This is a genomic window from Nocardia sp. NPDC020380 (assembly GCF_044386975.1).
Classification (GTDB): domain Bacteria; phylum Actinomycetota; class Actinomycetes; order Mycobacteriales; family Mycobacteriaceae; genus Nocardia.
The window spans coordinates 1-56166 of the sequence record NZ_JBIRVQ010000023.1 but is presented as its reverse complement, the minus strand read 5'-3'; the positions used below and the strand labels follow the sequence as shown (position 1 = coordinate 56166).

General features: G+C 66.3%; 58 protein-coding genes, 1 tRNA gene and 3 pseudogenes (1 of these 62 only partly in view). 25 read left to right on the top strand and 37 right to left on the bottom strand.

What is annotated here, in order from left to right; genetic code table 11:
- From ACH438_RS42165 to ACH438_RS42155, 3 genes are all read right to left on the bottom strand, one after another.
- A protein-coding gene (locus ACH438_RS42165) for a PrsW family glutamic-type intramembrane protease (protein WP_397016107.1) crosses the window boundary here: on the bottom strand, nt 1–292 show its start. It extends 755 nt beyond the left edge of the window; 292 of the gene's 1047 nt are visible here — the first part of the coding sequence; the start codon lies at nt 290–292; its stop codon lies off the left edge, out of view.
- Nucleotides 293–1050: 758 nt separating this feature from the next.
- On the bottom strand, nt 1051–1644 hold the full coding sequence (locus ACH438_RS42160; RefSeq protein WP_397016105.1) for a hypothetical protein: 594 nt from the start codon (nt 1642–1644) through the stop codon (nt 1051–1053).
- 175 nt (nt 1645–1819) lie between these two features.
- Complete coding sequence (locus ACH438_RS42155) at nt 1820–2671, bottom strand: lysophospholipid acyltransferase family protein (RefSeq protein ID WP_397016103.1); 852 nt, start codon at nt 2669–2671, stop codon at nt 1820–1822.
- Nucleotides 2672–3070: 399 nt separating this feature from the next.
- Here ACH438_RS42155 and ACH438_RS42150 point away from each other — a divergent pair, with 399 nt between their 5' ends.
- The gene (locus ACH438_RS42150; RefSeq protein ID WP_397016101.1) at nt 3071–3214 is read left to right on the top strand and encodes a hypothetical protein; all 144 of its coding nucleotides are present in this window, start codon (nt 3071–3073) and stop codon (nt 3212–3214) included.
- A gap of 105 nt (nt 3215–3319) precedes the next feature.
- Here the strand turns inward: ACH438_RS42150 and ACH438_RS42145 are convergent, their stop codons facing one another.
- On the bottom strand, nt 3320–4051 hold the full coding sequence (locus tag ACH438_RS42145) for an ABC transporter permease (protein ID WP_397016210.1): 732 nt from the start codon (nt 4049–4051) through the stop codon (nt 3320–3322).
- A gap of 35 nt (nt 4052–4086) precedes the next feature.
- Complete coding sequence (locus ACH438_RS42140; RefSeq protein ID WP_397016099.1) at nt 4087–5040, bottom strand: ATP-binding cassette domain-containing protein; 954 nt, start codon at nt 5038–5040, stop codon at nt 4087–4089.
- A 107-nt stretch (nt 5041–5147) separates the two neighbouring features.
- Here ACH438_RS42140 and ACH438_RS42135 point away from each other — a divergent pair, with 107 nt between their 5' ends.
- From ACH438_RS42135 to ACH438_RS42120, 4 genes are all read left to right on the top strand, one after another.
- On the top strand, nt 5148–5876 hold the full coding sequence (locus ACH438_RS42135) for a TetR/AcrR family transcriptional regulator (protein ID WP_397016097.1): 729 nt from the start codon (nt 5148–5150) through the stop codon (nt 5874–5876).
- Nucleotides 5877–5994: 118 nt separating this feature from the next.
- Nucleotides 5995–6273 carry a hypothetical protein gene (locus ACH438_RS42130; RefSeq protein WP_397016095.1) on the top strand — a complete coding sequence of 93 codons (279 nt, stop codon included), beginning with the start codon at nt 5995–5997 and terminating at the stop codon, nt 6271–6273.
- Between the two features lie 141 nt (nt 6274–6414).
- Nucleotides 6415–6780, top strand: a complete 366-nt coding sequence (locus ACH438_RS42125) for a type II toxin-antitoxin system RelE/ParE family toxin (RefSeq protein ID WP_397016093.1) — start codon at nt 6415–6417, stop codon at nt 6778–6780.
- Nucleotides 6777–7094, top strand: a complete 318-nt coding sequence (locus ACH438_RS42120) for a helix-turn-helix domain-containing protein (protein ID WP_397016091.1) — start codon at nt 6777–6779, stop codon at nt 7092–7094. The genes ACH438_RS42125 and ACH438_RS42120 overlap by 4 nt, the downstream gene beginning before the upstream one ends.
- Before the next feature lie 49 nt (nt 7095–7143).
- On the opposite strand, the gene der is transcribed toward ACH438_RS42120, so the two are convergent.
- The 4 genes and pseudogenes from der to scpB all read right to left on the bottom strand — a co-directional run bounded on the left by der (nt 7144) and on the right by scpB (nt 11765).
- Nucleotides 7144–8559 (bottom strand): ribosome biogenesis GTPase Der, encoded by a 1416-nt coding sequence (gene der, locus ACH438_RS42115; RefSeq protein WP_397016089.1) that lies wholly within the window; start codon nt 8557–8559, stop codon nt 7144–7146.
- Nucleotides 8556–9224 carry a (d)CMP kinase gene (cmk, locus tag ACH438_RS42110; RefSeq protein WP_397016208.1) on the bottom strand — a complete coding sequence of 223 codons (669 nt, stop codon included), beginning with the start codon at nt 9222–9224 and terminating at the stop codon, nt 8556–8558. Before cmk ends, der begins: the two co-directional genes overlap by 4 nt.
- Nucleotides 9225–9289: 65 nt before the next feature.
- Nucleotides 9290–10285, bottom strand: a pseudogene (locus ACH438_RS42105) (pseudouridine synthase); the annotation flags it as partial.
- A gap of 805 nt (nt 10286–11090) precedes the next feature.
- Nucleotides 11091–11765: an SMC-Scp complex subunit ScpB gene (gene scpB, locus ACH438_RS42100; RefSeq protein ID WP_397016206.1), complete on the bottom strand. Its 675-nt coding sequence runs from the start codon at nt 11763–11765 to the stop codon at nt 11091–11093.
- 236 nt (nt 11766–12001) lie between these two features.
- Between scpB and ACH438_RS42095 the strand changes: the two genes are divergently transcribed.
- Nucleotides 12002–13228 carry an RNA-guided endonuclease InsQ/TnpB family protein gene (locus ACH438_RS42095; RefSeq protein WP_397016087.1) on the top strand — a complete coding sequence of 409 codons (1227 nt, stop codon included), beginning with the start codon at nt 12002–12004 and terminating at the stop codon, nt 13226–13228.
- Nucleotides 13229–13233: 5 nt separating this feature from the next.
- Here ACH438_RS42095 and ACH438_RS42090 read toward each other — a convergent pair whose 3' ends face one another.
- From ACH438_RS42090 to ACH438_RS42075, 4 genes are all read right to left on the bottom strand, one after another.
- Nucleotides 13234–14121, bottom strand: coding sequence for a segregation and condensation protein A (locus tag ACH438_RS42090; protein WP_397016204.1), 888 nt, complete (start codon nt 14119–14121; stop codon nt 13234–13236).
- Between the two features lie 179 nt (nt 14122–14300).
- Nucleotides 14301–15176, bottom strand: coding sequence for a ParA family protein (locus ACH438_RS42085; protein WP_397016202.1), 876 nt, complete (start codon nt 15174–15176; stop codon nt 14301–14303).
- Nucleotides 15177–15387: 211 nt separating this feature from the next.
- The gene (xerD, locus tag ACH438_RS42080; RefSeq protein WP_397016085.1) at nt 15388–16317 is read right to left on the bottom strand and encodes a site-specific tyrosine recombinase XerD; all 930 of its coding nucleotides are present in this window, start codon (nt 16315–16317) and stop codon (nt 15388–15390) included.
- A 39-nt stretch (nt 16318–16356) separates the two neighbouring features.
- Nucleotides 16357–16433, bottom strand: a tRNA-Glu gene (locus tag ACH438_RS42075).
- Nucleotides 16434–16564: 131 nt separating this feature from the next.
- Here ACH438_RS42075 and ACH438_RS42070 point away from each other — a divergent pair.
- Both ACH438_RS42070 and ACH438_RS42065 read left to right on the top strand, forming a co-directional pair.
- Nucleotides 16565–16909, top strand: a pseudogene (locus ACH438_RS42070) (isochorismatase family protein); the annotation flags it as partial.
- Between the two features lie 55 nt (nt 16910–16964).
- Nucleotides 16965–17117 carry a hypothetical protein gene (locus ACH438_RS42065; RefSeq protein WP_397016212.1) on the top strand — a complete coding sequence of 51 codons (153 nt, stop codon included), beginning with the start codon at nt 16965–16967 and terminating at the stop codon, nt 17115–17117.
- Here ACH438_RS42065 and ACH438_RS42060 read toward each other — a convergent pair.
- From ACH438_RS42060 to ACH438_RS42045, 4 genes are all read right to left on the bottom strand, one after another.
- A complete protein-coding gene (locus ACH438_RS42060; protein WP_397016083.1) occupies nt 17114–17791 on the bottom strand; it encodes an NUDIX domain-containing protein in 678 nt (225 codons plus the stop codon). The genes ACH438_RS42065 and ACH438_RS42060 overlap by 4 nt on opposite strands.
- Nucleotides 17788–19515 (bottom strand): CTP synthase, encoded by a 1728-nt coding sequence (locus ACH438_RS42055; RefSeq protein ID WP_397016081.1) that lies wholly within the window; start codon nt 19513–19515, stop codon nt 17788–17790. The genes ACH438_RS42060 and ACH438_RS42055 overlap by 4 nt, the downstream gene beginning before the upstream one ends.
- A 123-nt stretch (nt 19516–19638) precedes the next feature.
- Entirely contained in the window at nt 19639–20421 is a 783-nt protein-coding gene (locus tag ACH438_RS42050) for an ABC transporter permease (protein ID WP_397016079.1), read from the bottom strand.
- Entirely contained in the window at nt 20421–21380 is a 960-nt protein-coding gene (locus ACH438_RS42045) for an ATP-binding cassette domain-containing protein (protein WP_397016077.1), read from the bottom strand. The genes ACH438_RS42050 and ACH438_RS42045 overlap by 1 nt, the downstream gene beginning before the upstream one ends.
- 83 nt (nt 21381–21463) lie before the next feature.
- Here ACH438_RS42045 and ACH438_RS42040 point away from each other — a divergent pair, with 83 nt between their 5' ends.
- Nucleotides 21464–22171 carry a TetR/AcrR family transcriptional regulator gene (locus ACH438_RS42040; RefSeq protein WP_397016074.1) on the top strand — a complete coding sequence of 236 codons (708 nt, stop codon included), beginning with the start codon at nt 21464–21466 and terminating at the stop codon, nt 22169–22171.
- Between the two features lie 48 nt (nt 22172–22219).
- Here the strand turns inward: ACH438_RS42040 and ACH438_RS42035 are convergent, their stop codons facing one another.
- The 4 genes from ACH438_RS42035 to ACH438_RS42020 are packed head-to-tail and all read right to left on the bottom strand — an operon-like array spanning nt 22220 to nt 24111.
- The gene (locus ACH438_RS42035) at nt 22220–22381 is read right to left on the bottom strand and encodes a hypothetical protein (protein WP_397016072.1); all 162 of its coding nucleotides are present in this window, start codon (nt 22379–22381) and stop codon (nt 22220–22222) included.
- A gap of 53 nt (nt 22382–22434) precedes the next feature.
- Entirely contained in the window at nt 22435–23289 is an 855-nt protein-coding gene (locus ACH438_RS42030) for a helix-turn-helix domain-containing protein (RefSeq protein ID WP_397016070.1), read from the bottom strand.
- Nucleotides 23286–23804 (bottom strand): DUF6879 family protein, encoded by a 519-nt coding sequence (locus ACH438_RS42025; RefSeq protein WP_397016068.1) that lies wholly within the window; start codon nt 23802–23804, stop codon nt 23286–23288. Before ACH438_RS42025 ends, ACH438_RS42030 begins: the two co-directional genes overlap by 4 nt.
- Complete coding sequence (locus tag ACH438_RS42020; RefSeq protein WP_397016066.1) at nt 23782–24111, bottom strand: hypothetical protein; 330 nt, start codon at nt 24109–24111, stop codon at nt 23782–23784. Before ACH438_RS42020 ends, ACH438_RS42025 begins: the two co-directional genes overlap by 23 nt.
- A 284-nt stretch (nt 24112–24395) precedes the next feature.
- On the opposite strand from ACH438_RS42020, the gene ACH438_RS42015 reads away from it, so the two are divergent.
- The gene (locus tag ACH438_RS42015) at nt 24396–24863 is read left to right on the top strand and encodes a hypothetical protein (protein WP_397016064.1); all 468 of its coding nucleotides are present in this window, start codon (nt 24396–24398) and stop codon (nt 24861–24863) included.
- A 308-nt stretch (nt 24864–25171) separates the two neighbouring features.
- Here ACH438_RS42015 and ACH438_RS42010 read toward each other — a convergent pair whose 3' ends face one another.
- Together ACH438_RS42010 and steA are read right to left on the bottom strand one after the other, a co-directional pair.
- On the bottom strand, nt 25172–26092 hold the full coding sequence (locus tag ACH438_RS42010; protein ID WP_397016062.1) for a copper transporter: 921 nt from the start codon (nt 26090–26092) through the stop codon (nt 25172–25174).
- 6 nt (nt 26093–26098) lie between these two features.
- Nucleotides 26099–27310 carry a putative cytokinetic ring protein SteA gene (steA, locus tag ACH438_RS42005; RefSeq protein ID WP_397016060.1) on the bottom strand — a complete coding sequence of 404 codons (1212 nt, stop codon included), beginning with the start codon at nt 27308–27310 and terminating at the stop codon, nt 26099–26101.
- Nucleotides 27311–27484: 174 nt separating this feature from the next.
- Here steA and ACH438_RS42000 point away from each other — a divergent pair, with 174 nt between their 5' ends.
- Nucleotides 27485–27904 (top strand): SRPBCC family protein, encoded by a 420-nt coding sequence (locus ACH438_RS42000; protein WP_397016058.1) that lies wholly within the window; start codon nt 27485–27487, stop codon nt 27902–27904.
- A 58-nt stretch (nt 27905–27962) separates the two neighbouring features.
- Here the strand turns inward: ACH438_RS42000 and ACH438_RS41995 are convergent, their stop codons facing one another.
- Both ACH438_RS41995 and dxs read right to left on the bottom strand, forming a co-directional pair.
- Nucleotides 27963–28766 (bottom strand): enoyl-CoA hydratase, encoded by an 804-nt coding sequence (locus ACH438_RS41995; protein WP_397016056.1) that lies wholly within the window; start codon nt 28764–28766, stop codon nt 27963–27965.
- A 130-nt stretch (nt 28767–28896) separates the two neighbouring features.
- Nucleotides 28897–30849 carry a 1-deoxy-D-xylulose-5-phosphate synthase gene (gene dxs / locus ACH438_RS41990; protein ID WP_397016054.1) on the bottom strand — a complete coding sequence of 651 codons (1953 nt, stop codon included), beginning with the start codon at nt 30847–30849 and terminating at the stop codon, nt 28897–28899.
- A 146-nt stretch (nt 30850–30995) separates the two neighbouring features.
- Between dxs and glsA the strand changes: the two genes are divergently transcribed.
- From glsA to ACH438_RS41975, 3 genes are all read left to right on the top strand, one after another.
- The gene (gene glsA / locus ACH438_RS41985; RefSeq protein ID WP_397016052.1) at nt 30996–32831 is read left to right on the top strand and encodes a glutaminase A; all 1836 of its coding nucleotides are present in this window, start codon (nt 30996–30998) and stop codon (nt 32829–32831) included.
- 47 nt (nt 32832–32878) lie between these two features.
- Nucleotides 32879–34297 (top strand): amidase, encoded by a 1419-nt coding sequence (locus ACH438_RS41980; RefSeq protein ID WP_397016050.1) that lies wholly within the window; start codon nt 32879–32881, stop codon nt 34295–34297.
- A 97-nt stretch (nt 34298–34394) separates the two neighbouring features.
- A complete protein-coding gene (locus ACH438_RS41975; RefSeq protein ID WP_397016048.1) occupies nt 34395–35084 on the top strand; it encodes an SIMPL domain-containing protein in 690 nt (229 codons plus the stop codon).
- Between the two features lie 9 nt (nt 35085–35093).
- Here the strand turns inward: ACH438_RS41975 and ACH438_RS41970 are convergent, their stop codons facing one another.
- The 4 genes and pseudogenes from ACH438_RS41970 to ACH438_RS41955 form a co-directional block, all read right to left on the bottom strand.
- Nucleotides 35094–35903 (bottom strand): hypothetical protein, encoded by an 810-nt coding sequence (locus ACH438_RS41970; RefSeq protein WP_397016046.1) that lies wholly within the window; start codon nt 35901–35903, stop codon nt 35094–35096.
- Between the two features lie 106 nt (nt 35904–36009).
- Nucleotides 36010–37284: a class I SAM-dependent RNA methyltransferase gene (locus ACH438_RS41965; RefSeq protein ID WP_397016200.1), complete on the bottom strand. Its 1275-nt coding sequence runs from the start codon at nt 37282–37284 to the stop codon at nt 36010–36012.
- 93 nt (nt 37285–37377) lie between these two features.
- Nucleotides 37378–37755, bottom strand: a pseudogene (locus ACH438_RS41960) (TRAM domain-containing protein); the annotation flags it as partial.
- Entirely contained in the window at nt 37752–39740 is a 1989-nt protein-coding gene (locus ACH438_RS41955; RefSeq protein ID WP_397016044.1) for an APC family permease, read from the bottom strand. The pseudogene ACH438_RS41960 and the gene ACH438_RS41955, both read right to left, overlap by 4 nt.
- Before the next feature lie 157 nt (nt 39741–39897).
- Here ACH438_RS41955 and ACH438_RS41950 point away from each other — a divergent pair, with 157 nt between their 5' ends.
- Complete coding sequence (locus ACH438_RS41950) at nt 39898–40563, top strand: potassium channel family protein (RefSeq protein WP_397016042.1); 666 nt, start codon at nt 39898–39900, stop codon at nt 40561–40563.
- 2 nt (nt 40564–40565) lie between these two features.
- Nucleotides 40566–41243, top strand: coding sequence for a potassium channel family protein (locus ACH438_RS41945; RefSeq protein WP_397016040.1), 678 nt, complete (start codon nt 40566–40568; stop codon nt 41241–41243).
- Between the two features lie 78 nt (nt 41244–41321).
- On the opposite strand, the gene ACH438_RS41940 is transcribed toward ACH438_RS41945, so the two are convergent.
- The 3 genes from ACH438_RS41940 to ACH438_RS41930 all read right to left on the bottom strand — a co-directional run bounded on the left by ACH438_RS41940 (nt 41322) and on the right by ACH438_RS41930 (nt 43411).
- On the bottom strand, nt 41322–41903 hold the full coding sequence (locus tag ACH438_RS41940) for a sigma-70 family RNA polymerase sigma factor (RefSeq protein ID WP_397016038.1): 582 nt from the start codon (nt 41901–41903) through the stop codon (nt 41322–41324).
- Nucleotides 41904–42193: 290 nt separating this feature from the next.
- Nucleotides 42194–42790: a DUF3159 domain-containing protein gene (locus tag ACH438_RS41935; RefSeq protein WP_397016198.1), complete on the bottom strand. Its 597-nt coding sequence runs from the start codon at nt 42788–42790 to the stop codon at nt 42194–42196.
- A 228-nt stretch (nt 42791–43018) separates the two neighbouring features.
- A complete protein-coding gene (locus ACH438_RS41930) occupies nt 43019–43411 on the bottom strand; it encodes an OB-fold nucleic acid binding domain-containing protein (protein WP_397016036.1) in 393 nt (130 codons plus the stop codon).
- Nucleotides 43412–43576: 165 nt separating this feature from the next.
- On the opposite strand from ACH438_RS41930, the gene ACH438_RS41925 reads away from it, so the two are divergent.
- The gene (locus tag ACH438_RS41925) at nt 43577–44332 is read left to right on the top strand and encodes an alpha/beta fold hydrolase (protein WP_397016034.1); all 756 of its coding nucleotides are present in this window, start codon (nt 43577–43579) and stop codon (nt 44330–44332) included.
- 170 nt (nt 44333–44502) lie between these two features.
- On the opposite strand, the gene ACH438_RS41920 is transcribed toward ACH438_RS41925, so the two are convergent.
- Nucleotides 44503–45378, bottom strand: a complete 876-nt coding sequence (locus ACH438_RS41920) for a DUF3710 domain-containing protein (protein ID WP_397016196.1) — start codon at nt 45376–45378, stop codon at nt 44503–44505.
- 5 nt (nt 45379–45383) lie between these two features.
- Nucleotides 45384–45884, bottom strand: a complete 501-nt coding sequence (gene dut, locus ACH438_RS41915) for a dUTP diphosphatase (protein ID WP_397016032.1) — start codon at nt 45882–45884, stop codon at nt 45384–45386.
- Nucleotides 45885–45936: 52 nt separating this feature from the next.
- Between dut and ACH438_RS41910 the strand changes: the two genes are divergently transcribed.
- Nucleotides 45937–46449, top strand: coding sequence for a DUF3093 domain-containing protein (locus tag ACH438_RS41910; RefSeq protein ID WP_397016030.1), 513 nt, complete (start codon nt 45937–45939; stop codon nt 46447–46449).
- 26 nt (nt 46450–46475) lie between these two features.
- On the opposite strand, the gene ACH438_RS41905 is transcribed toward ACH438_RS41910, so the two are convergent.
- On the bottom strand, nt 46476–46778 hold the full coding sequence (locus tag ACH438_RS41905; RefSeq protein WP_397016028.1) for a DUF4193 domain-containing protein: 303 nt from the start codon (nt 46776–46778) through the stop codon (nt 46476–46478).
- A 344-nt stretch (nt 46779–47122) separates the two neighbouring features.
- Here ACH438_RS41905 and ACH438_RS41900 point away from each other — a divergent pair, with 344 nt between their 5' ends.
- Nucleotides 47123–47299: a hypothetical protein gene (locus ACH438_RS41900; RefSeq protein ID WP_397016026.1), complete on the top strand. Its 177-nt coding sequence runs from the start codon at nt 47123–47125 to the stop codon at nt 47297–47299.
- A gap of 9 nt (nt 47300–47308) precedes the next feature.
- A complete protein-coding gene (cei, locus tag ACH438_RS41895) occupies nt 47309–47986 on the top strand; it encodes an envelope integrity protein Cei (RefSeq protein WP_397016024.1) in 678 nt (225 codons plus the stop codon).
- Between the two features lie 109 nt (nt 47987–48095).
- Here cei and ACH438_RS41890 read toward each other — a convergent pair whose 3' ends face one another.
- Nucleotides 48096–49013 carry an inositol monophosphatase family protein gene (locus ACH438_RS41890; protein WP_397016022.1) on the bottom strand — a complete coding sequence of 306 codons (918 nt, stop codon included), beginning with the start codon at nt 49011–49013 and terminating at the stop codon, nt 48096–48098.
- Nucleotides 49014–49090: 77 nt separating this feature from the next.
- On the opposite strand from ACH438_RS41890, the gene ppgK reads away from it, so the two are divergent.
- The 5 genes from ppgK to ACH438_RS41865 all read left to right on the top strand — a co-directional run bounded on the left by ppgK (nt 49091) and on the right by ACH438_RS41865 (nt 53908).
- Nucleotides 49091–49849 (top strand): polyphosphate--glucose phosphotransferase, encoded by a 759-nt coding sequence (gene ppgK / locus ACH438_RS41885; protein ID WP_397016020.1) that lies wholly within the window; start codon nt 49091–49093, stop codon nt 49847–49849.
- Between the two features lie 150 nt (nt 49850–49999).
- Entirely contained in the window at nt 50000–51409 is a 1410-nt protein-coding gene (locus ACH438_RS41880) for an RNA polymerase sigma factor (RefSeq protein WP_397016018.1), read from the top strand.
- Nucleotides 51410–51500: 91 nt separating this feature from the next.
- Complete coding sequence (locus ACH438_RS41875; RefSeq protein ID WP_397016016.1) at nt 51501–52403, top strand: tyrosine-type recombinase/integrase; 903 nt, start codon at nt 51501–51503, stop codon at nt 52401–52403.
- Nucleotides 52404–52466: 63 nt separating this feature from the next.
- Nucleotides 52467–53375: a restriction endonuclease gene (locus tag ACH438_RS41870; protein ID WP_397016014.1), complete on the top strand. Its 909-nt coding sequence runs from the start codon at nt 52467–52469 to the stop codon at nt 53373–53375.
- The gene (locus ACH438_RS41865; RefSeq protein WP_397016012.1) at nt 53372–53908 is read left to right on the top strand and encodes a restriction endonuclease; all 537 of its coding nucleotides are present in this window, start codon (nt 53372–53374) and stop codon (nt 53906–53908) included. The genes ACH438_RS41870 and ACH438_RS41865 overlap by 4 nt, the downstream gene beginning before the upstream one ends.
- 134 nt (nt 53909–54042) lie before the next feature.
- Here the strand turns inward: ACH438_RS41865 and ACH438_RS41860 are convergent, their stop codons facing one another.
- The gene (locus tag ACH438_RS41860; protein ID WP_397016010.1) at nt 54043–54678 is read right to left on the bottom strand and encodes a hypothetical protein; all 636 of its coding nucleotides are present in this window, start codon (nt 54676–54678) and stop codon (nt 54043–54045) included.
- Between the last annotated feature and the right edge of the window lie 1488 nt (nt 54679–56166).

Below are 56166 nucleotides of genomic sequence, written 5' to 3'. Positions count from 1 at the left end.
CATGATCATTCGCCCACATCGACAATCCGGGCCACACCGTCGCACCCCAGATGAACCCCATCACCAACGGCGCGAAGATGAACCCCCGCGCATGGAACCCATCCAGCCACAACAAGATCCGCCAGATCACCAGCAACGTCACCAACGTGATCGGAACCGCCGCCAGCGCCGCCGGCATCGCATACCAGACCTGCCCGAACGCCTGCAGCACGAACAGAATCGGCCCACCCAGCACCGCCAGGCAATACACCCAGAACAAAAGCGACCGCGGCTGGAACCAATTCACCCGCACCCGCCGGATAGGCGCTCCCCCACCAGGCGGATTCACCACCGCCGCAGGCCCATACCCACCTACAGCAGACGGATACCCACCCGCGGCAGGCGGATACGCACCTGCGGCAGGCGGATACGTCCCACCAGCAGGCGGATACGCAACACCCCCTGGATACATGTGACCGCCAGGCGGATACATCCCCGCCCCACCCGGATACGCGCCCGGGCCGGCCGGATAGCCGCCACCTCCCGGATACCCGCCTGAACCACCCGGATACGCGCCGCCGTGGGGCGGATACGCAACACCGCCCGGATACATGTGGGCGCCCGGCGGATACATCCCCTGACCACCCGAGTAGGGCCCCGGCGCAGGCGGATACGTACCCGGATACACACCGGGCGGATACGCCCCTCCCCCGCCCGGAGTTGCGCCGGCCTGAGCCGGATAGCCCACGGCGCCGCTCGGATTCATCCCTGCCCCAGGCGGAGTCGTGCTCGCGCTCGGCGAGTGCGCTTCCACGGCGCCGGGATGGGGGCCCGCACCAGGCGGATTCGCGCCTGCGGGGTGCGTGTTCGCTCGGCCGGGCGCCCGGCCATCGGCGCTCGGCCACCCGGTGGCGCCTGCGGGCGTGGTGCTCGCCCCGGGGGGATTCGAGTCCGCGCCGTCCCGCCGCGAGTCCGTCTGTGCCGGGTTCGGGTCCGTGGCAGGGGGATTCGGGGCGGTGCCGGTTGGCTGGGGGTGGGTGCCGTCCGGGGTCGGGCCCGTGCCGGCGTCGTTCATGCCTGCACCGCCTGGGCGGATTGCAGTACGGCGTTGATCAAGTTGCGTCCGGCCTCCGGTGTCGTGCCTGCCACGGTGACGGTGACCGCGACGTCGCCACTGTAGGCCACCGCGCAGACGCCGCCGGTCAGGTCCGGGAGGACGCAGGTGAGGCCCTGGAAGTTGCCGGCATTGACTACGCCGCCGTCGAAGTCGACCTGTTCACCGCCCGCGCGGAGCGGGAGCAGCAGGCGGGGGGCGGCGGTGTCGAAGTCGGTGATGCCGTCCACGACCTGGATGGCCAGGCGCTGGTTGTCGGAGGTGGAGCGCAGCACTGTGGTGGACTGGTCGCCGGTGGCGACCTGCTGCATCGCGGCCGGGACCGCGAAGCGCACGCCATTGTCGGGGTTGGTGCCCGCGTGGATGGCGCCCACACCGGTGGCGGTGAGGGTGACGTGTGTGCCTGCGGCGACCGCGGTCTCGCGGGTCGGTACGGCCGCGTCCAGCAATGGTGGTACGACCAGTACGGCTGCCAGTGCGCCGGCCGCGGCCAGCGCAGGCATCACCGAATACACAAGGCGCATGGTGCTTTCCAGCCTCTCGGAATTCATCTGGCAACGCCAGAGCACGGCCGGCATATGCCGGACGCCCGGTTCGCATCACCAAGCGTCCGAACACCGCGCTTTTGCCAAGAGTTAACCATAATTTGCAGCCCGGAGCAGGAAAGCAGCACACCGGCGACCGCCTCTTTATCGGAGCTTGGCCAACGCCCTCGGCACGCGTTTCCTAGAGCAGTTTGGCCAGTGCCGAGAGCGGGCCCGGCAGGCCCTCCGCGTGCTTCTTCAGCCCGGCCGCCACGGGATTCGGCGTTTCGGCCCGCAGCCGGTCGAGTTCGGCCTGCATGGTGGCGACGGTCTCGTCGTAGTAGCCCTCGACCAGTTCCGCGTCCTCCGGATCGCCGGGCTGGGTCGACCAGTCCAGCGCGGGCAGGAAACTCACCTGCACCGAAGCCGGCAGCGGCACCTGCGGCAGGATCGGCGCGACCCCGAAGGGCAGGCCCAGGGTGACCGGAAAGACCTTGGCGCGCACCAGCTTGTCCAGCTGCAGCAGTTTGGCCACGCCCTCGCCGCGACTGAGCACGAAGATGGAGTCGTGCCCGCCGTTGGCGACCGCCGGGATCACCGGCACCCCCAGTTTCAGCGCCAGCCGGATGAAGCCCTTGCGGCCGGCGAATTCGATCCGCCCGCGTTCGGTCCACGGCCGGCAGGCTTCCCAGTCCCCACCCGGGTAGACCATGACCGCGCCGCCGTCCTTGAGGCCCTTCGCGGCGGCCTCCTGCGACGCCGCGATCACCCCGAACTGCCGCAGACTGTCGCCGAGAACCGGTGCACGCAAAAGGATTTCGTGCGCGACGCCGTAGCTCGGTTCGTCCGGGCGGCGCTCCATCATGGCCATGAAGGTGATCCACACCTCGGGCGCCCAGTAGATGGACGAGTGATTGCCGATGACCAGCGCGGGCCCGGATGCGGGCAGGTTCTCCAGACCGGTGACGGTCGGGGTGAAGTAGTTCGTGTACGCCCGGGCCAATGGCATGAGGGGGTGGTCGGGGTTCGCCATTACCGTTTTTTCTTCGCTCATGAGTCGTTTCCTGTCGATCGCGTCGCCGGTGGACGGGCGGCACGCCTCGGCCCCCGACATCGCGAAGCCGACGTCGAGACGAATTGAATTGCCCCCGGTTACATCCCCATTGATAGCTCCGACGGCCGCGCGTACGCGGTCCGGTACAGCGTGCGGACGTCGCTGCGTTGCGACAGATGCCCGTCACCGTCCTCCTGCCCTGCCGACGTTATCAACACAAGCAGTTGCTTGGTGGTGAATGTGCGGAATCCAACACCCACAAGGCATTCCGGAGCAGGCACGTTTCCAACCATGCAGGTCGACACGCGCGCGGCGACGAAATCCGTTGCGGGCGCTCGAAAACCGTAAGGATGACCGAGCCGCGCCGTCCCCGCCGGCCGCACGGCCTACCCTGACCCTGTGAAAGCGATCGAGATATCGGTCCGCGCAGGATCCGTCGGTAACCAGGTACCCGCCTACACCTCCACCGAGGTATGGATCGGGTCGGCGATCCTGCTGCTCGTGCTGGCGGTCGTGCTGTTCTTCATCCTGCGATCTCGTTAGGCCGCCCGATCCGATTCGAATCGAGCGGCCCACCTGCGCGAGTTCAATGCCCTGATGCGCATATATCAGTAGACGAATAGTACGGACCGGTCGCGTCGGCTTCGGTCAGTCGCGGCCCTTGCGACGGAACAGCACACCGGCCGCCAGATATCCGGCCAGGCCGATGCCCGCACACCAGGCGATCGCGGTCGGTGCCTGATCCCCCACCGGGGTGCCCATGAGCAGTCCGCGCATCGTCTCGTTGATCGAGGTGATCGGCTGATGCTCGGCGAAGCCGCGCAGCCAGCCCGGCATGGTGTGCACCGGAACGAAAGCGCTGCTCACATACGGCAGGAACATGAAGATGAACATGAAACCGTTGGCCGCCTCCGGATTCGCCGCGAGCAGGCCGAGCGCGGCCGCCACCCACGAGAGCGCGAGCACGAAAAGCGCCAGCATGCCCACGAACCCGAGCCAGCGCAGCGGATCACCGGTGGGCCGGAAGCCCAGCGCCACCGCCAGCAGCACCACCAGACCGGTCGTGAGGAAGTTCCGCAGCAGGCTCTCCAGAATGTGCCCGGTGAGCACCGCCGAACGCGAGACCGCCAGCGTGCGGAAGCGATCGATGATGCCGCTGTGCATATCGAGGGCCACCGCGACGGCGGTGCCGCCGGAGCCGAAACCCGCGCACATCAACAGGATTCCCGGCACCACGTAGTCGATATAGGAACCGCCGCCCACATTCATCGCGCCGCCGAAGACGTACACGAACATGAGCAGAATCGTCACCGGCACCGCGACGGTCATGATCATGCCGTCCGGACTGCGGAGCGTGTGGCGCAGATTGCGGCCGACCATGGTGGCCGAATCCTGGGCCGAGCGAACGAGAGTGGTCACAGCTGCGCGCCTTTCGCGGAACTACCGGTCAGGGCGAAGAAGACATCGTCGAGATCCGGTGTGTGGATGGCCAATTGGTCGATGGTGATGTCGTGGTCGTCGAAGTGTTCGAGCAGCTTGCGCAGATCGCCGACGCTGCCGTCCGACGGCACCTGCAGCACCAGCTGATCCGGATCGGCCGCGGCCATCGGGACCGCGCGGGCGGCCGCGGCCAGGCCGTGCTCGTCGGTGAAACCGAGGCTGATGTGCCCGCCCGGCACCAGGCGCTTGAGCTCACCGGCGGTGCCTTCGGCGACGATGCGGCCGCCGTCCAGCACCGCGATGCGGTCGGCGAGCTGATCGGCCTCCTCCAGGTATTGGGTGGTGAGGAAGATGGTCACGCCGTCGGCGACCAGGCCGCGGATGGCCGACCAGAGGTCGCGGCGGCTGCGCGGGTCCAGGCCGGTGGTCGGCTCGTCGAGGAAGACGATGCGCGGCTCGCCCATCAGGCTCATGGCGATGTCCAGGCGGCGGCGCATCCCGCCGGAATAGGAGCCGGCCCGTTTGCGCGCCGCCTCGGCGAGGCCGAACTGCTCCAGCAGATGCGTTGTGCGCCTGCGGGTTTCCTTCCGGCCGAGGTGCAGGAGCCGGGCCACCAGCTGCAGGTTCTCGGCGCCGGTGAGGACCTCGTCGACGGCGGCGAACTGGCCGGTGACGCCGATCAGCGCGCGGACCGCATCCGCCTCGCGCACCGGATCGCGGCCGCCGACGCGTACCTCTCCCCCATCGGGCGAACTCAGTGTGGTGAGGATGCGCACGACGGTGGTCTTGCCCGCGCCGTTCGGTCCGAGTAGTGAAAACACCGTTCCCGCAGGAACATTCACGTCTATCCCGCGCAGGACGGCGTGCTCGCCGAAGCTCTTCGTCAGGCCGGACACTTCGATGGCCGGCTGCGGTCTGGATGTTGCCATGGGGAACCCCGATCAGAAACTGTGTATGCCTTACACTTTCTGTTTATAGGCTACACAGTTTCGGGGATGGCGCAAGATGACAGCAGCAACCCACGACAGGAGGTCACATGGACACGCCCGCCGAGCCCACCCTGCCCAAGGCAGCGAGGTTGCTCTGGGACCTCGACGATGCGGGCAGCCGCGGACCCAAACGCGGACTCAGCCTCGATCGGATCGTCGACGCCGCGATCGCCATCTGCGACGCCGACGGCTACGGCGCACTGTCCATGAGCCGGCTCGCCAAGGAACTCGGCTTCACCACCATGTCGCTGTACCGCTACGTCGACAGCAAGGACACCCTCGCCCTCGTCCTCTTCGATCGCGTCGTCGGTCCCCCGCCCGAACTTCCCGCCGGCGACGGCTGGCGGGCCGCGCTCGGCGCCTGGGCCCGCGCCGAATTCGAGTACATCCGCGTCCACCCGTGGTGGCTCGACATCCCCCTGGCCGGTCCCCCGTTCGGGCCGAACAATATTGCGTGGCTGGAGGTCGGCCTGGAAGCCCTCGCCGACGTCCCGGTGCCGGAACCGCTCAAACTCCAGCTGGTGACGAACCTCTCGCTCTACGTCATCGGCCGCGCCAAGTTCATTCGCGACAGCACCCTGCAAGGCGCCGACGAATACGACTACGGCGCCATGCTCGCCAAGGTGCTGGACCCGGCACGTTACCCGCTCGTCAGCCACGCCATGCTCACCCGCGCCTTCGAGGACGACGACATGGACTGGGACAGCGCCGATTTCGACTTCGCCCTCGACCGCCTACTCGACGGCTACGAACAGTTCATCGTCAAACATACGTAAACATTGTGTTGACCAGCCCGTTTCAGCTTGCCCCTCCCTGGCAACCCCATCACTATTGCTCCGTCGGCCCACGCTGCAGGTTGCGTGGGCCCTTTGCCGCAGCGAGGAGGTGGCCGTTGTGGCTTTCCGGGATTCGATCAGTGCCGCGCCCCCGGGCGTGCACGCCACATACACCGCAATAGCCCTGACCATCACTCTCATAGCGCTCGCAGCGGCCTTCGTCCTCGGCGCCACCCCCGCCACCGCGGGCGGTCTGCCCTCCGGCACGACCGGCGGCCTCCGAGTCGAATCCGCCTGGCCCGCCACCGCTTCCCCGGTCTCCTGCGCCGACATCACCGAAGACACCCCCAACCCGGCCTGCGGTGACGCCATCGCGGTGGACGGCATCGCGCCGTAACTGCGAACACGAAAAGGCCGGAGCAAGTACGGAACTCGTCCGAGTGTGCCCTGCTACTCCTTTTCGCCACCAAGTCTCGCGGCCGTGCACGGTGCGTGGAAACGCACCCGAGGCAGTATAGTAATACCTATACTGCCTCGGGTGGCAGACCAGGATTGGGACATCTACGTGGTCGATGAGGTCCGTGAATGGATCATGCGGCTGGAGGAATCCGATTTCCGCAGAGTTGTGCAGGCAATCGACCTACTGGCGGAACTCGGTCCGGGTCTCGCGCGGCCGTTGGTCGACACCATCACCGGGTCGGCCGTGCAGAATCTGAAGGAGCTACGGCCGGGCAATGTCCGTATCCTTTTCGTTTTCGATCCGATGCGGTCGGCCATCCTGCTCGTCGGCGGGAACAAGTACAAACAATGGCACACGTGGTACCGGACAGCTATTCCGTTGGCCGAGGATCGGTACGAGACTTACCTGAAGGAACGCCGAGAGGAAATGGAGGGTCCGCAATGAGCGGATACTCGCGCTGGCGCGACATTCGCCTGGAGCTCGTCGATCGTGCCGGCGGTGAGGATGCCGTCGCAGCAGGCAAGGAAGAGCTGCTCGCCGAGATGATCGGGCATCGCCTTGCCGAGATCCGCAGATCACGGGGGATGACACAGCAACAGCTCGCCGAGCGGATGGGCGTCACGAAGGGGCGGATCTCACAGATCGAGCAGGGCCAGATCGCCGGTTACGAGCTCCTCGCACGATATGCCGCAGCGCTCGGCGGACGACTCCGGCAGACAATCCAATTCGATGACGGCGAGGTCGAGGCCATCGCTTGAGGTGGATTCGAATCGGCCCGGGTGACTTCGTGTCACCCGGGCCGATCGCTCACTTCTTGCGCTCGCGCTTCTCACGGACGCGCACATTGACGCGGACCGGGGAACCGTCGAAGTTGAACTCCTCACGCAGGCGGCGCTCGATGAACCGGCGGTAGCCGGCCTCGAGGAAGCCCGTGGTGAAGAGCACGAACGTCGGCGGGCGGGTGGAGGCCTGCGTGGCGAACAGGACTCGCGGGAGCCGGCCGCCGCGCATGGGTGGCGGGGTGGCGGCGATGACCTCTTTGAGCCAGTTGTTCAGGCGGCCGGTGGGGATGCGCTTGTCCCACGACTCCAGGGCGGTTTCCATTGCGGGAACCAGCTTCTGGACGGCACGGCCGGTCTGGGCCGAGATGTTCACGCGCTGGGCCCAGCGGACCTGGACCATTTCGCGATCGATCTCGCGTTCCAGCATTTCGCGCCGGTCCTCGTCGACCAGATCCCACTTGTTGTAGGCGATCACGAGGGCGCGGCCGGTCTCCTCGACCATGCTGATCACGCGCAGATCCTGCTCGGTCACCGGCTGCGAGGCATCGATCAGCATGACCGCCACCTCGGCGGCCTCGATGGCCGAATGCGTGCGCAGCGAGGCGTAGTACTCGTGGCCCGAGGCATTGCCGACCTTGCGGCGCAGACCCGCGGTATCCACGAAACGCCAAGGCTTACCGCCCAATTCGACGATCGAGTCGACCGGGTCGACGGTGGTGCCGGCGACATTGTGGACGACCGAACGCTCCTCGCCCGACAGCTTGTTCAGCAGCGAGGACTTGCCGACATTCGGCTTACCCACCAGCGCCACCCGGCGCGGGCCGCCACCGGCGAAACCGCCCTCACGCGGCGTCTCCGGCAGCGCCTGCAGAATCGCGTCCAGCAGATCACCGGTGCCGCGGCCGTGCGTGGCCGACACCAGGAACGGCTCGCCCAGACCCAGCGACCACAGCGCGGCCGCATCGGCCTCCAGCTTCTCCGAGTCGACCTTGTTGGCGACCAGGATCACCGGAGTCTTGGAGCGGCGCAGCACCTTTGCCACCGCCTCGTCCGGAGCGGTCGCGCCGGTCGTGGCATCCACCACCACCACGATGGCGTCCGCGGTCTGCATGGCGACCTCGGCCTGCCGGGCCACCGACTGCTGCAGGCCCTTGGCGTCCGGCTCCCAGCCGCCGGTGTCCTGCACCAGGAACTTGCGGCCCGACCACATGGCCTCGTACGAGATGCGGTCACGGGTCACACCCGGGATGTCCTCGACCACCGCTTCGCGGCGGCCCAGAATGCGGTTCACCAGAGTCGATTTGCCGACATTCGGGCGGCCCACGATGGCCACCGTGGGCATGGGAATGTGCTCAGCGTCCTGCTCGCCCTCGAATTCGGCGATGTCCCACTCGGATTCATCCGACCAGATGCCATCACCGGCGAAGGTGTCCTGCGTCACTGCGCGCCTCCTGCCGAAATCTGTTCGGCCACGACGCGATACAGCTCGTCGATGACCTCATCCATGTTCAGGTCGCTGGTGTCGACCAGCACCGCATCCTCGGCCGGACGCAGCGGGGACACCGCGCGGGTGGAATCGAGATTGTCGCGGCGCTGCACATCGGCCAGCACCGCCTCGAAATCGTCGCCGCGACCTTCCGCAATGTTCTGTGCGTTGCGACGCGCGGCCCGCGCCTCGGCGGACGCGGTCAAGTAGATCTTCACATCGGCCTCGGTCAGCACCACAGTGCCGATATCGCGGCCCTCGACCACGATCCGGCCCGCGGACACCGCGATCTCACGCTGCAACGCGACCAGCTGCTCACGCACCTCCGGCACCGCCGACACCGCGGACACGGCCTTGGTCACCGCATTGCCGCGGATCTCGCTCGACACGTCCTCACCGTCGAGCAGGATCACCTCGCGGCTCGGATCGGTGCCGATGGTCAGCGGCAGTTCCTTGACCGTCACCGCGATGGCCGCGGGATCGGACAGGTCCACGCCGCTGCGCAGCACACGCAGCGTCGCGACCCGGTACATGGCGCCGGTATCGAGGTAACGGGCCTCCAGCCGGGTGGCCAGCCGGCGCGACACGCTCGACTTGCCGGTGCCCGACGGGCCGTCCATGGCGACGACCAGCGGCGCCGAACCCGTCAGCGCACCGGTCGTGTCGATCAGACTTCCCACACCGTTCACAACGACACCGCCTCGTAGAGCTTCCCGATTTCGTCGCGACCCAGCACACGCAACGTGCCCGGCCGTTGGTCGCCGATCGCGACCGGTCCGATATGCGTGCGCACCAGCGCGGTCACCGGGTGGCCCACCTCGGCCAGCAGGCGGCGCACGATGTGCTTACGGCCTTCGTGCAGCACGACTTTCACCAGCGACTTGCCGGGGCCCACCTCGAGCACCTGGAACTTGTCCACCTTCGCGGGGCCGTCGTCCAGCTCCACGCCATCGCGCAGGATCTTGCCGATATCGCGGTTGACCTCGCCGTTGACCGTCGCCAGGTAGGTCTTGGAGACCTCGAAGGACGGGTGCATCAGGCGGTGCGCCAGATCGCCGTCATTGGTGAGCAGCAGCAGGCCCTCGGTATCGGCGTCCAGGCGGCCGACGTGGAAGAGACGCTGCCCGGCCGCGATCCGCTCGGCGACGATATCGCCGACACACGGGCGGCCCATCTCGTCGGACATGGTGGACTGCCAGCCCTTCGGCTTGTTCAGGGCCAGGTACACCTGCTCCTCGCGGACCACCACGCGCACGCCGTCGACGCGCACCACGGCGGTCTCGGGGTTGATGCGCAGGCCCTGCTCACGCACGATCTTGCCGTCGACCTCGACGCGGCCCGCGTCGATCATCTCCTCGGCGGCGCGACGAGACGCGACGCCCGCCTTCGCGAGGACCTTCTGCAGGCGCTCGCCCTCGCCCCAGGGGAGCTTGTCGGGGCCGCTGGAATCGGTTTCGACGTGCTGGCGGCGGGCCGGCTTCGCATTGCTGATCAGCACCGGGCCCGAAACCTGACGCTGCGGCTTCGGCGACTTCTTGGCCGGGGTGTTCGGGGAAGTGTGCGGGGCCAGCGGGCTACCGCCGCCGATCCGGCCGCGCGAGGCATTGCGATCCTGGCCGAAACCGGCGCGATCCGGTCCGAAACCGGTGCGGCCCTGCGTGTTCCGCGAATCCGGGCGACCCGAGGCAGCGCGGGCGCCGCCTCGCGAATCGGAACTCCACTGGCCGTCCCGACCGGAGTTGCCGGCGTAGGAACCGCGACCGGCGGCAGCGCCGCGACCCGCGGAGTTGCCGTACGAAGAGCTGTTGCCGCCACGGCCCTGGCCCGCACCACGCGAACCGCCGTAGCCGGAATCGCCGCGACCCTGGCCTGCGCCACGGGAATCACGCGAACCGCCGTACGAACCGCCACGCGAATCGGAGCCGCCACGGCTGCCGCCACCTGAGTAGCCGCCACGTGAGTCCGAACCACCGCGTCCGCCGCCACCGGCGTACGAACCACCACGCGAATCCGAACCGCCACGACTGCCGCCGCCGCTGTAAGAGCCGCCGCGGGAATCCGAACCGCCACGTCCCTGGCCGCCGCCGTACGAGCCGCCACGGCTGTTGCCGCCGCTGCCGTACGAAGAACCGCCGCGTCCCTGGCCGGCGCCGCGCGCATCACGCGAACCGCCGCCGTAGGAGCCGCCGCGCGAATCGGAGCCGCCGCGGGAGTCGGAGTTGCCGTAGCCGCCGCGCGAACCGTAACCGGAATCACCGCGCGAATCGGAGTTGCCGCGGCCCTGGCCGGCGCCGCGGGAGTTGCTGTTGCCCCACTGGGAATCGCCGCGCGCGCCACCGCGGGCGTCGTATGAGCCACCTCGGGCCTGTGCGGACCGTTCGGTCCGGCCTCGGGCGGTGGCGCGGGAACCGCTGGGCGGTTCACTTCCACGTTTCCTACGTTCCGGTGTGCCATCTCGGCGAGCGGGTGTATTCACGTTGTCCTAGTCAATCCTCGGTGCCGAGGTCTATCTGTCCCTCGGCAGGTTTCTTGAGCCGGGTGTACCGGGGATCGGTATCCAAGCTCTCGTTGATCTCGTCGATCAGGTCGACGCCCGGCAACAGCGGCGCCAACGGCGGCAGATCCGCCAGGGACGCAAGTCCGATCCGTTCCAGGAACAGCTCGGTCGTGAGGTACTGAGTGCCGTTGGTATCCGGGTCCGTTCCGGCCTCCGCGATCAGCCCCCGCGCCAGCAGGGTCCTGATCACGCCATCCACATTCACACCGCGCACCGCACTCACACGGGCTCGGGTAACCGGTTGACGGTACGCGATGACCGCCAAGGTTTCCAAAGCGGCCCGGGTCAGCTTCGACCGCGCACCATCCAAAAGCATACGTTCCACATACGGCGCGAACTCGGTCCGCGTGTAGTAACGCCACCCATCACCGACAAATCTGAGATCCATGCCACTACGCCGCGTGGTCAGCTCATCCGACATCTCCCGCAGCGCGGTCTCCACCCGGATCGGGTGCGCCCGCAAAGCCGACGCCAGCAACTCCACCGGCGCGGGCGCATCCACCACCAGCAACATCGCCTCCAACGCCGACCGGAACTCGGTCTCGTCGAGCTCCTCGTCCTCGTCCAGGTCGCGATTCATGGCGTCGGACTCGAATTCCGTCATGGAGTGATCGGCGGACCCCTGATCCGAAAGAGCATCCGGATCAATCACAGTCACAATCTCAGCTGCGTCCGTAGCCCCGATCGGTTCTGCGGACGCAAGCAGATCAGCAGCCTCGGCCGAACCTTCCGGTTCCCGGCCCTCATCCAGCTCCCGCACACCCTCGCTCATCCGATTCCCTTCATGGACGGCCAGCAAACCAGCAACCGAATTCGAACATATGTGCTAACATTGCCGAGGTGGCCTCGAACAGCGTGAAGCGTGCGTTCAAGTACCGCTTCTACCCAACCGATGAGCAAGAAGCCGAACTGCGGCGCACATTCGGTTGCGTACGAACGGTTTACAACCTCGCGCTCGAAGCCCGCACGGAAGCATGGCGCGAAGACGGAGGCAGAATCAACTATGACCAAACCTCTGCGCTGCTGACCCTCTGGAAACAGACTGAAGAGCTGGCCTTCCTGGCGGAGGTGTCGTCGGTGCCACTGCAGCAGGCACTGCGCCATCTGAATACCGCGTTCATTGCGTTCTGGAACCAGCGATCCGGCTATCCGCGTTTCAAGTCGCGCAAGAAGACTCACGCGGCGGCCGAGTACACCCGCAGCGGTTTCCGCTGGCGAGGTGGAGAACTGACATTGGCTCGGATGACCGAGCCCTTGGAAGTCGTCTGGTCGAGATCCCTGCCGGAAGGTGCAGAACCGTCGACGGTCACGGTGTCGTGCGATAGTGCGGGCCGCTGGTTCATTTCGATCCTGTGCGAAGACCCCCGCGTACAGGCCCTGCCCGCTACCGACGCCGAGGTCGGAATCGATGCCGGGCTGAATTTCCTGCTGACCCTGTCGACCGGCGAGAAGATCAGCAACCCTCGGCACGAACGCCGTGACCGAGCGCGTCTGGTGAGACAGCAACGCGCCCTTTCGCGAAAGACACCAGGTTCGCGAAACTGGGTGAAGCAGCGCCGCAAAGTCGCTCGCGTCCACGCGCGCACGGCGGATCGGCGGCGCCATGATCTCCATGAATTGACCACTCGACTCGTCCGTGAGAACCAAACGCTCGTGATCGAGAACCTCGCCGTATCCAACATGATCAGGAACAGAAAGGTCGCCCGTGCCATCTCGGATGCTGGATGGCGCACGTTTCGAAACATGCTGGAGTACAAAGCCTCCTGGTACGGGCGCAACCTGATCGTGGTCGACCGGTGGTTTCCCTCCTCGAAACTGTGCTCGGCGTGCGGGGCGCTCGCTGAGTCGATGCCGTTGTCGGTGCGGGTGTGGACCTGTGCACACTGCGGTGTGTCCCACGACCGGGATATCAACGCCGCGAAGAACATTCTGGCCGCCGGGCAGGCGGTAACAGCCTGTGGAGACGATGTAAGACCTCGACGGAACTCTCCGGGCGGGCGTTCGTCGGCGAAGCAGGAACCCCGAGCCCGTGAGGGCCGGGAATCCCGCTTCTCGGAGAAGTCGTGATGATGTCAACCGTAGTCCTCGTCAATGGTCACGGGCTCTGCTGGGAGGTCTGCCAACTCGCCCATCCAGCTGATTCGGAGCGGCCCCAGGGGGTCGGGCTGGTCAAATTCGATGGTCTTGCCGCGGTAGAGCTCCAGTAGAGCCAGGAAGCGGGCGACGATCTGGATGGGTGCCTCGCAGTCGACGCACACCTCGTGGAAAGTCGTCCAGCCGCCGGCGCCGCGGTTCTTCAGCATCTCCAGCACCAGTGCGGCCTGCTCCGCGATCGAAATGGAGTGCGCGTGGATGTGATCCAGGCCCACCCTCGGTTTCGGGCGCGGCCGGAACACCATGGCGGCGACATCCGCGAACCCCGCGGCGTCAACACCCAGCGTAACCTCCGGCAACAGCGCCAGATACCGGTCCTCGAGCGACACCGCGCGCGGATAACGCTGCAACGCGGCCGACTCCAGCTCGCTGAGCAATACGGCGACCTGTTTGAAGGCGCGGTACTGCAACAGGCGGGCGAACAACAGGTCACGGGCCGAGAGAAGTTCCAGGTCCTCCTCGTCGGTGACCTCACCGGACGGCAACAGTCGCGCCGCCTTCAGATCCAGCAGGGTGGCGGCGATGACCAGGAATTCGGTGGTCTGGTCGAGGATCTTGTCCGCGCGCAGGCCCTGCTCGTTGTTCAAGCTCGCGGTCAAAGCCTTGGTGTAGATGATGAACTCGTCGGTCACCTTGTGCAGGGCGATCTCGGTGACATCCAGGCGCCGGCTGCTGATCAGCTGCAGCAGTAGGTCGAACGGGCCCTCGAAATTCGAGAGATGCAAATGGAATTTGCCCGATTTGTCGGAATCATCCTGTGCAGCAGACTCACTCGGCGCTACCGGTGTGGTGCCGGACGCGGCGATATCCCCGACCACGCCCTGGTCCGGAATCGCCTCCTGATCTCCGGCGATATCGGCGAGCAGTGAGTCCTCGGCCGGGCCCGCTTCGGGCACAGCAATGCCCGAGGAGGGTGAATCTTCCCCGGGCAGGGTGGAATCGGCGTCCGCCGTGTCGTGCTCGGACGCCGGCTGGAACGAATCGCTCAACGGCCCGACCGGTTTATGACTTCCCGCGCCATCGCCCGATACGCTTCCGCGCCACCGGATTTCGGCGCCCAGGTGGTGATCGGCTCACCCGCGACGGAGGCGTCGGGGAAACGGACCGTGCGCGAGATGACGGTGTCGTACACGAGGTCGCCGAACACCTCGACCACGCGCGTCATCACCTGGCGCGAATGCAGCAGACGGGCATCGAACATGGTGACAACGATGCCGTACAGGGTCAGCTCCGGATTCAACCGGTCCCGCACCTTCTCCACGGTGTCGTTGAGCAGCGCGAGCCCGCGCAGCGAAAAGTATTCGCATTCCATGGGAATGATCACACCGTCCGCGCACGCGAGCGCGTTCACGGTCAGCAGGCCCAGCGACGGCTGACAGTCGATGAGGATGTAGTCGTAGCGGCTGCGCAGCGGGGCCAGCGCGCGGCCGAGCGTCTGCTCCCGGCCCACCTCGTTGACGAGCTGGATCTCCGCCGCCGACAGATCGATATTGCTGGGCAGCAGGTCCATGTTCTCGACCTTGGTGTTGATCAGCACATCGTCGACGGTCACCTTGCCCGGACCGACCAGCAGGTTGTGCACGGTCTGATCGAGATCATGGTGCGCCACGCCGAGACCCGCCGACAACGCGCCCTGCGGATCCAGATCCACCAGCAGCACCTTGCGGCCGTATTCGGCCAGCGCCGCACCGAGATTGATGGTGGAGGTGGTCTTTCCGACGCCGCCCTTCTGATTGCACATGGCCACGATCAGCGCGGGGCCGGTGTGGTCCGCCGGTGGCGGCTCCGGGATCTCCCGCAACGGGCGACCGGTCGGACCGGTTACCGCGCTGTCGGAGACCACATCCGGGGCCTCCCACAGTGTTTGCGCGGCGGTTTCGATCCGCTGGCCCGCACCACCGGTAGTCGTCACGTCCGCTGCTCCTTCGACGTTCCTGGCCTAGCTTCGCCCACCACGGTGCCGTGGACGACGCGCCCGGCCGCGTGTGCGGTCCGGTCCCTAATAGACGCTACCGTCTGTTCGCGCAAGACCGACGCTCGGACACGCACTGTAAACCTGCACTTCAGACCTGTTAGCGGGCACGCGGATGGGCGGTCGCCCACACTTCGTGGAGCGTGCCCACGGTCACCAGAGTGTAAATCTGGGTGGTCGTCACCGAGGCATGACCGAGTAACTCCTGTACCACTCGCACATCTGCGCCACCGTCCAGCAGATGCGTTGCGAACGAGTGCCGCAACGTATGCGGAGACACCTGAGCAGCGATTCCGGCGCGCTCGGCGGCGGATTGCAAAACCTGCCAAGCGCTTTGACGCGATAGTCGACCGCCACGATGATTCAGGAACAAGGCGCTGTTTCCGCGGCCGTTGAACGCGAGCGCGGAGCGTCCCCGGACCAGATACGCGTCGAGCGCGGCGAGTGCGGGGCGCCCGATCGGAACCATCCGCTGCTTCCCGCCCTTACCCCGCAATACGACCGCACGTTCGGGCGTGTCGATGTCGTCCACGTCCAGCCCGACCAGTTCGGAGATCCGAGCTCCCGTGGAATACAACAACTCCAGCAGGGCCCGATCCCGCAATCCCCGCGGCCCGTCCGCCGCCGCTCCCCCGGCCGCCTCCAGCAACCGCGAAACCTGGTCGTACGGCAATGCTTTCGGCAGCCGCCGCGCCGGCGTGGGCGGTTTCACCGGATGCGCGACATCCACCTCCGCGATCCCCTCCGCCGCCGCGAACTTGTGCAACCCCCGCACCGCCACCAGCGCCCGCGCCGCCGAACTGGCCGCCAGCGCCGGATGCTCCGCGTCCCCCGCCCGCAACGCCACCATGAAATCCCCGATATCGGTCTCCGCCACGCGCGCAAGCGTTTCCACCCCACGCCCGTCCAGAAACTCCCGATACCGCCCCAGATCCCGCCGATACGCACTCAGCGTATTGCGCGCCGAACCCCGCTCGACCGTCAGGTGGTCGAGGTACGCGTCGATCTGCCGGGTCAGCACGAAAGACATCATTGCAGGTGGGGCCGACACCATCGCGGTGAGAGGCGGCGACGCAGATCGGAATCGAACCGACGAAGATCCTGGATGAAAGCCAGGCCGCCCATGACCATCAGAGCAACTGCGCCATGTTCGAAGGTAGCAAGGAGCCCCGAAGGGGCGGTATTCATTTTCCCTGAACAGCTTTCGAGTGGTCAGCGGGCGGCGACGACCAGGAAGAGGGCGAGGTTGTCGGTGGCGGGTTCTACGATCTGGTGCCATGACGTCTCTTGCGGATCGGCCCAACTCGGCTGTGATTGTCATCGATGTGCAGAACGGCGTGGTGGGGAACGCCTATCAGCGGGATGTGGTGGTTGCGTCCATCGGGCGGCTGGTGGAGAAGGCGCGGGAGGCTCGGGTTCCGGTGCTCTGGGTGCAGGACATCGGGGAGGATCGGGTGTCCGGGAGCGCGGCGTGGCAGATTGTGCCGGAGCTGGTTCCGGGCGGGGACGAACCGCGGATCGAGAAGCTATACGGGGATTCGTTCGAGGACACCGATCTGGAAGCGGTCCTCGCGCGGCTAGGGGTGGGGCGGGTGATCATTGCCGGGGCGCAGACCGACGCGTGCATCCGGTCGACGCTGCACGGGGCGATCGTGCGGGGGGTACGACACCACGCTGGTGACCGATGCGCACACCACCGAGGACCTCACTCAGTGGGGTGCGCCGGCGCCGGATGCCGTCATCCGGCACATCAACCTGGTGTGGCAGTTCACTTCTGCGCCTGGGCGTACGGCGGAGTCGGTCACTGTCGATGAGGTCGAGTTCGCCTAGCGCTGGGCCGCTTTGCGTTCCAGGAAGTCGGTGGGCATGCCCGGCCAGGGGGCGTCGGCCGGGCGGAGGGTGGCGCCGGTGGAGCGAGCCGTCATGAGGGCCGTGACGCCAGCCACCGCGGTGGCATTGGTGATCTCGCCGGCCAGGGCCGCCTGGACCGCTTCCACGAGGGGGACGCGGCGGAGCTGGATGTCGGCCTCTTCCAACTCCGGTTCGGGGCGGTCGGTTTCGTAGAGGTCGGTGGCCAGATAGATGCGCAACGCCTCGTCGGTGAAGCCCGGCGACAACGCGATATCGACCAGGACCGACCAATTGCGTGCCGCCAGGCCGGTTTCCTCCGCCAGTTCACGCTTCGCCGCTTCCAGCGGGTCCTCGCCGAGCTTGTCGAGCAACCCGGCGGGGAGTTCCAGCAGGCGGCGGCCGACGGGGTGGCGGTACTGGTTGATCAGGACCAGGTTCTCGTCCTCGTCCAGGGCCGCGACCGCCACGGCCGCATGATGTTCGATGACCTCGCGTTCCGCGGTGCGGCCGCCGGGCATGACCACCTCGTCCAGCCGCAGGGCGAGAATCGCCCCCGAGTACACGATGCGGCTGGACACGGTGTCGAACTCGTGCGTGCCGGGCGCCGATTCGGTGGTCTCGGCGGCCCGGTCACGGTCGGAAGAGGATGTCACTTGGACACTTTCTCACCTTCGGCGGCGGGGATCTCCTCCGGGATCTCCACGGGAAGGCGTTCGGCGGCCTTGTATTTCAGGGCGGCCGAGATCAGCGCCGCGAACAGCGGATGCGGGCGGGTCGGACGCGACTTGAGCTCCGGGTGCGCCTGGGTGGCGACCAGGAACGGGTGCTTGTCCTGCGGGTACTCCACGAATTCGACCAGGTGGCCGTTCGGGGAGGTGCCGCTGAACTTCAGGCCGCTCTTGGCGATCTTGTCGCGGAAGGCGTTGTTGACCTCGTAGCGGTGCCGGTGCCGCTCGGACACCTCGGTCGCGCCGTAGGCGGCCGCCACCACCGAATCCTTCTGCAGCACAGCCGGGTAGGCGCCCAGCCGCATGGTGCCGCCCAGGTCCTCCTCACCGGCGACGATCTTCTCCTGATCGGCCATGGTGGAGATGACCGGGTACTTGGTGTCCGGCTCGAACTCCGCGGAGTTGGCGTCGGTCATGCCCACCGAGCGCGCCGCCTCGATGACCACGCACTGCAGACCCAGGCACAGGCCCAGCAGCGGAATCTTGTGGTCGCGGGCGTAGCGGATCGCGCCCACCTTGCCCTCGATGCCGCGAATGCCGAAGCCGCCCGGGATCAGGATGCCGTCGACATCGGCCAGATGCTGACGCGCACCCGCCGGGGTCTCGCACTCATCGGACTGCACCCAGCGGATATTGACCTTGGCCTTGGAGGCGAACCCGCCGGCGCGCAGCGCCTCGGTCACCGACAGGTAGGCGTCGGGCAGATCCACGTACTTGCCGACCAGTGCGACGGTGACCTCTTCGCGCGGGTTGTGCACCCGATCCAACAGGTCGCCCCACACCGTCCAGTCCACATCGCGGAAAGGCAGGCCCAGCTTGCGCACCACGTACGCGTCCAGGCCCTCGCGGTGCAGCACCTTCGGAATGTCGTAGATCGACGGCGCGTCCGGCGTGGAGATGCAGGCGTCCACATCCACGTCGCACATGAGCGCGATCTTGTTCTTGAGCGGCTGCGGCACCTCCCGATCGCAGCGCAGGATGAGCGCGTCGGGCTGGATACCGATATTGCGCAGCGCCGCCACCGAGTGCTGGGTCGGCTTGGTCTTCAGCTCGCCCGAGGGACCCAGGTAGGGCACCAGCGTGACGTGCAGGAAGAAGCAGTTGTCCCGGCCCACCTCGTGCCGAATCTGCCGCGCCGCCTCGAGGAACGGCTGCGATTCGATATCGCCGACCGTGCCACCGATTTCGGTGATCACCACGTCCGGCACCTGACCGTGCAGGTCGGGTCCGGTCATGGCGGTGATGCGGCTCTTGATCTCGTCGGTGATGTGCGGGATCACCTGCACGGTGTCACCGAGGTACTCGCCGCGGCGCTCCTTGGCGATCACCTTCGAATACACCTGGCCGGTGGTCACATTGGCATAGCCGGACAGATCGCGATCGAGGAAGCGTTCGTAGTGACCGACATCGAGGTCCGTCTCCGCGCCGTCCTCGGTCACGAAAACCTCACCGTGCTGGAAAGGATTCATGGTGCCGGGATCGACGTTCAGGTACGGATCCAGCTTCTGCATCGTGACGCGCAAACCGCGCGACGTAAGCAGCTGACCGAGGCTGGAGGCGGTCAGTCCCTTACCGAGTGAAGAGGCGACACCGCCGCTGACGAAGATGTGTTTCGTGGCTGCGCGCGCCGGAATCCGTGAATTACCCACGGGTCTTCACAGTAACACGGTGTGGGGTTGCCTCACGAATGCCACGCGCGATAGCCATGCGATCACTGGCTGACATTTCGTCCCATCGGCCCCATCCGGCGCTACAGGCACACCCTCCTCCGGCTACCTTCCAGCGACCCGACAAGCGTGCACGGCCAGCGGCACGAAGACGAGCAGGATCCCCGCCGACCACAGCAGCGCCGCGGGCACCGGGTGCTGCAACGGCCACGCCCCGCTCACGGCCACGCCGGGATTGCCGAAAAACTGACGTAGCGCGGCCGCGACCGCCGACACCGGGTTCCAGTCCGCGATGGTGCGCAGCCACGCCGGCATGCCCGTGGTCGGCACGAAGTTGTTGGACAGCATCGCCACCGGAAACACCAGCGGCGTCAGCCGATCCGCCGTTGCCTCGTTGTCGAGCATTAGGCCCAACACCACACCGACCCAGTGCAGCGCATAACCGAACAGCAGCAGCACCCCTGCGGCGGCGAGCGCCTCGCCGAGGCCGTGGTGGATGCGCCAGCCGACCGCCAGCCCGCACAGGCCCATAGCCACGTACCCGGCGAGCGACAGGATCAGATCCGCGCCGGTCTGGCCGAACGGCACCGCCGAGCGCGCCATCGGCATGGAACGGAACCGATCCATCACACCCTTGCCGTTATCGGCGGCCACCTTGTTCATGGTGACGATGACCGAGAAGGTCGAGGTCATCGAGAAAAGGCCCGGCATCAGGAATTCCCGATAGTTGCCGCCACCGGGCACCGCGATGGCGCTGCCGAAGATATATCCGAAGATGAGCACCGTGAATATGGGGAAGACGAGGGCACCCACGATCTCCCCCGGCGCGTGGCGCATCTGAGACAGGTTGCGGCGCACAATGGTCCAGCCGTCACGCAGGGCATACATCAGGCCGCGCTCGCTTCCATCGCGCCGGCCGGGTTTCCGGTGAGGGACAGGAACACTTCATCCAGGCTCGGTGCGTGCAGGGCCGCGTCGACGATCGGGATACCGGCGGCGTCGAACGCACGCACCACCGCGGGAACGGTCAGCGCCTCGACACAGACGCCGGAGATGCTGTCCCCCTGCGGATCCCGCTCTACACGTCCGCGGCTGAGCCGGGACAGCACGGCCGCCGCAGCATCGGCATCGGCCGGATCCGCGAGGTCGACGCGGACGCGGGTTCCGATGGCGGACTTGAGATCCGGTGGCGTGCCCTCGGCGATCACAGCGCCGTGGTCGATGATGACGATCCGGTCCGCGAGCTGATCGGCCTCGTCGAGGTACTGCGTGGTGAGCAGCACGGTGATGCCCGCGGCGACCAATTGCCGCAGTGTGGACCAGATTTCGTTGCGACTGCGCGGATCGAGGCCGGTGGTCGGCTCGTCGAGGAACAGCAGCTGCGGTGCGACCACCAGTGAGCTGATCAGATCCAGTCGCCGGCGCATTCCGCCGGAATAGGTGGATACCAGGCGATTTCCGGCCTCGTCCAGATCGTATCGGGCGAGCAGTTCGCGTGCCCGGGCACGCGCGATGCGTTCGGGCAGGTGCGAGAGCCTGCCGAACATGAGCAGGTTCTCGTAACCGCTGATCTTCTCGTCCAGGGCAGCGGACTGTCCCGCCAGTCCGATGATCGTACGGACGCGGGTCGCCTCGCGCACCACGTCGAAGCCGCCGATGGTCGCGCGCCCGGCGTCCGGCAGGGTCAGCGTCGAAAGGATGCGCAGCATGGTCGTCTTGCCCGCGCCGTTCGGGCCCAGCAGCCCCACCACCGAACCGCGCCGGACGGACAGGTCCACGCCCGCGACCGCCCGGGTGTTTCCGAATCTCTTCTCGAGGCCCTCGGCCTCCAGCAGCACGTCACGCACGGGTTCTCCTATGGGTACAAGGTACGCATAGGACGCTACGTCGATGGGTACCTCGTACGCAATGGCTCGTTAGGATGTACCCCATGACCACCACGGACGAGGCCGTCATCTGGATGCGGCCGGAGGCGACCGGGCGCGGGCGGGCGCCCGGATACACCCGCGCCCAGATCGCCCGCGCCGCCATCGTCATCGCCGACGCGGAGGGGCTCGAGGCGGTCACCATGCGGCGCGTCGCCAAGGACATCGGCGCGGGACCCATGTCGCTGTACCGCTACGTCCGCACCAAGGAAGAGCTGCACCTGCTCATGGCCAACGAGGTGGTCGGGCCGCTGGAGGAGTGGATCGGGCCCGAGAACTCCGACCTGGCAACGACATTGAGCCAGCTGGCCCGCACCACCCGCCGGCAGGTGCTCGCGCACCCGTGGTGGGCGCAGATCGTCGCGGCCTCGACACTGGTCGGGCCGAAGTGGATCGAGATCATCGAGGGCGCGACCGCGCGGCTCGGCGGGCTGTCACTCGAGATCGACGAAATGATGGAAATCCCCGCCACAGTAAGAACTTTCGCGCTCGGCTATGCGCAGAACGAAGCCAGGCGCGGACGGGCCGGGGCGGAAACTGAAATGACGCAGTGGGGTCCGTACATTTCGACGCTGATCGACAGCGGTAACTACCCTTACTTGCGCCGCATCATCGCGGACGCCCGCGGACCGCACGAGCATGATCCCGACGCGCATTTCGAACGTGCGCTGGCCCGCCTGGTCACCGGTTTGTGTGCACCCTTCGGCCGGTAGCGGCAGTACTGCAAGGAACGTGGTGTCACCGTGCCGAGGGTATGAGACTCAGGACTGCTGACGTGCGGCCAGCGCCTTCCCGATCAGAGCCCGAGCATCCTTACCGGTCCGGGACTGCCCAGCCAGGGTGTCGAACGCCCGACCATAGAGCGCCACCTCTCGCGGCTGGGTAATGGTCAGCTCCGCGGCCGTCCCTTCAACCATGACCATGCGGTTGTCGAACAGAACGAAAGCCGTTCTTGACCTCGACTATGTGCACGTGGTTACTCCTGCTCTGGCTGTGAGTCCTGGCGGGTTGCTAGCGCTGCACGGATAAGGTTTCGTGCGGCTTCGCCTGTAACTGATTGTCCGGCAAGAACATTGAAGGCGTGTCCATAGAGGGCGATCTCTCGGGGCTGAGAGATGGAGATTCCCGCAGAGTGGCCCTCAACCTTCACCAAGCGGTCATCGAACATGAAGAAGTTCTCGACCACCACCAGCCCTTGGGCCTCTCGTGGAACGATGCCCAGGGTTACGCGTGGCATACCGATCATCGAATGCAACCTGTCCAGCTGACCGATCATCACCCGGTCATCACCGAACGTCGTGTACAACGCTTGCTCACCCATGAGGAAGTGAAACCTCTTGTCGCGCTGGTACAGGATGCGTTGACGCTCCATCCGCGCCGTAACAGCCTCATCGAGATCATTCGGGATCTGATAGAAGGCAATCACGTTGCTCATCACTGCGGCGGCGTAGTCGGCCGTTTGGAGTAGACCCGAGATCATGACTGGTTCCCAGTTGCGAATGAACGTCGCCCGGGAAGCGGCCTTGCTGGACTCCCGCTGACGATTCGCCATGCCGGTACGGAGCTGTTGTCTCCACTCCACGTATGCGGTGTCGATGTTGTGCAGCGTCGCCAGCAAGTCGTCTAGTTGATCGTCGGCGTCGCAGTGTCGGCAGTAGGCGCGGATGTCGGAGTCTGACGGGCGAGTGACTCCGTACTCCAGTTTCGAGATCTTCGATTCGTGCCAGCCCTTGGCGCGGGCAAGCTCCCGGCCAGTGACTCCCGCCCTTCGGCGTATCTCACGGAGTCGCTTACCGAGAGCCTCCCGCTGCTCCTGAACCGAGCTGGTCACTGCCGAGTCAGCTGAACGTATTCCGCCAACGGCGTAGCCAGACCCCAGAGGCGCTCTCTGGTCCTCTGGCAGTAGGCCACCAACTCAGGGTCAGTGCTGACTGCCGCTCCACCTGGAGAGCGACCGCCCTTGTCGGCAAGGCTGAACACGATCACCTTGTTATCGATCACCCAGAAGTCATCCGGTGGCACTGTGCCCGCTTCGTGACGGGGAAGGTAACGCACATCCTCCCCAGCCTCCACGTTCATCGGGGCGATAGTGAGCGACCACCGCTGATAGTCACTGTGAGGGACGCTGAGAACCCTTAGACGACTGACGGATACCTGACGGGCCGTCAGGTCCTGCACGAACTCGGACCAGTCACGGAACCACTCTCGATAGTCGAACGGCTCGCCGTTGAGAAACCGCTGAAACGGTTCGTCCTCGCCGGGTACGCCGTACTGGTCTCGTACCTCCAGGTGGAAGGCATCGTGTTGAGCCTCCCGTAGCAGCTCAATCGTGGGGCGGAAGTCCACCGAAATAGTCCCTCTCTGCCATGGGTACCTCGATAGCCGTCTCATACGGCTCAATCTTGATGTGAGACAAGGTTTCCTGGTCCGTCACTGGCTTGCCGGTCAGGGTGAAGGTACCCCGGCCGGTGTCGGTCAACGGTGTGTCCAGGTAGGTGTTCTTTTCCAGGAACCCCAGCAAAGCGTGTGGGATCTCCACGATTTCGGTTTGGTCAGTCTTCCAAGCAACGACTACATAGCCGTTGTCAGCGGCGAAGAGCTGCGGGCACTCATCTTTGTTCGAACCGATTTTGCCGAGAAAACGCAAAGTCATGATCTTGATCCTTGCTCACGGGTGTGCAGGGCCTTGCAACTCTGCGTTTCCATGGTCTCCCAACATCTCCGGCTTTGTGGCCGAACCAGCGGGTTCGTGCAAGTCTCTGCAAACTCATGGTGCGTGCGGGTAGCCCCTTCGTAGCGTCGATTCAGGCGCTAGGGACCGGTGCAGTCGTCGCGGCCCCTAGTTGCCTCAGTAGCGACTCAACGGAGGCGGCCGTGACTGAGCCATGCGAACCAGATGCCGGACCGCGCACACGGCTGTTCCAGTTCCCCGGAGGCGTGTTCGAACTCCAGTCGCACGGAGACGAGGAAGACGACTACTCCGGGTTCTACCTGGAGGTTCAGGGACACATTGCACTCGACGGGCATGAGGATAAAGGGGCTGTAATGCGTTGGAAGCCAACGTGTTTAGGGTATCGACGGACGGATGTTTCCGGCATGGCCGGGCTCTGGGATGAGTCCCAAATCCGGAAGCTCGCTACACGACTCGGCTACGACTTCGCCGACATGGTCGTTTATGACCCGAAGTTCGGACGGCCCCCGTTGGCCCGCCTGAAGGCGCAAGCAACCCGGTTGGACGCCGAGGCAGTCATAGTCCCCAGTCCTGAGCACTTCGAGGGCGGAGAGATTCCGGGCACTCTGGTGCAGCAACTCGACGTGATCACCGTGAACCCTGAAGAGACCTACGCGCGCCGGGCTATGCCGCCGCTTCGGGACCGGCCACCCGCCAAAGCTGACGGCGCTTAGATCACTCCGGTTGCCCTACAACAGATTGAGCCCCTTGACCGGTGCTTATCCAGCCAAGGGACTCAAAATCTGGCCCTGAAGTGCAGGGTTGGAACGCTCGTGGGGTCCTGCCAGCAAAACGCTGGATTTCTGCGACTGTGGCACGCTTACAGCACGTCCTCAGTCCTGCGTGCAGGACATCGGTGAAGTCCATAACTCCGCGAACAGTCCACGCTTTGCACAGTTCGGCGTCCCGCTTGGGCTTGGCCTCCGATTCCCGGTACGCCTGCACGGTGAGTGGTATCCAGGCGACCATCGCACAGTACGTATCAGTGCGGCATGGCGGCGACCGTCAGCGAGGTCGCCTTGTCTGCGGTGCCGTAGCGGCCGGTGCCGCCGTTCAGCTGTTCGCTGAGGCCGAGAACGGTGGTGACGCGGCCGATTTCGCGGTCCACATTGTCGACCGTGGTGACCGTGGCCAGTGGCGCTTCCGAACGCGCGACCGCGATCGGACCCGGGCCTACGGCCGCGCCGTAGCGGCCGGCCAGTACGACGCCCGCGCCGTGGGAGCGCAGGGCACCGGCGAAACGGGCGATAATGGTGCCGCGGTTGTTCTGGTCCGCCTTCGCGCCGTCACCGGTCACCACGACCGCGAGCTGGGCGGGTGCGACCGTGTCGGCGGTCAGGAAACCGCCGCCGCGCAGGGTTTCCACGGCGAGGCTGCGTTCCTGTTCGGTGCCGCGTGGCTGTCCGTTGGCGGGATCGGTGAGCAGGACCTGGCCCAGCAGATCACCGGCCATGCTGCCCTGATCGACCGCGTCGATCTTCAGTTGCGCGCCGGCGGGCACCACATTGGTGAGCGCACTGCGCAGCCGATCACCCTCCGAGGAGTCGACGAACGCGCCGGTCAGGCCCACCCGTCCGGTGACATTGGCGCCGGCGGTGGTCAATGCGGTGGTGACGGCGTCCGCGTCACCGGGATCGGTGTCAGGGGTGGTGAACACCAGCACGCTGCGATTGGCGAGAGTACCCGCGAGCAGCTTGCCGGCCGAGCCGGCGAGGAACGCGTCGGCGGCCTTCACCTGATCGTTGAGCCGGCCGTTCTCGGCCTTCAGATCGTCGATCTGACTGCTGTTTCCGGAGCCGGGGAACAGGCCGTCGCCGTGCACGCGGGTGCCGAGCACCACGCCGACCGCGAGGGCCAGGAACACCGCGGCGATCGAAACCGCGTGGTGGCGAAAGGAAATCATGCTCCCCTACCTGTACCGGTTCAAATGTGTGTGGACCCAGCTCGATAGTCGATCCCAGGCATGCTGCACCCAGGTGATGGCGCCCTCGCCCATGTGGGTGGCGAGCACCACGACAATCAGTGCAACCAGGGCGGCGAGCACGACCAGTGCGACCGCCCACCCGGAACCCCGGTGACGGTACAGCGACGCAACGGCTTTCGCATCCATCAGCTTGGTGCCCATTTTGAGGCGTGTCAGGAAGGTTGCCGGATTCGAGTCGCGGCGGCCGCGGTCGAAGAAGTCGTCGAGGGAGGCGGCCGCGCCGACCGTCACGATGAGTGAGGCGCCGTGATGGTCGGCGATGAGCAGCGCCAGATCGGCGGGTGCGCCCGAGGACGGGAAGGTGGTCGCGCCGATGCCCAGATCCTGGATGCGCTCCAAACCCTTTGCGTGGCCGTCGGTGTCGGCGGGCAGGATCACCTCGGCGCCGCATTTGAGGGTGGTGGCGGTGATCTCCTCCGGGTCGCCCACGATCAGGTCGGGGCGGTATCCGTTGCGGGTCAGGGTATCCGCGCCGCGGCCGACGCCGATGAGGATGGGCGCGTACTCCTTGATGAAGGGTTTGATGCGCTTGAGATCGTCGGCGTGCTGGGGGCCGTCGGCCACCACGACCACCTGCCGCTTCTTCATGTCGACGACCACGTCCGGCACGCCGATTCCGTCGATGAGCAGCGAGGATTCGGTGCGGATGAACTCGATGGTGTTGCCCGCGAAGGCTTCCAGGTGATCGGCGAGCCCGTTGCGGGCCTCGATCATGCGTTCGGCGATGCCGGCTTCGGTGAGCTCGATGCCCTCGACCAGGGCTTCGGGTTCCTTCTTCGATAATCGGTCGGCGTAGACCACGCCTTCCTCGACCCGGACCTTGGTGCCGTCCTTGATCTTGGTGAAGACGTCGGAGCTGACCGCGTCCAGCAGCTGGATTCCATTGGCCACCAGGACTTCCGGCCCGAGGTTGGGGTATCGTCCGGAGATGGAGGGCGAGGCGTTGATCACGACCGCGACCCCCGCTTCGACGAGCCGGTCGGCGGTGAGCCGATCCAGGTCCATCTCGTCGAGGACCACCACATCGCCGGGTCCCACCCGCTGCAGCAGCCGCCGGGTATTGCGGTCCACCCGGGCGATTCCGGTCAGACCAGGCAGCGTTTCGGTGGTACGCGAAAGCAGGGCCAGCATCCTCATAACGATCGATGATTACCGCAAAGTCTCAACCATTGGTGGAGGCGCGCCGGGCCTACCGGCCATTCGTCACAGTGATGCCAGTCGCTTGACCGGGGTTTCGTCTATCGCACCTATCTTCTTACCGATGGGTAAGGATATGCTCCGCACACCGGCACGAAAGGAGACACCGCCGTCATGCCCGCCACCACGGTCGAAACCGTCATCCCCGCCCCGCGCGACGTCGTCTACAAGCTTTTCAGCGAGCGTGACAGCCTCAACTCTGTTCTGCCCGTGCAGATCTCATTGAAGAAGCCCGGCGCGGGCAGCCCCTCGGGCGTCGGCGCCCAGTACCACATCGGCCTGGCCGGCATCGGACCCACCGAGGAGACCACCGAACTGGTCCCCGGTGAGAAGATGGTCTACCGCGTCATCGCCGGCGCCCCGGTCAAGCGCCACGTCGGCACCATCACCTTCGCCGACGCGCCCGGCGGCACCAAGGTCGTCTACACCATGGAATCCGAGCCCAGCCTGCCCGTGCCGGGCGCGCTGCTGGAAATCGGACTCAAGGGTCTGATCAATGCGTTCCTCGGCGGTGCCAAGAAGGCCGTCAAGTAAAAGCCTGCGGAAAGGGGCTCGACCGGATCGGTCGGGCCCCTTTTCCATGTCCGGAGGCTCAGTCCTCGAAGGCGGGTGGGCGGCGATCACGGCGGGCCCGGATGGCCTCGTCGAAGTTCTCGGTGGTGAGGCGGACGTACAGCTGGGCCGTGCCCTCGTGCTGCATATGCGATTCGAAACTGCCCGCCTCCAGGCCACTCCACAGCATGCGCTTGGTGAGCTCCGCGCCGACACGGCTCCAGCGGATGATCTGTTCGGCTGTGTCGTAGCAGGTTTCGAGCAGCTTGTCGCCGGGGACGACGCGGGAGACGATGCCGATGCGCTCGGCCTCGGCGGCATCCACGTCACGACCGGTCAGCATGATCTCGAAGGCCCGGGTGGTGCCGATGGCCCGCGGGAGCAGGTAGCTGATACCCAGTTCGGCGGAGGTGAGGCCATTGTTGATGCCCGCCGCGCGGAAGTAGGCGTCCTCCGCGGCGATCCGGATATCGGTGCCGACCGCGAGGCAGAAGCCGCCGCCGATGGCCGCGCCGTTGATCGCCGAGATGACCGGCTGATGCATGCGGCGGATGGTCAGCATGACGTTGTTGAGCAGGTCCATCGAGCGTCGCGCCACGCTGGTCTTGGTCAGGCCCTCCACACCGGGCACTCGTCCGGCATGGGTCAGATCCGCGCCGCTGCAGAATCCGTGCCCGGCGCCGGTCAGCACCACGACCCGTACCTCGTTGTCGGCGGCGACCGCCTCGAGGGTCTCGCGCAGCGGCACCATCACATCGAACGCCATGGCGTTCATGCGCTCCGGGCGATTCAGCGTGACCAGCGCGATCCCCGGGCGCGGCTTCTCGACGAGCACGAACGACATGCAGACTCCTGACCAGAAACTGGAACTCGTTCTAGAATCTACGCGAGAACCGCAGCCGGGCACAGGAAAACTCCCACAACGAAACAGAGACCCCCACCGATGGTGAGGGCCTCTGCCGGAACGATACGACCTACTCCGCGGCCGCCTGCAACGGCTCGGCGGACAGTGCGTCGGCGGCCGACTGCTCGCTGTTGCCGAGCCAGCCGTGGATACGCTGCGTCACCTCGCCGGCCGTGAGGCCGAGCTCCTGATGGATATTGGCGCGCGAGGCGTGATCCAGGAAGCGCTGCGGCACACCGATATCGCGGGTCGGCACATCCACACCCGACTGCCGCAGGGCCGCGGACACGGTGGATCCGATACCGCCGTGCAGGCCGCTGTCCTCCAATGTCACCACCAGGCGGTAGTTCTCGGCCAGCTTCACGATGGCGTCCGAGACCGGGAGCACCCAGCGCGGATCGATGACCGTGGCCGAAACACCCTCGGCCGCCAGCAGATCCGCCACCTTCAACGCCAGTTCCGCGAAGGCGCCGACCGCCACCAGCAGCACATCGCCGCGCACGGACTGCGCCGACGCGTCCTCGATATCCGGCAGGCGCAGCACATCCACGCCCTCGAACCGCTCGACGGCCGAAATATCCTCGGCGACAGAGCCCTTCGGGAACCGGATGGCGGTCGGCCCGTCGCCGATGCGCACGGCCTCCGCCAATTCCTCACGCAGCGTTGCCGCATCGCGCGGCGCCGCCACCCGCATGCCCGGAACGATGCCGAGGATCGACAGATCCCACATGCCGTTGTGCGAGGCGCCGTCCTCGCCGGTGATGCCCGCACGGTCCAGCACCAGGGTGACCGGCAGTTTCAGCAGCGAGACGTCCATGAGCAGCTGGTCGAAGGCGCGATTGAGGAAGGTGGAATAGATGGCCACCACCGGGTGCAGGCCGCCCAGCGCCATGCCCGCCGCCGAGGTCAGCGCGTGCTGCTCGGCAATGCCGACATCGAACATGCGGTCCGGGAAGCGGTCTCCGAAAGCCGACAAACCCGTCGGACCCGGCATGGCGGCGGTGACGGCGACGATATCGTCGCGCTCCTCGGCCTGCGCGATGAGCTCGGACGAGAACACCGACGTCCAGCTGACGCCCGACGAACCGCCCAGCGGCTCACCGGTCTCCGGATCGATGCGCCCGACCGAATGCATCTGATCGGCCTCGTGATCCTCGGCCGGGCGGAACCCGCGGCCCTTCTGCGTGACCGCGTGCACGATGACCGGGCCGCCGAAATCCTTGGCGCGCCGCAGCGCGGCCTCCAGCGCCACGATGTCGTGACCGTCCACCGGGCCCACGTACTTCACGCCCAGATCACTGAAAAGCTCTTGCGGCGCAACGGCATCCTTGATGCCGGTCTTGATGGCGTGCAGCATCGAATACGCGGATTCCCCCACGCCCGGAATGCTCTGCACGATGCGTTTGGTGGCGTCCAGCGCGTGCTCGTAGGCGGGCTGCATGCGCAGGCCCGCGAGCCGCTCGGCGAGGCCGCCGATGGTGGGCGCGTACGAGCGGCCATTGTCATTGACCACCACGATGACCGACCGGTCCGTACCGGCGGCGATATTGTTCAACGCCTCCCAGCACATGCCACCGGTGAGCGCACCGTCCCCGACCACCGCGACCACATGCCGCTTCTGCCGGGTCAGCGCGAACGCCTTGGCCAGCCCGTCCGCATAGGACAGCGACGCCGACGCGTGCGAGGACTCCACCCAATCGTGCGCACTCTCCGCCCGCGACGGATAACCCGACAATCCCCCTTGCTTGCGCAGGGTGTCGAATCCGTCCTTGCGGCCCGTGAGGATCTTGTGGACATAGGCCTGATGGCCGGTGTCGAAGATGATCGGGTCGGCAGGCGAGTCGAAGATGCGGTGCAGCGCGATGGTGAGCTCCACGACGCCGAGGTTCGGCCCCAGGTGCCCGCCCGTCACGGCGACCTTCCGCACCAGGAACTCGCGAATCTCCTCGGCCAACTCGCAGAGTTCCGATACCGACAGCCGGCGCAGGTCCTCGGGCGTGTCGACCCGGGAAAGCACTCCCACGGCTATTGCTCCCTCCGGATGTCTCCTGTGTTTGCAACAGTCTACGGAGACCTCCGGGGCCCCCGACGCCAGGAATAGAACGCCACCTGCGACATCCGCCACGGATGTGAGGCTGCCCACACACATTACCCGGATACAGTTGCCCTGTGGTCCCCTCCGGCGGTGTCGTGGCCCGCATCATCGACGAGGTGTACGAGCTGTGCCGAGCCGACACCTCCGGCGCGCTGGCCGACTACATCCCCGAACTTGCGGCGGTACAACCCGATTCGTTCGGTTTGTGCGTCGCCACCGCCGACGGCCAGGTGTACGGCAGCGGGGACCTCGACACCCCGTTCACCATCCAGTCGATCTCCAAACCCTTCACCTACGCACTGGCATTGGCCGATCGCGGGATCGAGGAAGTCGCGCAGCGCATCGACGTCGAACCCTCCGGGGAGCCGTTCTTCGAAATCAGTCTGGACCCCAAGACACAACGGCCGCGCAACCCGATGATCAATGCCGGGGCGATAGCCGCGGCATCGCTGGTGACCGGGCGCGACGCAGCCGACCGGTTTGCCCGAATCCGGCGCAGCTACAGCCGATTCGCCGGACGCGACCTGCGCATGAACGAAGCCGTCTACAGCTCGGAAGCCCGCACCGGATACCGGAACCGATCCATCGGGTACCTGCTGCGCGGCGCCGGAATCATCGATATCGACCCGGACGAGGCGGTGGACCGCTACTTCCGGCAGTGCTCGATCGACGTCACCTGCCGTGATCTCGCCCTCATGGCCGCCACGCTGGCCAATAACGGCGTGAATCCACTGACCCGCGAACGCGCGCTGTCGGGACCCCTTGTCGAACAAGTGCTGTCGGTCATGACCACCTGCGGCATGTACGACGCCGCCGGCGACTGGGTGACCACCGTCGGACTGCCCGCGAAAAGCGGTGTGGGAGGCGGCATTCTCGCGGTACTGCCCGGGCAGATCGGGATCGCCGTCTACTCGCCACGGCTCGACGCCCACGGCAGCAGCGTGCGCGGGGTACGGGCCTGCCGGGAACTGTCCAGCCGGCTCGGACTGCACTTCCTGCACGTGACCCGCGCCGCGCACACCGCCATTCGGGCCGCCTACTCCGTGTCCGAGGCACCGTCCCGGTTGCGCCGCGACGCCGACGAATTGGCGCTATTGCGTCAGTACGGACACCATGCGCGGATCTTCGAACTGCACGGCGACTTGTTCTTCGCAGGCGCGGAATCCACCGTGCGCGCGGTGGAGGAAACCGATGAAGACCTCGAGGCGCTGGTGCTGGATCTGCGCGAGGTGGGCGAGGTGAGTCCCATCGCCATCCGCATGCTCGACGATCTGCAGAACGAGCTCGCCGCGGCCGGGTGCCGGGTCGCGCTCGTCGACCCGGACGGCAAACTCGGGCACCTGGTCTCCAGCCTCGACCCGAACGACCCACGCGGGCGGGTGTTCATCGACCGCGACGCCGCCACCGAATGGTCCGAACAGATCGTGGTGGACCTGCACCGGCCACCCGACGTACTGCCGCCCGCGGCCTGCACGGTGGTCGAACATCCCGCCCTCGCCGACATCTCCGATGACGAACGTGAGCAACTGGCAAAGGAATTCGAATCCCGCACGGTGGCGCGGGGCGAACGGATCATCGCGCGCGGCAGCGCCCGCGCGGGACTGTTCCTCATCCTCGACGGGCGGGTGCGCATCACCTTCGAAGACCGTGCGGGACGGCGGCATCGGATCACCACGCTGTCGGCGGGCATGTCCTTCGGTGAGATCTCGCTGCTCGCGGGCGTGAAGTTCGCCAACGACGTCTACGCCGAGACGACCGTGCGGCTGGCCGTGCTGCCGCCGGAGAAGTTCGACATGCTCACCAGCCAAGCGCCCGAAGTGAAACTCGCCCTGCTGGAACGACTCGCGGCCGCCGCCTACGCCCAGGCCGACGCCGCCGTCCGCGCGCTCGCCGCCCACGGCGGCATCTGACCGGCCACGGAATCCTACTTCCGACCTTGACCGAGAACGGCTTTCCGATGACCGACCACGACCTGACCTACCTACCCGCGACCGAGGCGCTGCGGTTGTTCCGCAGCCGGGAATTGTCTCCGGTTGAACTGATGCAGGCGGTCATTGCGCGCGCCGAGGTGGTCGAGCCCGAGATCAACGCGTTCGCGGAACAAACCTTCGAGGACGCGCTGACGCAGGCGAAACAGGCCGAAATCGCCTACGGCGCAGGTGGTTCGCCGCGGACGCTGGAAGGGCTGCCGATCGCTGCCAAGGAGGAGCAGCCGATCGCCGGGCGCATCAGCTCCGAGGGCTCGCTCGCGCTGGGCGAGCAGGTCGCCGATGTCACGCATCCGGCGATCGAGCGGATTCTGGGCGCGGGCGGCATCATTCACGCGCGCACCACCACACCCGAATTCTGTTGCGCCATATTCACGCAATCACGGCGGTGGGGCATCACCCGTAATCCGTGGAACCTGGACTACTCCCCCGGCGGATCGTCCGGCGGGTCCGCTGCCGCACTCGCGGCGGGTACCGCGGTCCTCGCCACCGGATCCGATATCGCCGGATCGATCCGGCTGCCGGCCGCGGCCACCGGGACCGTCGGATTCAAACCGCCCTACGGGCGCGTGCCCGGCCTGCCGCCGTTCAACCTCGATCACTACTGCCACGACGGGCCGATGGCGCGCACGGTCGCCGACTGCGCGCTGCTGGAAAACGTCATGGCCGGGCCGCATCCCATCGATGTGGCGTCGGTACGGCCGAAAGTGCTCATCCCCGAACAACTCGGCGAGGTGTCGGGGCTGCGGATCGGTTACGCGCCCAATCTCGGTGATTGGGTGGTCGAACCCGAGATCGCGGCCAATACGCGTGCGGCGGCCGAGGCTTTGCGCGCGACGGGTGCGATCGTCGAGGAGATCGAGGTCGGCCTGCGGGTCGCCGAGGTGCGGCGTGCGATGTTCGCGCATTTCGGGGCGATCTTCGGCACCTATGTCGCGGGAATCGCCGCCACGCATCGGGATCTGCTGACCCCGTACGCCCTCGCCTTCGCCCGCGATACCGCGATCGGACCCGGCGATTTCTATGCCGGGCTCGAACTCGAAGGCAAGATCTACGCGGTACTGGGCGCACTGCTCGAACGCTACGACGCGCTGCTGTTCCCGACCACCGGGGTCACCGCGCTCCCCGCGGGCGAGGACTTCGTCGAAGCCGAGCTCTCGATCGACGGCGTCGCACTCGACCACTACCTGGATTCCGCGCTCACTCCGGTCTTCAATATCGCGAGCCGCTGCCCGGTGCTGAACGTGCCGTCGGGAATCGGCCGCCACGGTGTGCCCACCGGTCTGCAGATCGTGGGCCGCACCTACGACGACGCCACGGTATTCCACATCGGCGCCGCGCTGGAACGGGTCCGGCCCTGGCCCTTACGGCCCACCGGCCGCGCTTGACCGCCCATCCGCGCTGGTCGGCGCGGCGGGACTGGCGGGATTGGTGGCGTCGGTAGCATCGGGGCGTTATGCCCGATCCGATCGAGGAGGATGCCCCGTGCCCGTCAGCGACGCAACCGTCGGCACGATAACGATGTTCGGTTCCGGGCGGGCGAGCGCCGCACCCGATCTCATGCGGGTCACCATCTCCATCGAAACCCGCGCGGACACAGTCGCTCTCGCCTACTCACAGGCCGGGGAACGCGCCGACGCGGTCATCGCCGCATTGCGCGGGGATGCCGTGCCCGGACGTGACATCACCACCACCGGGCTGTCCGTGCGGTCGGAAACGGTGTGGACCGAAGGGAACCGGGAACGGCTCGTCGGATATGTGGCGAGCACCGCACTGACGGTGACCTTGCGGAATATCGCCGCGCCCTCCGGATCCGGGAAGAGCGCGAGCGCCGAACCCGCCGCGATCATCGCGCACGCCGTGGAAGCCGGTGGCGACGATGTGCGGCTCGGCGGGCTCACCCTCGGCGTGGCCGATGAGGAGAGCCTGCTCGTGGCGGCCCGCGACGCGGCGTGGGATCACGCGCTCGGCAAGGCCGAACAGTATGCGCACCGCGCCGGACGCACCCTCGGGGCGGTGCTGGAGATCACCGAGAACACCTCCGACGTGCACGTACCCCGGCCGCGAATCGCGTTCGCCGCCAAGGCAATGCCGGCCGAGGGCGCCGCGATCCCCCTCGAATTCGGGGAGAGCGAACTCTCCGCCGACATCCGGGTCACCTGGCAGCTGAACTGACCCGGCGGGTCACAGGTCCAGGCGGGTCAACAGGGTCGACGCCCGAATGACGGTCAATTGCAGCCGGAATCGGGCGGCATCGGCGCGCGTGCGATGCGGATGCGGGTCCTTGTCGGTCATGGACCGCAGGTCGTAGAGGAAGCGGGCGGCGGCGGGGATGTCCAGGCGGCCGGTATCGACGAGGTGACGGACATTCCGTGTGCTGTCCATCTCCTTGGTGCCGGCGGCATACGCGGTGAGATGCTCCAGCGCCGTCCGCAACCGCTTCTCGCACGCCGGGAAGCGGCCCTTCTCATAGTGTTTCGCCGCCGCCCGCAGATGATCGAGCGGCGTCTGCTGGCCGCGCAATTCGAGTTCGGTCTCGAGCACGGCCAGCCGTTCGGTCAGCCGCACCGGGAGTTCGGCCGTCGGCTTGAGGCGACATCGCACCGCCGCCTCCTGCAAGCCGTTGCCGACCCGCCCGATCTTCAGCCGGTATCCATCGGCCAGCAGCTCACTGCGCAGCTCACCGACCCAGATCGGAAGATGCTTGCGCTCCAGCAGTTCTCCCTGCAGAAACCGCTCGACCGTCAACTCCACCAGACTCAGCAGCGCCCGATCCGCTTCGGCATCACCGTTCAACGCCGCCAGCCGCGCCCCATACACCGGCGTGACCAGCCGCCCCCAATAACTGTCCGCGTTCACCCACAGCGGGACCTCGTACTCCGGCCGCTTGAGATCAGCGCCCAGCAGCAACCCCTCGAGCGAGTGAAACTTGGACTGATCGCCGTAGATCAGTTCCACCACCGACGCGAGCGTCGGGTCGGACAACGTAGTCATGGGTGAACATCTTGGCCTACGACCAAACTCCCCATCGCACAGCCCGTTTCCCACTGGCAAACATTGAGCGACAACCAGACCAACGACGCCGCACCGGCACGCGCCATCAGCGCTCCAGCAGCACCACGCATTCCACATGATGCGTCGCGGGGAACGCATCGAAGACGCGTAGCTCGCGCGGCTGATAGCCCGCGTTCCGGTAGAGGCCGAGATCGCGGGCGAAAGCGGCTGGATCACAACCGATGTGAATGATGCGCCGCGGATCGCGTTCGGTCAGTGCGGCGATCACCTCCTTACCGGCGCCCGCCCGCGGCGGATCGAGGACCACGACATCCGGTGCCGCGGAGGGCTGTTCGGTGATCCAGCGCTCGACGCGCTCGGCTCGCAGATCCACCCAGGGCATATCGCCGAGTGAGGCGCGGCCGTCACTGATCGCGGGCCGCGAGAACTCGACGCCGTGCACCTGGCCTTCCGGCCCGACCTGATCGGCCAGGCGGGCGGCGAAAACACCCACACCGCAGTAGAGATCCCAGGTCAAGCTGCCTGGACGAGCATCGGACCACTCTGCCACGACGTCCGAATAGCATTGCGCCGCACCGAAATGCGGCTGCCAGAACCCGGTCGCCGACAGCTCCCAGCGACGGCCCGCCACATACTGCACGGCCCGCCCGGTCCCCTCCACCACACGCTCACTCCGGGCACTGTGGGCGGCAGCCCGGCGCGACGCGGTATGCCGCCGATCCCCGGCGCTCCCCCGGCCACCACCGCTACGACCGCCCCGCCCACGGTTCGTGCCGCGCCGATCATCGCCGAGTTGCGGTCCGGCGGGCGCGATCTCCACGATGTGCCGCACCCCGTCACCGTCCACGGCCACCACGAGATCCGCTCCGGGAGTCCAGTGACGCGCGGCGATCCCGTCCATGGCCCCCGCGATGGGCTGCGGGCAGCGCAGATCCGCGATCACGTCGGTGCTCCGGTACCGATGCACCCCGGCCCGGCCCTCCGCATCGACCACCAGCCGCATCCGGCTCCGCCAACCTCCCGAATAGTCCGCGGCCCCAGCCACACTCGCGTCTCCCGCGGCCCCGGATACAGAAATACCGGACAGCTCGGGTCGCACCGCGGCGGAGGCATGCGATGCCGAAGCACCGGAAGCGGCAATGTCCTCCGCCCGCGAGGCACCATCCTGCCCCGCCGAAGGTCCTACCGACGCAGCGTCGCCGGCTCGCTCGCCGAGCGCCGAGGGATCGGTGTCGGCCTGCGACGCGCGCCGGCTGCCCGACGCACGGCGGTCGGCTGGGGCGGCCTCGTGCTCTATGCCTGCATTGCTTGCGGCGGCGGTCGATGCACCGGTCAACGATGCGGAGAGCCGGGTTGCCACGCCGCCGAGCCGGCCGGGTGTGGCCTGACGGGTGGCGGGGTTGTGGCGGGAATTGTGCTGGGCCGCCACGACAGTCGGGACCAGGAGGCCGGAGGGGATGGGTTCGACCGTGAAGTCCGGTTCCCAGTCGGCGAGGCGGCGGAGTTGCTCGGCTACCACCGTTGCCTTCAGGGCGCGCTGGGCTTCCGGTGTGGCGAAAGAGAAGTCGCAGCAGCCGGCGCCATCGGGACCGGAGACCGTGCAGGTGGCGGGGATGCGGTCGGGTGAGGGTTCGAGGATGTGGATGGCGTCGGCGCGGCAGAAGGAGCCGCCGCGGTCCTCGGTGACCAGGGCGCGGACCAGTTCGCCGGGGAGGCCGTGGCGGACGAAGAGGACGCGGCCCTCGTGGCGGGCCACGCAGAAGCCGCCGTGGCCGGGCGGGCCGAGGCGGACCTCGAATGTCTGGCCGTGCCAGTTGCTTCCGGGGCTCATGATTCATCTCCGAAACCGCGGCGGACCGAGCCCGGGGCGTTGACGATGCGGCCGGGGCGGCTGCGGCCGGCCGAGGAGTTCAGCTGCCAGGGGACGCTGGTCACCATGACGCCCGGCTCGAAGAGCAGGCGGCCCTTGAGGCGCAGCGCGCTCTGGTTGTGCAGCAGGTGTTCCCACCAGTGCCCGACCACGTATTCGGGGATGAACACGGTCACCACATCGCGCGGGGCGTTCTTGCGAACGCGTTTCACGTAATCGACCACCGGCTTGGTGATCTCACGGTAGGGGGATTCGATCACCTTGAGCGGCACCGCGATATCGCTGCCCTCCCATTCCCGCACCAGTTTGCGGGTATCGGCTTCGTCGACGTTCACGGTGATGGCCTCCAGGGTGTCGGGCCGGGTGGCGCGCGCGTAGGCGAGCGCGCGCCGGGTGGGCATGTGCAGCCGCGACACCAGCACGATCGAATGCGTGCGGCTGGGCAGCACACCGTCCCAATCGGTTTCGTCGAGTTCCCGCGCCACCGTGTCGTAGTGGCGGCGAATGGATTTCATGAGCATGAAGATGGCGGTCATGGTCACGATGGCGATCCACGCGCCCGCCACGAACTTGGTGACCAGCACGATCACCAGCACGGTCGCCGTCAGCGTCAGGCCGATGGCATTGATCACCCGCGACCGCTTCATGCGCCGCCGCTGCGCCGGCTCGGTCTCGGTGCGCAGCAAGCGCGTCCAATGCCGCAGCATGCCGGTCTGACTCAGCACGAACGACACGAACACGCCCACGATGTACAGCTGGATGAGCTTCGTCACCTCGGCCCCGAACAGCACCACGAACGCGATGGCCGCACCCGCCAGGAAGATGATGCCGTTGCTGAACGCCAGCCGGTCCCCGCGCGTGTGCAGCTGCCGCGGCAGCCAGCGATCCTGCGCCAGAATCGATCCCAGCACCGGGAACCCGTTGAACGCGGTGTTCGCCGCCAGCACCAGGATCAGCGCGGTCACGATGGTGATGAAGTAGAACCCGGCCGGGAACCCGGCGAACACCGCCCCCGCCAGCTGCGCCACCAGGGTCTTCTGCTCGTAGCCGGCGGGCGCGCCGATCAGGTCGGCGGGATGCTGCGCGTACACGATGCCGACCTTCTGCGTGAGCACGATCATGCCCAGGAACAGCGAGACGGCGATGCAGCCGAGCAGCAGCAGCGTGGTGGCGGCATTGCGCGACTTGGGTTTCCGGAACGCCGGCACCCCGTTGCTGATCGCCTCCACACCGGTCAGCGCGGCACAGCCGGAGGAGAACGCGCGCGCGATGAGGAACACCAGCGCCAGCCCGAACAGATGCTCGTCCTCGGCCTTCAACCCGAATCCGTAGGACTCGGCATGCACCTGATGGCCCAGCCCGATGCGGGTGAAACCCCACACCAGCATGATGAACATGCCGATCATGAAGGCGTAGGTGGGAATCGCGAACATGGTCCCGGACTCACGCACGCCACGCAGGTTCATGGCGGTCAGGATCACAATCGCCGTCACGGCGAACAACACCTTGTGCGTTGCGACGAACGGCACCGCCGACCCGATATTGGAGGCCGCCGAGGAGATCGACACCGCCACCGTGAGCACGTAATCCACGAGCAGCGCACTCCCGACGACCAGGCCGGCGGTCGGCCCGATGTTCTTGGTGGCGACCTCGTAATCACCGCCACCGGACGGATAGGCGTGCACGTTCTGCCGGTAGCTGGCGACCACCACGGCCATCACCAAGGCCACCGCGACACCCACCCACGGCGCGTACGCGTAGGCGGACAGCCCGGCCACCGACAGCACCAGGAAGATCTCTTCGGGGGCGTAGGCCACCGATGACAGGGCATCGGAGGCGAAGACCGGAAGCGCGATCCGCTTGGGCAGCAGAGTGTGCCCGAGGGAATCGCTACGGAAAGGGCGGCCCACCACCATGCGCTTGGCGGCCGTCGTCAACTTCGACACTTCAGCCAGCATAAGGGAGGGCAGAATCGGTTTGATGCACCACCTGAGGGGGAAAATGCCTCGGGAAACACTCGGACGGTACGGTTGCCACCCGGCTGGGATTTCGGCAAGCAGCAACCAGACCGCACACCACGGTTTTCGGGAATGGGGTTCGACGGTGTACGTAGTGATCATGGGGTGCGGGCGAGTGGGCTCCTCGCTGGCGCGCGCCCTGGTCCGAGTCGGCCACGATGTCGCGGTCATCGACCAGAACTCCAGTGCGTTCCTGCGGCTGGGCCGGGATTTCCCCGGGCTCTGCGTCACGGGTGTGGGCTTCGATCGGGATGTGCTGACCCGCGCGGGAATCGAACGGGCGGGCGCCTTCGCCGCGGTCTCCTCCGGCGACAACTCCAACATCATTTCGGCGCGGGTGGCGCGCGAGACCTTCGGCATCGAGCGCGTCGTGGCGCGCATCTACGACGCCAAGCGCGCGGCCGTGTACGAGCGGCTCGGCATTCCGACCATTGCCACCGTGCCGTGGACGACCGACCGGTTCCTGCGCAGTCTGGTCGCCGACCAATCCACCACCACCTGGCGCGACCCCACCGGCACCGTCGCCGTCACCGAACTCGTCCTGCACGAGGACTGGTACGGGCGCCCCGTCCACACCCTCGAGAGCGCCATCGGCGCCCGCGTCGCCTTCCTCATCCGCTTCGGGCAGGGCATGCTCCCCAACGGGAAAACCCTGCTGCAAGCCGATGACACCGTCTACATCGCCGCCACCTCCGGCAGCGTCGGCGAGGCCGTCGCCCTGGCCGGTAATCCCCCCGCGAGCGAGGACTGATCATGAAGGTAGCCATTGCGGGCGCCGGCGCCGTCGGCCGATCCATCGCCCAGGAACTGCTCCGCGGCGGGCACGAGGTCATGCTGCTGGAACGCCGCCTCGACCACATCGACCCCACCATCGCCCCCGCCGCCGTCTGGGTGCACGCCGACGCCTGCGAACTGGAAACCCTCGAAGGGGCGGACCTGGAAACCTACGAGGTGGTCATCGCCGCCACCGGCGACGACAAGGCCAACCTGGTCTTCAGCCTGCTCGCCAAGACCGAGTTCGGCGTCCGGCGCGTCGTGGCGCGCGTCAACGATCCGCGCAACGAGTGGCTGTTCGACTCCTCGTGGGGCGTGGACGTCGCGGTATCGACGCCGCGGCTGCTGGCCTCGCTGGTCGAGGAGGCGGTGTCGATCGGCGATCTGGTGCGGCTGATGACCCTGCGGCAGGGGCAGGCCAACCTGGTGGAGCTCACGCTGCCCACCGATACGCCGTTGGCGGGCAAGGCCGTTCGCACGCTCAAACTGCCGCGCGATGTCTCCCTGGTGACCATCCTGCGCGGCGGCCGGGTCATCGTGCCCCAGCCCGACGACCCGCTGGAGGGTGAGGACGAACTGCTGTTCGTCACCACCGTCGAGGCCGAGGACGACCTGCGAAAGGCCCTCGGCGTCAACGGCTTCGGCCGCTCCGCCTGACCTGGATCACACTGATGCGGGCCGGACGCTCGTCGCGTCCGGCCCGCATCTCTCGTATTCATCTGTGCGCCCGCCCGTTCAGGAGGCCGCCCGCAATTCCGCGCGCAACTTGTTCAGCGCCCGATGCTGCATGACCCGCACCACGCCGGGGCTGGTGCCGATGGCCTCGGCGGTCTGCGCCGCCGTCCAGCCCAGCACGATGCGCATGACCAGCACCTCGCGATGGGTCGGCGCCAGCACCTTCATGAGTTCGCTGGCGGCACGCCGGGTTTCGGAGGCCATGGCCCGCTCCTCCGGCCCCGCCTCCAGGCCCGGCTGATCCGGGAACTCCGCCACCGGATACGACGGGTGCAGCTGCGCCCGCCGGAACGCGTCGGCCACCTTGTTCGCCGAAATGCCGTACACGAACGCCAGGAACGACTTGCCCTGATCCCGATAGCGCGGGATCGCCTGCACCGTCGCCAGGCAGATCTCCTGTGCCACATCGTCCGCGGCCACGTGCAGGTGGGTCGCGCCGCTCATGCGGGCCGCGCAGTAGCGGCGCACCAGCGGGTAGACGATCTTGAGGATCTCCGAGACCGCATTCCGGTCACCGGCGGCGGCCGGGCCGATCAGCTTCTCCAACTGCTCTGCGGCGCGCCGCGATTCGGAGGTCGCCACGCTTGTGCTCTTGGGCCCCCGCCCCGCCGGGTGCCGCCGTGAGGCCGTTGCCTGCACCGCCGCACCGCGACCCTCGCCACGATCCTGCGATGCCACTGCCTTACCGTCGGTAACCAACTCCGCGATCCTTTCTCCGTAGCTTCTGAGAAAGATCGTGCTAGGAACCGAGGCCACTCAATAGGCACCCCAGGGGTGGGTATCACACCCCCTGTGGCCACCCATTTCGCGCGCAGGTGTTACGTTTCGCGCGCACAGCGCGATAAGGCGCTGGTCGAAGGGTTTTGCGGCGATCAGGCGGCGGACTCGGCCGACTCTTCCGATTTCGACGGGGAGTGTCCCGCCTTGCGGACCGCCCAGATGGTCACCAGCAACGCCACACCCGTCAACGGCCAGCCCATGCCGATGCGGGCCGCGGCCAGCAGACCGGTGCTGTCGGCGTTGTACAAGTGATGCTGCACCAGGTAACGAGCGCCGAACACCACCGCCCACACCAGCGTCGCCAGATCGTAGAGCCGCATGGCCCGGCGATCCGAACGCCATTCGGTGCCATGCCCGTTCAGCACACCCCAGATGACACCCGCCAGCGGCCAGCGCACCACGATCGACAGCAGGAACGCGCCGCCGTACACCAGGCTCGCGTAGATGCCGAACAGGAAGAAGCCCTTGGCCTCACCCACCCGGTAGGCGATCAGCGCGCACACGCCCACACCCAGGAAACCGGAGATCGCGGGCTGAATCGGGCCGCGGCGCACCAGCCGCCAAATGAGAATCGCGGTCGCGACACCCAGGGCGGCCCAGATCGCGGCCGTCAGGCCCAGCCAGGTATTGAACGGCACGAACACCAGGACCGGCAGCGACGAGTAGATCAGGCCGCTGAAACCGCCCATCTGCTCGAGCAGGGTCTGCTCGACCTCGTCCTCGGCTTCCTCGTCGTCCTCGGGCGGAAGCGGGTCGAGACCGAGCGCCTGGCGTTCGAGCGCCGCGAGATCGTCACGCAGGGTGGCATGCACCTCGGTGGGTGCGTCCGGATCGACATGCACACGGCGTCCCGGCCGACCCGGAACCTCGTCGGGCCCGCGGCCCTCGTCGTTGCTGCTGGCAGGAAATGGCATGCGTCAGGAATTCTCACGGAGTTCGTAGTAGGGGTTGTAGATGACCTTGCCGCCGTCGCGTTCACCGACCCGGCCGCGGACCAGGATACGACGCCCCGGCTCGATTCCCGGAATGCGACGCCTGCCGATCCACACCAGGGTCACGCTGTCGGTGCCGTCGAAGAACTCCGCCTCGATCTCGGCGCCCGCGGATTTCGGGCAGGCCTCGACGCTGCGCAATCTGCCGAGCATGGTGACCTCTTCGCCGCGCCGGCACTCCGACGCTCTGCACGCGCCCGACGCCTCGGAGGTCTCGGCCAGCTCCTCGGCGTCCAAGTGGTCCAGATCCGCTGTCAACCGGCGGGTCAATCGCCGGAAATAGCCTGACGGGAAATCCTTCCCAGCCGCGGATGGCATGTCGCACGCTCTCCTGTAGAGCAAGACGGCGTGGGTCTCACGTCGTTGGTTCTTCCCACCCGCCGCGTGGGTTTCCCACACGATCGCTGTGGCCGTACCCCCGCCACTGTAAACGGGCCGACCTGCCCCCGCCACGCGTGACTCGCCCTCAGTAGGCTCGACCGGGTGCCCGATCTCTCCCATCCCGCGGTCGCCCCGGCCCGCCCGGCCGTCGCGCTCCCGGCGCGCCCGGCCGTCGCCGTCGCACTGCCCGGAACCGGTTCCGACGCCCATTTCGCCCGCCGCGCCTTCGGATCCGCTTGCGCCGCACTGGATCTGCCGTTCCTCGCGGTGGACCCGGACCCGAACCGGGTGATCGCGAGCTACCGGGCCGCCCTCGCCACCGCCGCACGCTCCGGGCCACTGCTCATCGCCGGCATCTCGCTCGGCGCGGCCGTCGCCATCGAGTGGGCAGCGCAACACCCGAATTCGGTCTCCGCCGTCGTCGCCGCCCTGCCCGCCTGGACCGGCGCCGACACCACCGGCTGCCCCGCGGCCCTCAGCGCCGCCGCCACCGCCGCCCAGCTGCGCGCCGACGGCCTCGACGCCGTCATCGACCGCATGCGGGCCTCCAGCCCGCCCTGGCTCGCCGAGGCCCTCACCCGCTCCTGGCGCTCCCAATGGCCCGACCTCCCAGCCGCATTGGAGGAAGCCGCCGCCTACCGCTGGCCCGAACCGGAAGTCCTGGCCCGTATACAAGCCCCGGTCTCCATCGTCGGCGCGATCGACGACCCGGTACACCCCATCGCCGTCGCCGAACGCTGGACCGCCCTGATCCCCCACGCCGACCTGCACCGCATCACCCTCGACGAACTCGGCGCCGACCCGGCCATCCTCGGCCTCCGCGGCATCAACCTCCCCCGCCACGCCGCCACCTCCTGACCGGCAGGAAGCTCCCGCGACCGACGCGCGCGAGCGGCCGGGTACAGCCCGCCCACCGTGCATCGAGGCTGTCCGACAACGCCCGGCCACACAGGGCGGGCGAATCTCCTTGGACAGCAAACGGCCTCGCCCCGCCGAGTTCCCGGTGGGGCGAGGCCGTATGTCTTCGGCTAGTTGAGGCCGAGCTGCTGCATGGCCGAACCTTCCGCACCACGGCGGGGTTCGGTGTTCTGCGGGGCGGGCTGGTAGGGCTGGCCGCCCTGCATGGCCGTCAGCTGGGCCTGTACGGCCTGCTGCTGGGCCGCCAGCTGCTGCTGGTGGGCGGCTGCCAGTTGGTCTGCGAGCTCCTGGGGTAGGACCACCGGGAGGGGTTCACGGACCGGCAGGGGCTCGTCGCCGCGGCGGACGACGGTCTCGCCGAGGATGGCCCGGGCGGCGGCGACCAAGGGGGTGTTCTCGTCGGCCGCGCCGGACGGGCCGGCGGCGACCAGGCGGACCATCCAGCGGTAGCCGTCCACGCCGATGAAGCGCAGGTCCGCGCCCTCGGTGACGGCGTGCAGCTCACGACCCCACGGGCCCTGGGTGACCGCGACCTGGGCGCCGTCCTTGCGCAGGGTCTCCGCGAGATCGGCCGCCACCGAACGCCATTGCCCCGGCGATTTGGGGGCGGCGTAGGCGGCGACGGTGATGCGGCCGTGCTGGGTGGCCAGGTGCACGGCCTGCGGGGTGCCGTCGGGGGTCATCTCGACCTGCAGCTGCCCGCCCGGCGGCACGGGGACGATGACCGAGCCGAGGTCCAGACGCTGTTCGGCGACGGTTTCCAGGTTGTCGGCGACGTCCTCGTAGTCGTAGGGACCGGTACGGTCACCGGCGGCGACGGGGGCGTCGTCGTAGTCCGAGTCCTCGAATTCGTCGTCCGCGTAGGCGGTTTCGTCGTATTCGGTGTCCTCGTACTCGTCGTCGTATTCGTCGTACTCGGTGTACTCGTCCTCGTACTGCGGCTCTTCGCCGTCGTCGCGGCCCTTGTTCTTCTTGCGTCCGAACACCATCGTCATGCCTCCTTGCCGGTCGCCTGACCCGCCCCATCAGGCTGGGCGATCAGGCTGGCGTGCCCACCACTCGATCCGTATCCTCCTGCGCCGCGCGCGGTTTCGTCGAGCGCGTTCACCTCGACGAAATCGACCAGCTCCACGCGCTGCACCAGCAGCTGGGCAATGCGGTCACCGCGCCGGAGCTCGACGGCTGTGCGCGGATCATGATTGATGAGGCACACCTTGATCTCGCCCCGGTAGCCGGCGTCGACCGTGCCGGGGGTGTTGACGACCGAAAGGCCGTGCTTGGCGGCCAGGCCGGACCGCGGATGAATCAGACCGACCGTCCCGATCGGAAGGGCGACCGCGATGCCGGTGCCGACCAGCCTCCGCTCCCCCGGTTCGATGATCACATCCTCGGTGGTGCACAGGTCCACCCCCGCGTCGCCCTCGTGAGCGCGCGTAGGTACGGGGATGCCGGGATCGAGCCGCAGCAGGGGAATAGGTGGAATACCGGTCACGTAGGCCGAGCCTACGCGTTCGCCCCCGCGACCATTGACCTAGTCTGAAGTCGTGTCCGACCAGCCCCCTCAGGTGACCCAGGAACCGAAGCAGCAGACTGCGCCCCTCTACTCAGAGCGCCTATGGGTGCCGCTGTGGTGGTGGCCCGTCGGGCTTTTCGTGACCGGCCTGCTCGCAGCCGAAATTCATATGGGCGCACCGGGAATCCGGGCGTGGCTGCCCTACGTGTTGTTGTTCCCCATCCCCGTCTGGGTGCTGATCTGGTTCTCCCGCCATCGCGTGGAGGTCGTTCGCGACTCGACCGGCACCCCGGAACTTCGCGCGGACCGGGCGCATCTGCCCGTCAATTTCGTGAAGCGCGGTGCGGGAGTGCCGGTCAGTGCGAAGAGCGCGGCGCTGGGTCGTCAGCTCGACCCGGCCGCCTTCGTCCAACATCGGGCCTGGATCGGCCCGATGGTCCTGCTCGTTCTCGATGACCCGGATGACCCCACCCCGTACTGGCTTGTCAGCACGAGGCGACCCGAGGAAGTCCTGACCGCGCTCGGCGTACCGAGCGCGGGCTGACGGAATTCGGTTGATCGGACTGCGCTTTACGCGGCGCAGTCCATGCAGATCAGCTGACCGCCGGACTCACTGGCCAGTCGGCTCCGGTGGTGCACCAGGAAGCAGCTCGAACACGTGAACTCGTCGGCCTGCTTCGGGATGACCCGGACCGAGAGAACTTCCTCGGACAGGTCCGCGCCGGGAAGCTCGAACGACTCCGCGGTATCGGATTCGTCGATATCCACGACGGCGGACGCGGCCTCGTTGCGACGAGCCTTCAGCTCCTCGAGCGAGTCCTCCGAAACATCATCGGATTCGCTACGCCTCGGTGCGTCATAGTCGGTTGCCATGTCGTCTTCCCCTCGTCCTTACTCCGTATATCCCGGACCGGCCCACCCGGTGTCGACCCCCTCAACGGGGAATCGGCACGGCGTGTTCCGCCCCGCCCGTGGTGTACGTCACGCGTACACCGGTCACAGATCCGGGCCGGACACTCCTCATCCGCACCGGATCGCGCTCGGTCAACGCAGGACATGCCCTTGTTGTTCCCGAAATCGAACCCCGGTTTCACCCGGGCTGTACGATCTGGGCCGCCAGACAATAGCGGACCCCGGGTCAAAAGTCGCAATCAAAACACTCACGAGTCGAAACTGAGGGTCAATCGTCACCGACGAGGCAACTCGCTGAGATCTACGTGGCGCATACCGAGATCTTCACGCTGCTTATCGTGACCTTCGCCTCGCGTTTCGCGGCCCGGACGGGCGTGAACTGCGATCTTGGTGCAGCGCAGGCGGATACCGGTGAGGCGCGCCGCGCCCGGCGTGGCGGACTTGCCGACGCCTTGCACGCGGTGACCGCCGCGCTTTCGTAGAGTGTGTCCGTGGTTTCACTCATCACCCAAGGGCAACCGACCGATCCGAAAGGCCGCCCGTTCACCCGACGGCGGTGGGAGCCATGGGCGGCCATGGTGGGCGTCATCGCGCTCATCTGCGTCGGGGTGTGGTTCAAGGCACTCACGACGACCACCGGTGATACCGGCGCCATGGCCTGCAACTCGCCCAGCCCGGCCGCCAACACCTCCGCGCCCGCCCCGGCGCCGCTGGGCCAGCGGGTGGGGCAATCGCGGCTGCGTGACGTGCAGCCTGCCGCCCTCGCGGCGTCCAAGGTGCGCGTCTACAACGCGAACGGTCAGCGTGGCCAGGCGGCGCATGTGGCCTCGGAGTTGGGCGACCTGGGTTTCGCCAGCGCACCGGACGTTCAGGCGGCAAACGACCCCGTCTACGTGAACGGCGATCTGGAGTGCATGGGCCAGATCCGGTTCGGCGTGAACGGGCGGCCCGCGGCGGCGTCCGTGCAGCTGGTCATGCCGTGCGCCGAGCTCATCGAGGATCAGCGGCAGGACGACACGGTCGATCTGGTGCTGGGTTCACTCTTCCGTGATCTGAACCCCGATACGGATGCTCAAGAGGTGCTGAAGTCGCTGAAGAACCCGGCGCCCGGCAATGGGCCGGCCATCGACCCCAAACTGCTCGACGCGGCGCGACACGCCCAGTGCTGATCTTGCGCCGGGCGAAATCCGTTCGGTGACAACCCCATAACCCGTTCGACGACGATCGCCGCGCCCATCGGGCGCGGCGATTCTGTTGCGCGGGTTGTCTAGCCCGCTATCACTGTGCCGGGATAGGGGTGGTGACACCGAGTTGCTCGAGCAACCCGGTAAATTCGGGCGCGATGCCGGGTGCGACGGCCACCACCAATTCGCCTGCGGATCCCGGCGATTCGGGCGCCGGCAGGCTGAGCTGCGCGCCCGCCTCGGCGGCGATCAGCGCGCCCGCGGCCCAGTCCCACAGGTTCAGGCCGTGCTCGTAATGCGCGTCCGCGCGACCCTCGGCGACCATGCACAGATCCAGGGCCGCCGAGCCGATCCGCCGGATGTCGCGGATGTACGGCAGCAACTGGGCCACCAGTTCGCCCTGCCGGGTGCGGCGCGGAGTGGCGTAGGCGAATCCGGTCGCCACCAGAGCCATCGACACCGAGTCGATCTCGTTGCAGCGCAACGGGATCGGCTCGCCGCCGGGCGTGGCACGGTGGGCGCCCTGACCGAGTCCGGCGCTGTAGGTGACGCCGTGCGCGACATCGGCGACCGCGCCGGCGACGGATCGCCCGCCGCGCACCGCGGCCACCGAGACCGAGTAGGCGGGGATGCCGTAGACGAAATTGACGGTGCCGTCGATGGGGTCGACGACCCAGTGCACGTGGTCGGGATCGCCGGAGAGGCTGCCGCCGTCCTCTTCGCCGACCACGAGATCGCCCGGCCGCAGATCGGCGAGCAGCTTGCGGATGAGCTGTTCGGTTTCGGTGTCGACGATGGTGACCGGATCGGTCGGGGTGCTCTTGGATTGCACGGCGTCGTCGACCGGCGCACCGGATCCGAAGACCTCGGGACGGCGTGCGCGTACGTGGTCAGCGGCGGTTTCGGCGAGATGCACGGCGACGCGGCGCAGTTCGGCCACGTCGGAAGTGTCGGGGTTGTCGGAGTACTTCAGCGGGGTGGAGTTGAGATCAGATTCCGGCACGAGGCCCATCGCAGCACAGATCCGGCGCGTCGCGCATTAGGCTTGTCGGGAACGACACAGCTGATCAGGGAGAACGAGGAGTCGTCATGTCCGTTGCGGGGCACGCGTTCGGTATCGACATCGGTGGTAGCGGTGTCAAGGGCGGCGAAGTCGATCTGACCACCGGCGAACTCGTGCACGACCGCATCAAGATCGCGACTCCGCAGCCCTCCACCCCGAAGGCCGTCGCGGAGACGGTCGCCAAGATCGTCGCGCAGGCCGGCTGGGACGGCCCGGTCGGCATCACCATTCCGAGCGTGGTGATCGGCGGCGTCGTCCGCACCGCCGCCAATATCGACAAGGGCTGGGTCGACACCGACGCGCGCGCACTGTTCTCGCAGGCGCTCGGCGGTCGCGAGGTGACGGTGCTCAACGATGCCGACGCGGCCGGGCTGGCCGAGGACCGGTACGGCGCCGCGATGGAACACACCGGGCTGGTCATGTTGCTCACGTTCGGTACCGGTATCGGTTCGGCGGTGATGTACAACGGCATGCTCGTGCCCAACACCGAACTCGGGCATATGGACGTGCACGGCAAGGAGGCGGAGCATCGGGCCGCTTCCTCGGTGAAGGAGCGGGACGGTTTGAGCTACCACAAGTGGGCGAAGGAGGTAAGCAAGGTCCTGGTCGCGCTGGAAAATCTGTTCTGGCCGAACGTCTTCGTGGCGGGCGGCGGCATCAGTCGTGACTACGAGGAATGGATTCCGTTGCTCACCAACAGAACCCCCGTGGTACCGGCGACATTGCGGAACACAGCGGGCATCGTCGGAGCCGCCATGGCCGTGTCTGCCGGTATCGCGCCATAAGCACCCTGGTTCGATCGTTACAATGGAACAAGCCCGGCGGTGAGCCGGAACCGACACCGGCACGAGAGCCGGTATACCCCCCGACAGAACCGCTCCGCCGGATGATCACTCTGGCGTGACGCCGCACGAGACCGTCACGAAAGGGCGTACGTGGTAGCCACGAATACCCGAGAGACCGCCGACTCGGCCGAAGCCGCCGACTCAGCAGACACCACCGCAGCACGGCCGGTCAAGGCTGCCGCCAAGAAGGCCCCGGCCAAGAAGGCCGCGGCGAAGAAAGTCGCGGCCAAAAAGGTCGCGGCCAAGAAGGCCACCAAGGCGACCGCCAAGAAGGTCGCCGCCAAGAAGGCCTCACCCAAGACAGCCGGCGAGCCGGGTGCCGAGGGTGAAGCCGAAGAGGGCCTCGAGGAAGAGTCGCTGGACCTCGAAGACATCGATATCGACGACGCCGAACTGGGCGACGACGAGCTCGAGGTCGAAGTCGAGGACGACGAGGAAGAGGGCGAGACCGCCGAGGCCGCCGAAGAGACCGAGGAAGCCGAAGAGCCTTCCGAGAAGGACAAGGCGTCCGGCGATTTCGTCTGGGACGAAGAGGAATCCGAGGCGCTGCGTCAGGCCCGTAAGGATGCCGAGCTCACCGCCTCCGCCGACTCGGTCCGCGCGTACCTGAAGCAGATCGGCAAGGTCGCGCTGCTCAATGCCGAGGAGGAGGTCGAGCTCGCCAAGCGCATCGAGGCCGGTCTCTACGCCACGGAGAAGTTGCGCGAGTTCGCCGAAAAGGGTGAGAAGCTGCCGGTGCAGTCGCGCCGCGACTTCCAGTGGATCATGCGCGACGGTAACCGCGCGAAGAACCACCTGCTCGAGGCCAACCTGCGACTGGTCGTGTCGCTGGCCAAGCGCTACACCGGTCGTGGCATGGCGTTCCTGGACCTCATCCAGGAAGGCAACCTCGGTCTGATCCGTGCCGTCGAGAAGTTCGACTACACCAAGGGCTACAAGTTCTCGACCTACGCGACGTGGTGGATCCGCCAGGCCATCACCCGCGCCATGGCCGACCAGGCCCGCACCATCCGCATCCCGGTGCACATGGTCGAAGTCATCAACAAGCTCGGCCGCATCCAGCGCGAACTCCTCCAGGACCTGGGCCGCGAGCCCACCCCCGAAGAGCTCGCCAAGGAAATGGACATCACGCCCGAAAAGGTGCTGGAAATCCAGCAGTACGCCCGTGAGCCCATCTCCCTGGACCAGACCATCGGCGACGAAGGCGACTCCCAACTCGGCGACTTCATCGAAGACTCCGAAGCAGTAGTCGCCGTAGACGCGGTGTCCTTCACCCTTCTCCAGGACCAATTGCAGTCGGTCCTGGAGACGCTCTCCGAGCGCGAAGCGGGCGTAGTCCGCCTCCGCTTCGGTCTCACGGATGGCCAGCCCCGCACCCTGGACGAAATCGGCCAGGTCTACGGCGTCACCCGCGAACGCATCCGCCAGATCGAGTCCAAGACCATGAGCAAGCTGCGCCACCCCAGCCGCTCCCAAGTCTTGCGCGACTATCTGGATTAGCGATTCCCATCGATTGGGCCCCTGAGCTGCAGCTTTGGGGCCCAATCTTTGTTTTCTGGCAGAGCACAGAGCTTTCAGTCAAGATAGTGGGATGGCGATCGAACATACGATCGACCTTGCCACGCTGTTGCCCTCGTGGGAGCTAGCACTGCGGGCCGAACGGAAATCTGAGCACACGGTCAATTCCTACCTGTACGGCGTCCGCCTCTACCTCGATTGGTGCACAGCTGAAGGTCTCCCACCTGACCTCGACCGCCACCAGGTGAACGCGTTCGTCGCCGACCTACTCGCATCCGGCCTCGAACCGTCGACCGCAAGAGCGAGACAACTTGCGCTCCGCCGCTTTTCGGTGTGGCTCGTCGAGGAAGACGAGTTGGACTCCGATCCCCTGCTCGGCCTCAAGCCCCCCAAGCTTGACGAGAAGGTCATCCCCGCCCTCACCGACGACCAGATCAAGGGACTACTGAAAGCCTGCCAGGGCAAGGACTTCCGCGACCGCCGAGACGAAGCCATCATCCGACTGATGCTCGAAACAGCGATGCGCGCCGGAGAATGCGCCGATATCGCCTTGGCAGACACGGATGTCCGCCGCGGCCTGGTCACCGTCCAGCGCGGCAAGGGCGGCAAGGGCCGCATCGTCCCCTTCGGCCTCCAAACCGGCCGCTCCCTAGACCGCTACATCCGCGCCCGTCGTTCCCACCGCCTCGCAGGCTCCCCCAAACTCTGGCTAGGCGAACGCAGTAGAGGCTTCACGTACCAGGCCCTCTACGCCACCCTCACATACCGCGCCCAGCTCGCAGGCATCGAAGGCTTCCACCCACACATCCTTAGACACACGGGTGCGTCCCGCTGGCTCGGTGCTGGCGGAACCGAAGGCGGCCTCATGGCCGTCGCCGGATGGAGCACCCGAGACATGATTGACCGCTATACCAAGTCCACTGCCGCAGCCCGTGCAGCCGAGGAAGCTCGCGGGCTCAACCTCGGTGATCTGTAACTGTTCCAATGAGGTGACCAAGGTCATAATGCTCGGTATCATTTGCCTATGCGTTGTCTAGTCATGGCACCAACCCCACTCAATCTGCGGGTTCTGCATGGAGTCTTGTTCAGCCATGGCGTCAAGGTAGACACGACGTCCGACCTCGGAGCAGGAATCAAGCTTCTTGGTGGCCCGCTTGAAGGAATCGATTTTGGAATCGCAGTCGTTCCCACTGCTTCTCGAAACTTTGACGGAGCCAAGGCTGCAATATTTATCGAAATCGGCATCCTCGCCGCACGAGGTATCCCCGTTATTATTCTAGCTGAGCCCGGCGGCGAGCTTCCTATAGCCTTAGATGATCTCACAACCGTTACGACCGAATTGGACAATGAAGAAGCATTGAATCTGCATCTCGGATTGTTCATGAAACGCATTTCGAATCAGGATGTTAACGATATCCTTTGGTCGTCGTACGATTCAATGCGCGCATCATCGCCACCGATTTCACATTGGTCCAAAGACGACCCTGAATCTCAGAAGCGCTGGACCGACCTTCTTGACAAGGCGTGGCAGACTGCGACAGAGAAAAATGCAAGCCACCAACAGATCGTTCGCCTTCTATCTGAACTCCTTCAAAACGATGGAGCCACCGTTCAGGAGAACCTTGACGGAAGCGATAGCGGAATCGATTTTGTATTCACGTATCCGAAACTACGCGAGACGGTCGCCGTCGAGGTAAAGCGACGCCGATATGGTTCCCCCGAACAACAACTGATGCGTTATCTCTCCAGGGCCGGCGGAACGATGGGGCTCGTCCTCTACCTGGACTCCGATTCCGAGACGGAAAAGGTCGAACAGACGGCACCGTGGCTGCTTCTTGATTACCGAATCCAGTCAATCGGGCTTCTCAATTTTCTAGATGCGCTTTCGGACGGAAATCTCGAATCGGATCTGATCCGAGTTCGCAATCAGATGGTGCATCGCCAATGACTGACCTCGATCCCCTCGAAGTGCGTCGCCACTTGCTTGCGGCCGACACCGCTACCGACACGGATTCGCAAGGCAAAGCCTACGAAACATTGGCCGAGTACTTATTCGAATCAATTCCCGGCTGTTTCACACAGCGGAACGGAATCAGTTACTTCCGAACCGAGCAAGTTGATCTAGGCGTATGCAATGGCAAACATCAGCTCGGCCTGTATGCTTTGCCGAACATAGTCTTGGTGGAATGCAAGAACTGGAGCAGTCCAGTCGACAGCTCCACTCTTGGATATTTCATCAATATTCTCGCGAGCCGAAGTGTCGAAGTAGGAATTCTCATCGCCGCGAGCGGAATAACCGGAGATGCTCGATCTTTGACAAGCGCACATGGACTGGGAGTTGGTGCGATCGCCAGAGGGATGGCGGTTCTCATTATCACTACCGAAGAAATTGAAAAGCTCACATGTACGTATGACTTTGTCAATCTATTACAGCGACGATTTCTTTCTGCTCACATGAATGGCGGATTGGGCGTGCCGTGAGCAATTAATTCTTTGGATCGGCACCTAACACAGAATAAATTCAGCCGTCACTATTGCGCACCAACGTTCAACAAAATCAGACTCAGCCTCCACTGGGCCTTCCATTATTCCGACTTACTGTGGCCTGAGAGCATTTATCCTTCGGTCTCGAAGGCTCCTCCGCAGATCCCACAGAGAATCGGTCCGGTTTGATATACGGTCCGAGAAACACGAATCTTACGTCCGCAGTCGCATTCGGCGGATAGGCCGTTGTTACTGGATTTGCGTCCACGATCTCGGCCCGGCTCGCGACGGCGGTAAGCCACCAGCGCGCAGGCCAGCTCTTCTAGCTCATCGCGATACAGCAACCGAGTTTGATCCGGCACGGCAGTGAGCGACCACCCGATCTCATCATGATGCGTCAAGGTCAACCCGAGCTCTTCGCCGAGCGCGCGGTATCGCTCGTTGTGCCAACGGCCTTGGCGGCTGGTGTCCTTGATCCCGCGCGTCATTGCAATGCCGTGCGCAGCCTCGTGGAGCAAGGTACCGAGAACGTCGACCGCGCCACGCTGAAGCCCTTCCCCTCCGATGAACAACTCATGCAATTCGTACTCGCCACGGACCCATCGGTTCGGAGCGAAGTGTCCGAGGGTCACGTCGCTTCCGCTAATCGATCCGGCCCCTACAGTGAGCACCACATCGGGTACGTCGGGGTGGAGGGATCGGATTGCTGCCCAGGCGTTTTCCACTGCGGTGACAAGTAGGCCAGTGACGGTGTCGGAGTCGGTCATGGTCTCCGGGTTCCTTCCGGGAGCTATGACACGTACGTGTCAACCGGCGGCCCAACGGTTTTGACACGTACGTGTCAACGGTAATGGGAGGCCCGCGAGAGCGTGGATTCCCTGGGCGCGCGCCGCGCTCTCGTGGGGCAGGCCCCGCGGCCTGCCCTCAACGCCTGCCTGCCGCGCCGCAGAGGCTCCCGACCTAGGACGAATTTCCGTTCACCCAAAGCCACTTTGATATGCATCCGCCGCGCGGAAAATCGTCCTAGGTCGCGGAGGGGCGGCGCGGCTAGCATGCGGCGCGCGCCCAGGGAATCCACCAGCCGCACAGCACCTCCAGACCTGACCCAGCACCGAACCGGCAAACACAACCAGTCCCACCGGACTCGCCCACCCCGACGCAACTCCTCACACCGGACGCGACTACCGCGCTAGCGCTCCGGACCGCACTGCCTACGTCACCGTCACGTACGCACCCCACGTCACCGAACGCCACCACCTGCTCAACAGCAACGCTCATTACCCAACGTAACCACTTCTCTTCGCCCCCTGAAACCCTTTCTCTACCTACTGATTTCCCCCGACACACAGACTCACTTACTCACCTGCTCCCCTCACACAGATCACCAAGTACACATTGATGTGTGTACTTGGTGATCTGTGTGAGGGGAGCAACCATCACCGCAGGTCGGTCTGCGTGTCGGGGGGTATCAAACTAGGTCCGAACTAGATAACCGATCTGCTCACGTTCCGCACCAGTTTTTTCGCGAGATGGTCAGAGAATCACTAGTTTCGTACCTCAGGGGTCACGAAAATTGCGTCTTTGACACGGGTTTCTTCTTCCGGATCAGCTTGATCAACAACCGATTTCGGTACCTGGACTGGTCGGGCACATCCTGGCACGGGGTCCGGTTTCGAGTGCCCGTCGCGTCCGGGGTGGGGTGGGGGCGCGTGATTTTAACGGCACCGCCCCTCCGCGACCGAGGACGAATTTCCCGCGGTGGCCGGTACCTACCCGGCGGCCCGGCATCGGGAAATTCCTCCTCGGTCGGGAGCCTCTGCGGTGCCGAGACGGACAGGGTGCCGGGCAGGCGGGGGCCTGCCCGCTTCCTCCACGCGCCCCCACCCCACCCTTCCGCGAATCGCTGGCGTCGGGGCTGTCGCGTGGTCCGGTGTCGATGTCGGCAGGCTCACCTGATAGAAAAAGGGCGGAGCCCGTGCCTGGTCTCAACAGGCACGGACTCCGCTTGATCGGTATTCAGTTGGTATTCGGTTATGTCCGGAGCGTTCAGCCGAACAGGGTCAGCTGGTTCTGGTGGGCTCTCCGATCACAGTCGGCCCGGTAGAGCTTGGCCAGCTGCTTCACCTTCCACTGCGACAAGTCGTAGTCGGCGGCGATAGCAAGGGCCTTGACCCCGGGTAGTGGACACGCTTGATCTTGGTCTCAGACCAGGGAAAGCGAGAAGATCTACCCGATGTCCAAGAACTACAACGAAG

What these genes read in the sequence shown, in the direction of transcription:
- ACH438_RS42160 (WP_397016105.1), bottom strand. Translation starts at nt 1,644, where the DNA reads ATGAATTCCGAGAGGCTGGAAAGCACCATGCGCCTTGTGTATTCGGTG.
- ACH438_RS42155 (WP_397016103.1), bottom strand. Translation starts at nt 2,671, where the DNA reads ATGAGCGAAGAAAAAACGGTAATGGCGAACCCCGACCACCCCCTCATG.
- ACH438_RS42145 (WP_397016210.1), bottom strand. Translation starts at nt 4,051, where the DNA reads ATGGTCGGCCGCAATCTGCGCCACACGCTCCGCAGTCCGGACGGCATG.
- ACH438_RS42140 (WP_397016099.1), bottom strand. Translation starts at nt 5,040, where the DNA reads ATGGCAACATCCAGACCGCAGCCGGCCATCGAAGTGTCCGGCCTGACG.
- ACH438_RS42135 (WP_397016097.1), top strand. Translation starts at nt 5,148, where the DNA reads ATGGACACGCCCGCCGAGCCCACCCTGCCCAAGGCAGCGAGGTTGCTC.
- ACH438_RS42120 (WP_397016091.1), top strand. Translation starts at nt 6,777, where the DNA reads ATGAGCGGATACTCGCGCTGGCGCGACATTCGCCTGGAGCTCGTCGAT.
- cmk (WP_397016208.1), bottom strand. Translation starts at nt 9,224, where the DNA reads ATGGACGGCCCGTCGGGCACCGGCAAGTCGAGCGTGTCGCGCCGGCTG.
- scpB (WP_397016206.1), bottom strand. Translation starts at nt 11,765, where the DNA reads ATGACGGAATTCGAGTCCGACGCCATGAATCGCGACCTGGACGAGGAC.
- xerD (WP_397016085.1), bottom strand. Translation starts at nt 16,317, where the DNA reads ATGTCTTTCGTGCTGACCCGGCAGATCGACGCGTACCTCGACCACCTG.
- ACH438_RS42050 (WP_397016079.1), bottom strand. Translation starts at nt 20,421, where the DNA reads ATGTATGCCCTGCGTGACGGCTGGACCATTGTGCGCCGCAACCTGTCT.
- ACH438_RS42040 (WP_397016074.1), top strand. Translation starts at nt 21,464, where the DNA reads ATGACCACCACGGACGAGGCCGTCATCTGGATGCGGCCGGAGGCGACC.
- ACH438_RS42035 (WP_397016072.1), bottom strand. Translation starts at nt 22,381, where the DNA reads ATGGTCATGGTTGAAGGGACGGCCGCGGAGCTGACCATTACCCAGCCG.
- ACH438_RS42020 (WP_397016066.1), bottom strand. Translation starts at nt 24,111, where the DNA reads ATGACTTTGCGTTTTCTCGGCAAAATCGGTTCGAACAAAGATGAGTGC.
- ACH438_RS42010 (WP_397016062.1), bottom strand. Translation starts at nt 26,092, where the DNA reads ATGATTTCCTTTCGCCACCACGCGGTTTCGATCGCCGCGGTGTTCCTG.
- steA (WP_397016060.1), bottom strand. Translation starts at nt 27,310, where the DNA reads ATGAGGATGCTGGCCCTGCTTTCGCGTACCACCGAAACGCTGCCTGGT.
- ACH438_RS42000 (WP_397016058.1), top strand. Translation starts at nt 27,485, where the DNA reads ATGCCCGCCACCACGGTCGAAACCGTCATCCCCGCCCCGCGCGACGTC.
- ACH438_RS41995 (WP_397016056.1), bottom strand. Translation starts at nt 28,766, where the DNA reads ATGTCGTTCGTGCTCGTCGAGAAGCCGCGCCCGGGGATCGCGCTGGTC.
- ACH438_RS41980 (WP_397016050.1), top strand. Translation starts at nt 32,879, where the DNA reads ATGACCGACCACGACCTGACCTACCTACCCGCGACCGAGGCGCTGCGG.
- ACH438_RS41970 (WP_397016046.1), bottom strand. Translation starts at nt 35,903, where the DNA reads ATGACTACGTTGTCCGACCCGACGCTCGCGTCGGTGGTGGAACTGATC.
- ACH438_RS41945 (WP_397016040.1), top strand. Translation starts at nt 40,566, where the DNA reads ATGAAGGTAGCCATTGCGGGCGCCGGCGCCGTCGGCCGATCCATCGCC.
- ACH438_RS41935 (WP_397016198.1), bottom strand. Translation starts at nt 42,790, where the DNA reads ATGGGCGGTTTCAGCGGCCTGATCTACTCGTCGCTGCCGGTCCTGGTG.
- ACH438_RS41930 (WP_397016036.1), bottom strand. Translation starts at nt 43,411, where the DNA reads ATGCCATCCGCGGCTGGGAAGGATTTCCCGTCAGGCTATTTCCGGCGA.
- ACH438_RS41905 (WP_397016028.1), bottom strand. Translation starts at nt 46,778, where the DNA reads ATGGCAACCGACTATGACGCACCGAGGCGTAGCGAATCCGATGATGTT.
- ACH438_RS41890 (WP_397016022.1), bottom strand. Translation starts at nt 49,013, where the DNA reads ATGGGCCTCGTGCCGGAATCTGATCTCAACTCCACCCCGCTGAAGTAC.
- ppgK (WP_397016020.1), top strand. Translation starts at nt 49,091, where the DNA reads ATGTCCGTTGCGGGGCACGCGTTCGGTATCGACATCGGTGGTAGCGGT.
- ACH438_RS41875 (WP_397016016.1), top strand. Translation starts at nt 51,501, where the DNA reads ATGGCGATCGAACATACGATCGACCTTGCCACGCTGTTGCCCTCGTGG.
- ACH438_RS41870 (WP_397016014.1), top strand. Translation starts at nt 52,467, where the DNA reads ATGGCACCAACCCCACTCAATCTGCGGGTTCTGCATGGAGTCTTGTTC.
- ACH438_RS41865 (WP_397016012.1), top strand. Translation starts at nt 53,372, where the DNA reads ATGACTGACCTCGATCCCCTCGAAGTGCGTCGCCACTTGCTTGCGGCC.
- ACH438_RS41860 (WP_397016010.1), bottom strand. Translation starts at nt 54,678, where the DNA reads ATGACCGACTCCGACACCGTCACTGGCCTACTTGTCACCGCAGTGGAA.